This window comes from Pseudomonas sp. SDO5215_S409, from assembly GCF_054071325.1.
Genome location: NZ_JBSVWN010000013.1, coordinates 56,295 through 111,972, shown reverse-complemented (window position 1 = coordinate 111,972; position 55,678 = coordinate 56,295). Strand labels below are relative to the sequence as shown.

Here is a 55,678-nt window from a genome sequence, read left to right as displayed (position 1 = left end):
TGGGTCAGGAGTTGCATCAGGCACATGAACTCTTTGACTTCGGCCCGTTGGCTCAACTCGCCGATGTGAAGCACAGGGATCCCGGCCCGCTCGATGTCTTGAGCCAGTTTGTCCAACTGGACGTTGGTGGAGCTGATGATGCCTTGGCTGCCGTAGGAGTGGCCGGCCACCCGACATCGCCCTATCTGAGCAACGATCATGCTGCTTTGCGCGTCTTTCGCCGTTTGGATTAAGGCCGGCATGACCCCACTCTCAGAGCGAGAAGGTGAGACAGGATCGAGGGGCATGAGGGGCTGCAGTACGTGGTCGGTGCCAGCACTTTCGACGGCGCGCAGAATTTCAGGCGAGCTACGGCGGTTGATGTCCAGACTGTACCGCCTGATCGACGCTGCTTGGCCTCTTGCGACGTACGCTTCATCGAACTTGAGCAGACTCTGGATCGATGCGCCGCGCCAATGGTGAATAGCCTGGCGAATGTCACCGACCACCCACAGATGGCGCTGGAGCGACCCGATCTTCTTAACGAATTCGACCATGACATGGTTGACGTCCTAGTACTCGTCCACGAGTACATGGTCGTACTGCTCAAGGAAGGCGGCCAGAGACGGACGATCGTCACGAGCTCTCATGGTGGGACGAACCAATAGATCTGGGTAGTCGACCCAACCCTCCCGGCGCAAGGCAGCCTCATAGGCCTTGTACAGGGTGATGATATCGTTGCGCTCCAGCGCAATATCCGGCTCGACGGGTGGCAGTGTTTGAACAATTGCCGCGTAGTCGTCAGGGAAGACCAGCTCCTCCTTCAGCCGGTGAATGATCTTCAAGACGTCAGGGAGCCAGTCGTACGGGTTCTGCAGCCTGAAGAAATGTTTGAGCTCCAAAGTTGGCAGCTCGTTGACCATCATCCTGACCTGCTGCAGCAGATCTGCGACCTTGATCTGAGGAGTCAGCTCAAAGAGGTGATGATGCTTTCGCAACAGCTCCAATCCGAATGAGTGGAACGTACCAGCCCAGATATGGGAGGCATTCGGGACATTGGCCGCTGTCAGTCGCTCGACAAGCTCCTGCGCTGCACGGTTGGTGAATGTCATGACCAGGATTTTACTGGCAGGCACGCCACTGGAGATCAGGTGGGCCACGCGGTGCACTAGGGTCGTGGTTTTACCCGTACCTGGCCCCGCTACGACATTGACGTATTTTTCCGGTGCCTGAGCGGCAAGGCGCTGAGCATCGCTGGGAGGGTGCGTCGGAGCGGGAAGTACTGGGGGAACGTCCGGGAGCAACAACGCATCAGCCAGTTGCTGGCGCACGACCTCCAGAGGCAGCCGAAAGTGGGTGGCGATTTGCCGGGAACGCCATCCGTTTGACCACAAAGCCTTTGCCACTGACCTAGGCAACAGCAGCTCCCGCGCAAAGACATTGGCCTGAAGCTCTTGGCGCTCCCACGCCCCATACCCATCAACCACGGCAGAACCGGACGTTTGCCCTGCCTCGCTAGAGATAAATGACGTTGAAGTGGTTCCAGGGGGCGGCTTTGGGGAATCGAGATACCAGTGGCCGAGCTCATGGGCCAACAGATAGGCCCGCTCCTCCAGCCGGACATCGTTACGAATCAGGATCGTCTTCATCCATGGTTGGATGAGAGCGTCCCCTCCTCCCAGCGCATAGTCATCCGGTTCGACCCAATCAATCGCCAGCCCCAGAGTGCTTTCAGCCACTGCAAGTAGTTGCTCGCTGGTAGGGTAGTCATTGCCGCACGCGGCGATGAGCTTCGCCCGTGCATTCATTGCTTCGATTCGCGCACGGTCGAAAGGATTCATCTCAGTCCCCTATTGCCAAAAGCTTGGCTTCCTCATCACGAGGTAGCTTCAGAGCCTTTACCGCCTCCTCCCATGGAACAGGCTCCGTGAGCACACGAGGCTGGCCGTTTGGAGCTTTATACGAAGGCCTTGGCATCTGCCTAAAATTGAGGCCTACCGCCTGGGTCACGGCCTCCCTTGAAACCGCGAAGTACTCGGCGATCTTGCTAAGCAATGCGCCGGGCGCTCGTACAACACCTCCCAGCACCTCGTTGACCAATCGACGCTTGCCATGCAGCCCCAGATAGTCGGCCAGCTCGCCAGCTTGCGGGCCTACAAGCCCAGCAATTGCAACGCGAGCGCGCTCAACTTCCACCGTTACGCATACAGCTGCACCTTGGGCCTGCAAGCAATGCGAGAGCTCCTCGGCTAAAAAGCCGCCAACGATCTGTGAAGCCGAACGGCCGTACTCTTTGGCGGTCAACTTGAGCTCAAGGCTAAGCTTACGGTCGAGCCTGGCCATCCATTGATAGGACTCACCGCTGTAGCTCGCCACTTTTTGCTCATAGCCGTCGAGAACCTTCCTCCCGCTACGCTCCTCGATGGCGTCCTCAAAACGGTCATAGCCGCTTTCGACCAACTCACGTACGAGAACCGAAAACTTCTTGTTCTGCCCCACAGCGAGCTCCCTGAGCGTTTCGTGCATCGATACAGGTACGTAAACGCCGACCGTCTGCAGAGTGCCCTTGGTGCTGGTCACGGGCGCTGATCGCGGCGCCTGAGATGCTCGAGGCAGAGCGGGTTCATAATGACTACGCATAGACACCTCCTTTGGCGACACATCCTGGACAGATGGGACACTCAATGGTTCTGCCGCAGAAGCCACGAGTGGAGGAACGACGAGGTTAGACGAGAGTTCCGCCATGACCTTCCTGGCGAGCAGGTCTGGGGAAGGTGCCTGCACCTGAAGCAGGTGGCCGTCAGGCAATGCGACCGTGCACTGATGAGCTCCTGCCACTACCTGAAAATCCCCCGTTGCAGACACCCACGCAAGGTAATCTGCCCATGCTCTGAGCGGGGAAGACGTCAAATTGACATTACGTTTCATGGTAGACTTTGGCCATCGTGTAGGAAGCAATGACACGCCGCTAGGCGTTCGTATATCATCTTTATATCACTTGAGCTTGCAGGGACACAATTGATCGACGCTCATTTTTCCAGGGCTATCCATGGCTCAGTCAGCCGTTGGATGCACGATAATCCGCTCGAATATTGCCTCTCTGCGCTCGACAATCCTGTGGAGCTCGGTGCAAGCCTGTTGCCGGCGATTGAGTTGGCGCTGGAAAACGTCGACGTGACACTGGCAGATATCCAACGCCATGCTTGGATGAATCCCCTGATTCATTTGAAGGAAGTGTTCGATATCCATGAGCTGCCAGAAACGCCAACTGCCTTCATTCCTGTACCTGACGTAGCCACCACGGTAACGGCGCGGGCTTGTGCGGTGGCCTGCCTTGCTGCGCTTAACTCGGACACCATCTCCTATGGTTCCGAAAATGAGGGGCATCTGTTTGTAAATCTGGTCGTTCTGCCAGGTGATGATGATTTTGCGGACAAGTCCAAGGCCGACATGCGTGGCCATACCGATGGGGTTACATTCCCGATTCGCGGTCAATTGCATGAGTTTGACGAGCGCGTTGCGCCGTCGCCAGATTTCGTTTGCCTGAGCGGCCTTCGCAATCCCGATGAGGTCACAACAACGATCATGCCCCTGTCGGCTGTTTTACAACAGTTGACTTATGACGAGATCAACGAGCTGACAAAACCTCAGTACGTAATTCGTCCGCAGAAAACCTTCAAGCGTGGACTGCGCAAACTGTTCGGCAAGGACAGCCCCTTAGTGGACGCGATGGCAGGTATTCAGCTGCTTTTCGAAGGCGATGATGGGTACTGGATCCGGTACAGCCACAGTGCTGCGGACACTGACTATGATTCCGAATTGGCTACCCAGGCCGTCACACGGTTCGAGCAAGCCTGTTCTGAATGCTCCACCTCGGTTGTCATCTCCCCAGGTGATCTACTGATCGTAAACAATCGCGTCGGTCTACATGGCCGTGGCATGGTAGGCGGCGAAGCAGGTGGCGAATCCCGGTGGCTACTGCGCACCTATGGGCTGGATACCCGGAGCCTGACCCCAGATCAACGCTATGAAGGAAGCGCATTTAAGCTCTTCCCTTGATCCCTGTTATCCATTGCGTACGAATGCCAATCGGCGGTTGGGCCGCGACGGTGCATGCGCTCACAAGGACACGATCTTTCAATAGCGAGGCTCACACGCCCTTGCCCATTTGATTTCAGTCATGTGGCAGTCATCAGCCTCCGTTAACAATGCAGGCAAAGTCATGCTCAGCGCCGGTTTGGGCGCGAGCCACATTCAGGCTGATCGCCCTTAGTGCGCCGTATCCTACCGCGCTCATGCGCCAAGGAAAGTGGGCCACTATCTGTTCGATTTGAGCTATCAGCAGTTTAAGCTTTCTGCATTCGTCACGAGTTTTGTCGATACCGTCGTAGTCATAGTGATGAATGTTTCCTTCAAACCGCTTGGCTTTATCCATCAGCTCAAGCAACAGCGGCTCAAGCTGCTTCGATCCTTCGGGAATCACCAAGCGCTCCAAGGCGGCCTTACTGACGACAGTCAGCTCGTCCTTTGACAGGTCAAAGACTACCTTCTTCGACGCTCCCGAGGTCGAGTAGGCATCACTAGCTGTGATTTGCTTCCAGTACACCTTCTCGGTTGAGAGGTCGACGGCACATACGATTACGGGCAAGCAGAATCGCTTCCAATACTGAATATGACGGTCGTCGACGTAGACCGCATACGCTGGGCCCTTCATCTCGCTGAAGCTTTTGACCTGGATCTTGATGATATCGCCGTCCGAGGTACCGTCTGCTCGCAATACTTCCGTCTCGCCATCTACACCAATATCAACACCGTACAGACGGCATGGCCAGCCAAACAATTTGGTGAAGGTGTACGCCATCAGGTACTCCCCGGCGTCACCATGCCTACTGCGTTTTGGATACTCCAAGTACGGCTCCTAAGCTCGGTTACATTCAAAAATTGAAGGGTCTAATCACCCCGCCTCGGCATGGCCACAGGTGTTTCTGTCGTGATCGACTTGTACCACCTACTGGGAGTGGGATCCGGTACCGCACTGAGGTTGGTCAGGGCGAAGGGGATAAGTGTCCTGGAAGTGGTCTGAGGCGCTAGGGAAATGCCCTAAGGTTTGACAAAATTAAAGGGTATTTCGGTGTAAATGGCAAAACGTGGAACTCGTCAAAAATCAACAACCCCACACCCTCCAGCGCCGGGTCGTCCTGCAAGCGGCGGGTGAGGATGCCTTCGGTGACCACTTCGATGCGCGTGCGGGGGCCCACTTTGCTGTCCAGCCGGATGCGGTAGCCGACGGTTTCTCCGACTTTCTCGCCCAACTCGCTGGCCAGGCGCTCGGCCGCGGCTCGGGCGGCGAGGCGGCGGGGTTCGAGCATGAGGATGGTTTGCCCGGTCAGCCAAGGCTCGTTCAACAGCGCGAGCGGCACGCGGGTGGTCTTGCCCGCGCCGGGCGGGGCTTCAAGCACGGCTTCGTGGCGTGAAGACAGGGCTTCGCGCAACGCCGGTAACACACAATCAATGGGCAACGAACTCATGGCAATCCTCGGCTGGCGGGCGATTATAGCGGCTAAACACCGTCAATCTGTCCGTTTGGCTGAAGCCGTTGTCCGGCCGATCACTGGGCGTGCGACTACGCTGGCACTTCAATCATTTGGAGTACCGGTTTATGCAAGGCATCGCCCGCCAGGTTGCCCCCGCCTTGAGCCTCAATGGAGGCTTTGTCGATACAGTCGGTTTTCTGGCCTTGCAAGGCCTGTTTACCGCGCACGTCACCGGAAACTTCGTGACGCTGGGCGTGAGCATTGTTCACGGCACGTCGGGGATTGTAGGCAAGCTGCTGGCCCTGCCGGTGTTCTGCCTGGTGGTGGGGCTCACTCACCTGGCCGCCACCCTGATCCACAAACGCAACCTGGCCTCGCTGCACCTGTTGATGACCGCGCATGTGTTGCTGTTGGCGGCGTTCGGGGCGCTGGCCGTGTACTTTGGCCCCTTCGGCGACGCCGACTCAGGCGCTGCGCTGTTCACCGGCATGACCGGCGTGGCGGCCATGGCCATGCAGAATGCCCTGTCCCGCCAGCATTTGAAGGCGGCGCCGCCCACCACGCTGATGACCGGCAACGTGACGCAACTGGCCATCGATCTGTTCAGCCTGTTCACCGAACGGGAGGCCGCCGAGCGCCAAGCGATCCGCGCCCGCATGACCCCCTTTATCAACAACCTGGTGGGGTTCTCGGCGGGCTGCATCGGCGCGGCATTGCTTTATCGTGTGGCCGGGCTGTGGTGCCTGGTGGTGCCCGTGCTCGTCGCCGCCTGGGTCTGTAAAAAATCCTACGCACTGGCGGCGGACCGCGCCTGACCCGGCGGCAATCAATTGAGACTGGCTCCAAAGCAGAGCGGCAGGTATAAGGGCGAACGGGCGGACGTCGAAGGTGGTCCTACACCGGATCGCCTTCGCGTATCGCCCCTTTCAACTGCGTTCAGGAGAGTTCCATGCGTATTGCTTCCCGTGTTATCGGCGGTGTCTTGACCTTCACGCTGCTGAGCCAATTGACCGCCTGCGGCTCGATTTTCTACCCCGACCGCCGTGGCCAGATCGACGGCAAGATCGACCCGGCCATTGCCGTGCTCGACGCCATCGGCCTGTTGTTCTACGTGATCCCGGGCCTGATTGCCTTTGGTGTGGACTTTGCCACTGGCGCGATCTACTTCGAGCCGGGCAAGACGGCCCAGGTCGACCCGCAAAAACTGCAACAAGCCATCGGCGCCGACGGCAAGGTGGATAACGCCAAGCTGCAAACCATCATTCAAAAAGAAACCGGCCGCAGCCTGCCGCTGGACGACCCGCGCATGATCCAGTTCAAGGGCAGCGTGCAACAACTCGCCAGCCTGGGCCTCAAACCCGCCGCTTAAGGACACCGCGCCATGACCAGCACTCCCGAACACGCCCGGCTGTTGCGCCTGGCCACCCGCGCGTCTGTAGGGGTGGCTTGTGTGCTGATCGTGACCAAGGCCATCGCCTGGTGGTTCAGCGGCTCGGTGAGCATGCTCGCCGGGCTGACCGACTCGCTGCTGGACGGCGTAACGTCACTGCTTAACTTGTTGGCGGTGCACTACGCGCTGCGCCCGGCGGATGACGACCATCGTTATGGGCATGGCAAGGCCGAGTCCCTGTCCGGCATGGCCCAGGCGTTGTTTATTGCTGGCAGTGCAGTGTTGATCGCCTTTCAGGCGGTCGGACGGTTGCAGCACCCGGAGCCGGTGGGTGCGCCGTGGCTGAGCATCGGCGTGATTGTTTTTTCGCTGGTGCTCACGGTGGCGTTGCTGGTGCTGCAACACCGGGTCATCCGCGAAACCGGCTCGAACGCGGTACGCGCCGACTCGCTGCACTACCGCTCTGACTTGATGCTGAACGCCAGCATCCTGGTGGCGCTGGTGCTGGCCGGGTTTGGCTTCAGCCAGGTGGACGCCTGGTTCGGCCTGGGGATTGCGGCCTACATCTTGTGGAGTGCGGTGCAGATCGCCCGGGAAAGCTTTGCGGTGTTGATGGACGAAGAACTGCCGGCCGACGTCAGCCAGCACATGCTGGAACTGGCCAAGGGTGTGCCCGGGGTGCTGGGGGCGCATGACCTGCGCACCCGCATCTCGGGCAGCCACTGGTTCGTGCAATTGCATCTGGAATTGCCGGGAGAACTGAGCCTGTCGGTGGCCCATGGCATCAGCGACAAAGCCGCCGATGCCATTCACAACGCCTACCCACGCGCCGAAGTGCTGGTGCACGCCGACCCGCAGGAAGTGGTCACCGGCAGCCGGCCTTAATACTGCACCTGATACCCCCGGCTAGTCAGGCAGTTGCCCTGGGCCTGGCGATAGGTTTGCACCACCGCCGGGGCCGGGGCGTAGGTGACCGCCCGAGGATCGAAACCGCTTTGCTGCACGGCCCAGCGGTAGCAGTCGTAGCCGTCCTGTTGCACTTGGGCCGGTGACTGGCCGTTGGCCGGGTAGGCGATCACGTCATAGCCATTGCCCTGAGGCGCGGCCGGCGGCGCAGGCGCGGCGGTAGGCGGCTCGACCACCACGTACTGCTGGGAGCTTTCCTCGTAGGTGTAATAGGCACCGGCGGCGAGGAAAAACAGCGCACTGCCTACCCAGACTTCCCGCGCGTAATCGGGCAAGTAGTGCACGCGAATCCCGTACGGCGGCGTGACCACGATGTATCGCGGGCCTTGCGGACGATACCAGTAGCCGCCCGAGAAGAAATAATCCTGGCCACGGTAAGGCACGCGGTAGTTGCGGTCGGGGAAACGGTCCACGAGGTAGCCCGGACGGTATTGCGGGCCGGGGCCCCAGCCATTGCCATGCCCGTCAGGGCGGCCTGGCCAGCGGTGATCGTTGGGGTGGCCATTATTGAACCCGCCACCGTTGTAGCCAGGGCGCGGGTTGCCGGCGTTCCAGTGCGGGTTGTCGTCATTGCGCCGGGGGATGTCGCGGTAATAACCCGGGCGCGGTTCCTGGGTTTGGCGCACGGTGTCGGGGCGCCCCTGGATCGGCAGGTTAGTACCCGGTTGCGGCTCGTTGTTTTGAGGACGGCCCTGCCACTGGCCACCGCCATTTTGACCGCCGCCTTGAAAGTGCTCGTTCTGCGGGCGCGGCTGATTGTTACCCTGCCAGCCCCCGCCACCGCCGCCCTGCCCGCGATCATGTTGCCAGCCCCCACCTGGGCCGGGGCCATTGTCGCGATCGTCGGCCATGACCTGCGCGCCAACGGTGACCATCAGCAAACCAACACCTGCCAAACGCCAGATGCGCTTCATGCTATTCCTCATTACGGATTGGGCCTACATATGAGACTGGAAAAGCCCCACGCGGTTCTGAGACAGGTTATCAGTCACGAGAAGTATTTTCGCACGCAATAAAAAGGGGCGACCCGTCGGCCGCCCTTGAGATTTCTGTCCTGGCTCAACGCTTTTGACGTTGGCTCACTTCACGCCGCCTTGTGGACGGTGTGCTGCCTGGGGGCCAGTTCAACCCCTGTGGGGGTGGGCGGCCGCAGCCGGCGTGATAGGCGGGCTGCTGTGGACTCGTGTCCAGGCGGTGATTCTGTGGGTAATCATAGGCCCGGCGGCCCGCAAGATGATTGCGAAGATTGCGTCAATAAACAGTGCTTGCGCAATTTTTAACCCTGGATAGATAATTCGCCGCAATAGTTATGATAAAGGCCAACCCAATGAGCAAACTTGACCGGTACGACCTGAGTATTCTGGCGGAATTGCAGCGCGACGCGAGGATCTCCAACCAGGAGTTGGCCGAACGCATCGGCTTGTCGCCATCGCCCTGCTCACGCCGGGTCAAGCAACTGGAAGACGACGGTTACATCGCCCGCCAGGTCGCGCTGCTGGACCGCAAGATGCTCGGCTTGAGCCTGACGGCCTACGTGCTGATCGGCATGGACCGACATACCCCGGAGCGTTTCGAAAACTTCGAGTCGGCCATTCGCTCCCTGCCCCAAGTGCTGGAATGCAGCCTGGTGACCGGCATGGACGCCGACTATCAGCTCAAGGTGGTGGTGCCCGACATGGACCATTACCAGAAACTGCTGCTGGGGCACCTGACCCGGATCGAAGGCGTGACCAGCGTGCGTTCAAGCTTTGTGCTAAACCAGGTGCTCAACAGCACGGAGCTGCCGCTGACCCATCTGCGCACCTGACACCGATCAAGACCGCCCCCACCCCTTTGCCGGAAACTACCCAAATGGACGCCATCGACCCCGCCCTGTTTGAAGAATGGATGATGACCGGTCTGGTTTCGATCCTGATCATCTTCATGGGCTTTATCGTCTGGGACCTGGCCAAAAAGTCCAAGGCCGGGCGCTTTGGCTCGTTGATCCTGTTCTTTGTGCTGGGCCTGGGCGTGGCGGCGTTCATCATCAAGAGCGTGGTGATCGGCCTGATCGAGTCTGGCGCGTTATAAGCGCGCCGGCACTTCTTTCCACTGGCCCTGGTCCAGGCCGTCGAGCGTCCAGTCGCCGATGCGCACGCGCACCAGGCGCAACGTAGGCAGGCCCACGGCCGCGGTCATGCGCCGCACCTGGCGGTTGCGCCCTTCCTTGATCACCAGCTCCAGCCAATGGGTGGGCACGCTTTTGCGAAACCGCACCGGCGGGTTGCGCGGCCATAGCTCGGGCTCGTCCAGCGCACGGGCCTGGGCGGGCAGCGTCATGCCGTCATTCAATTGCACGCCGTCACGCAGGTGCTGCAATTGCGCCTCGCTCGGTTCGCCTTCCACCTGCACCCAATAGGTTTTCGCCAGCTTGTGCCGGGGGTCGGCAATCCGCGCCTGTAACTGGCCGTCATTGGTCAACAACAGCAGGCCTTCGCTGTCACGGTCCAGGCGCCCGGCGGGGTAAATACCGGGGATGTCGATGAAATCCTTGAGCGTCGCGCGCCCGCCTTCGTCACTGAACTGGGTCAGTACATCAAAAGGTTTATTGAACAGGATCAGCCGGGGCTCGGCCGGGGGCGCCTTGGCGACACGGCGGGGAGCGGATGAGGGCGTTGTGGCGCCAGGACGGCGGGAAACGGGACGGGCAGGACGGGACATGGCAAATCAGACATCTGACGATCAGGACCCACCATGCTAGTGGCCTGACCGCCAAATGACCATCCCGCAGGCTTAGCGGAACGGCGGCTCGTCAAAGCTGCGCAGTTTGCGCGAGTGCAACGAGTTGAGCTCGGTGCGCAGCAGGTCGACCGCCTCGATGCCGATCTTCAAGTGCTGGCTCACCGCCCGCTCATAGAAGGCGTTGGCCGAACCCGGTAGCTTGATCTCACTGTGCAGCGGTTTGTCCGACACACACAGCAACGTGCCGTACGGCACCCGCAAGCGGTAGCCTTGGGCGGCGATGGTGCCGCTTTCCATGTCCACCGCCACGGCGCGGGACAGGTTGATCAGCGGGCGCTCCTGGGCCCAGCGCAGTTCCCAGTTACGGTCGTCGTAGGTCAGCACGGTGCCGGTGCGCAGACGTTTTTTCAGCTCCTCGCCCTTCTCGCCGGTGACATTGGCCGCCGCTTGTTGCAGCGCCAGTTGCACTTCGGCCAGGGCCGGGATCGGGATGTTCGGCGGCACCACCCGGTCCAGAATCCCGTCGCGCCGCATGTACGCGTGCGCCAGCACGTAGTCGCCGATGGTCTGGGACTGACGCAGGCCGCCACAGTGGCCGATCATCAGCCAGCAATGCGGGCGCAGCACGGCCAGGTGGTCGGTGATGTTCTTGGCATTGGAGGGGCCCACGCCGATGTTCACCAGGGTCACGCCATGGCCATCGCTGGCTTGCAGGTGGTAGGCCGGCATCTGGTAACGGTGCCAGACCACGCCTGCGGCAATGGCAGACGCTTCGCCATGGTCCATGCTTTTTTCGATGATGACGTTGCCCGGCAACACCATGCGCACAAAACGTGGGTCGCTACGCAGCTGCTCCAGGCCATGCACGATGAACTGGTCGACGTAGCGGTGGTAGTTGGTCAGCAGGATCCACGGCTGCACATGGCGCCAGTCGCTGCCGGTGTAGTGCACCAGGCGGCGCAGGGAGAAGTCGACCCGCGCCGCATCGAACAACGCCAGGGGCAGCGGCGTGGTGTTTTCCCAGTCGTACAGGCCGTCGGCGATGCCGTCGGTGGCGGCCGACAGGTCGGTGCTCGGGAACACCCGCGCCAGCACGGCGGCGGTCACACCGGAACCGGCCAGTTCGTCGCCCTGCTCCACTACATAAGGGTAGGGAATGTTCTGCTCGCTGACGCCCACTTCTACCGTCACGGTGAAGTCGTGCATCAAGGGCACCAGCTGCTCCAGCAGGTATTTACGAAAAGCCGCCGGGTGGGTGACGGTCACGCTGTAGGTGCCCGGCAGTTGGACTTTGGCATAGGCCCGGGTGGTCTGTGGGACTTCGCCGTGGCAAAGGTAGGTCAGGCGCAGTTGCGGGTAGCGAAACAGCGCACGCTGTTCGGCGTCGGGTTCGACGCGGTCTTTGAGGTAGCGCTTGAGGGCTTGGTTGAGCGCGCCGGTAGCCCGCTCATGAAGAGCCGCCAGCCGGTCCACGGCTTCTTCGGCGGTTTGAACGACAACAAAAGCATCGGTCACGGTAAGCATCCTGTGTTCTAACGTGCAGGCGTTCATCTTGCCTGTATCCCTTGCACACGGAAACAGCGGCGTTGATCGCGCGTGCTCAGAGCGGCTGCGGCGTAGCGCGCCCCACGATAGCGCTCGCGTCCACGCCCCGCGGCAAGGTGCCGTACGCCCGGCCGGACGATTGCCCCAGGCGGCTGGCGATAAAGCCGTCGCTGACCGCGCCATTGCCGGCCTCCAGCAGCAATGTGGCCTGCAACGCGACGGCAATATCTTCGGTCAGCTGCCGGGCGCGGTACTGGATGTCCTGGGTGTCCATAAACGCGCTTTTCAAGTGCTCGATATGCAGCGCCAAGGGCCGGCTGCCATGCCCGTCACCCAGCTCGACAAACAACGCCTCCAGCACACCCGGCTCTTTTGACAACGCCCGCAACACGTCCAGGCACTGCACGTTGCCCGAACCTTCCCACGTCGAATTGACCGGCGCCTCACGGTACAGGCGCGGCAGGATGCTGTCCTCCACATACCCCGCGCCGCCCATGCATTCGGCGGCCTCGTTGATCATGGCCGGGGCGCGTTTGCAGATCCAATACTTGCCGACCGCCGTGACCAGGCGGGCGAACTTGGCTTGCTGTTCGTTATCCAGATGGTCCAGCGCACGGCCCATGCGCAGGCTCAAGGCCAGCGCGGCCTCGCTTTCCAGGGCCAGGTCGGCCAACACGTTTTGCATCAGGGGCTGTTCGCCGAGCACCCGCCCGCCCACGGTCCGGTGGGCGCAGTGATGGCTGGCCTGGGTCAGTGCCTGGCGCATCAGCGCGCTGGAGCCGACCATGCAGTCGAAACGGGTCATGGCCACCATCTCGATAATGGTCGGCACGCCGCGCCCTTCTTCACCGACCATCCAGGCCAACGCGCCGCGAAACTCGACCTCGCTGGAGGCGTTGGAGCAATTGCCCAGTTTGTCTTTGAGGCGCTGGATATAAAACTGATTGCGTGTGTCATCCGGGCGGTGCCGGGGCAGCAGGAAACAGGTCAGGCCCTTGTCAGTCTGCGCCAGGGTCAGGAACGCATCGCACATCGGTGCCGAACAGAACCACTTGTGCCCCACCAGCTCATACGCCTGGCCCGGCCCGCCCACACCCACCGGGTAGGCACGGGTGGTATTGGCGCGCACGTCGGTGCCGCCCTGTTTTTCGGTCATGGCCATGCCCACGGTGGCGCCGCCTTTGTGGGCGATGCCGACGTTGCGCGGGTCGTACAGGGTGTTGAGAATTTTCGGCAGCCAGGTGTCGGCCAGGTCCGGCTGCAAACGCAGCGCTGGCACACAGGCAAAGGTCATGGTCAGCGGGCACCCCGTACCGGCTTCGGCCTGCGTGTGCAGGTAAGTCATGGCCGCGCGGGCCACGTGGGCGCCCGGTTGAGGGTACGCCCAGGGCAGCGACGGCAAGCCGTGCTCGACGGCGGTGCGCATCAGCTCGTGATACGCGGGATGAAACTCCACCAGGTCGATGCGATGACCAAACCGGTCATGGCTGTTGAACACCGGCTTGTTCCGGTTGGCCAGAAACCCGGCCGCCATCAACGGCCCACCGGCCAGTGCGCCATACGTATCGATACGCTCATGGGCCCAGCCCGCACCGAAGCGGCGCGACCACTCCTGCAAGGGCAGGTCGATACGAAACAGGTTGGTGTCGTCAAGCGACGGCGGCTGGTTGGTAACGTCGTGCGTTTCGGCGTGCTGGTGCAGGTTCATCACAGGCCTCCTGAAAAGGCCACGTCGATGAGGCCTGAATTTCAGTTAAACACCCGCGCACCGCTTAAAAAAGCGTCATAAACGCCTAATGGTCGGCGCTTTCACCCTCGGCCAGGCACAGTAACCGGCGTTGCAGCACAGCCTGCAAGGCCTCGAAACGTACGGGCTTGAGCACTTGGTCGGTGATGCCGATACCGTGGCAACGCTCGCGCTCCGGCGTCTGCGTGGTGCTGCTCAAGGCGATCACCGGCAGCTCGCCGCAGCCGGGTAACGCCCGGATCTGGCAACACAGCGAAAACCCGCCTTCTGGAACATCCAGCAACACAGCGTCAAAGGGTTCTGCCTGCAACAGCTGCAATGCCGCCGGGGCGCTGCCGGTGGTTTTGACCCGGTAACCGAGCTTGAGTAGCATGCCGCGCACCGTCAGTTGCGCCACGCTGTTGTCATCCACCAGCAGCACGGTGCAGTCCTGCGGCGCCCGGTGTACCAGCAGCGCATTGGGGTAGGTCGACGCCTCAGGCTGAACCACACCTGCACCCAACTCCAACTGGAAACGGCTGCCGCGCCGGGGCTCGGAGTTGTGGGTCAGGCGCCCGCCCAGCAGTTCGATCAACTGGCGGCAAATCGCCAGGCCAATGCCCAGGCCGCCGTATTCGCGGGTCATCGAGCCGTCGACCTGGAAGAAGCGCTGGTAGAGCGTGGCCTCGTCGAGGTAGGCAAAGCCGATACCGGTGTCGGTGACAATAAAGGTCATGCGCAACGTGCCGTCAGCCTCAGGCACGCCCACCACGCGCACGCGCACCGAGCCTGCCCGGGTGAACTTGAAGGCGTTGTCCAGCAGGCACTCCAGGCATTGCACCAGTTTGTCGGCGTCCGCACTGAGGCGGTCGGGCAGCTCATCGGCCACATCGATAGAAAACGCCAGCCCTTTGCTCTGGGCACTGGCGCTGAATTGTTCGCGCAGGCTGTCGGCCAGGCCGCGCAGGCTGAACACCCGGGGCTGGGCACTCAGGCGGCCGGCTTGCAGTTCGGTCAGGGTGAGGATGCCGTTGACCATGCGCATCATGTCGCGGGCAGAACCGGCGGCGGTTTGATGGTAGTGCGCCAGCTCGCCGGGCAACGGCTCGGTCTGCATCAGCTCCAGGGAGCCGATCACACCGTTCATCGGCGTGCGCAGTTCGTGGGTCAGGGTGGCGAGGAACTCATCTTTCAGCCGGTTGCTGTGGGCCAGTTGCTCGTTGAGCACTTCAAGCTTCTGGCTCGAATCAAACAGGATCTGCGATTGCTGCTCGCGCATGCTGTTGATGCGGTCCGCCAGGGCCAGGGACAGCAGCGCCACTTCCAGGGCCGAGCCGATCTGGCTGGCGTACATGGTGAGAAACACATTGGGCAGGTAGCCCAGCACCATCAACGTATTCACCACCCCGCCCAGCAGGAACGCCGACCACGCGATGATGAAATAACGCGCCATGCGCTGCCCGCAGTACCAGGCCTTGATGGCCGCCACAAAAATGGTCACGGTAAACACCAGCGCCAACCCCGTGGCCAGGCGCAGGGCCAGGCCGTAGCTGGTGCACAGCGACAACGCCATGACGCCCGCGCCGCCCAGCGCCAAGGCCTGTAACAGCCGGTTGATCCAGCGACTGTACACAGCGGTGTGCAGGAAGCTGCGGGCAAACAGGCTGCCGAACAGCGCCGCCGAACCGATCAGGAACGGCACCGACGCATTCGCCCACCACGGGCTGTCTGGCCAGAAGTACTGCACAGCAATGCCGTTGACCGAGAGCTGGTACAGCCCGAACGAGGCGATATAGAGGATGTAATAGAGATAGCTGGTGTCACGCACACTGAGGTAGATAAACAGGTTGTAGACCAGCATCCCCAGCAGCACGCCGTAGATCACCCCGAGCACCGAGAGCCGCAGCGGTTGCTCTTCGAGGTAGGCGGTGCTCGACCACAGGGTGAGGGGCGCCTGGATCGAGCCCTGGCTTTGCAGGCGCAAGTAAAGGGTCTGCTCCTGGTCCGGGGCAAAATCGAGCTTGAACAGGTAGTTGCCTTGGCGAACCTCGCGGCGGTCGAACGGCAAAGAGCTGCCGGTGCGGGCGGCCAGTCGGTAGCTGCCATCGGCGGCGGGTTGGTACAAGTCCAGTTGATTGAGCGGCGGGTAGGCCAGCTCCAGCAACCAGGCACGCGGCGCGTCGGGCTTGTGGGGGCGGTAATGCAGGCTGACCTTGAGCCAGAACACCGAGCGCGAATAGCCGGCATTCAGGGTGTTTTTGTCGTGGGGCTTGAAGTGATCGGCCAGGGCAGGCGAACTGACATCGTCAATCGCCAGGGTGCCGCTGGGGTCTTCCAACACCTGCATCACCCGGCCCAGGGGCAGGTTTTGAGTGGCGTCGGTAAACTCGACCGCACCGGCGAGCAACGGCAGCCCGCTCAACAGAAGTATCAACAAATAGCGCATAGAGCCCCAGCGTGGCCTGTCCGGTTATGTCAAAAGCCCCCCATTCCTTTTGAGAAGACGTACACCGGCGATACAGTTATTGGTTTGGATCCACTTTAGCATAGCCACTAAAGGCCAAAAGACATCATTTGAACTAAATCAGTGAAGGCTCTAAACCGGCCCTTTCGACGTATTTAATCGAATTCCTTGAATAATAGCCATCCGCCATTTTCCCGTCGGCCCGTCATGTGTATTCCCTCATCGTGCGAAAGCCACGCCAAAACCGTTTGGTGGTAAGCTCGCGCACCATGAATATCTACAGCTCTCGCCCCGTTGTCCTCTGTCTCTCCGGCCATGATCCCAGTGGTGGCGCCGGCTTGCAGGCAGATATCGAAGCCCTGCTCGCCCAGGGTTGCCATGCCGCTCCGGCGGTGACCGCACTGACCGTGCAAAACACCGTGAATGTCAGCGATTTTCGCGTGCTGGACCGCGAGTGGGTGCTGGCCCAGGCCAATGCCGTGCTGGGCGACTCCGACGTCGCGGCGGTAAAGCTGGGCATGCTCGGCTCCACCCAGATGGTCGACACCGTGGTCGAACTGCTCAGCGCGCACCCGCATTTGCCGGTGGTGTGCGACCCGGTGCTGCGCGCGGGCGGGGGCGGCAGCCTGGGCAAGGACGAGGTCGGTTATGCGATGCGTGAGCGGCTGTTGCCGTTGTCGCGCATTGCCACGCCCAACCTGCCCGAAGCACGCATCCTGGCGGAACTGCCCGACGGCAGCGCCGATGACTGCGCAGAGAAACTGCTGCCGTTCATCCAGCACCTGCTGATCACCGGCGGCCATGGCGACGAGCATGAGGTGCACAACCGCCTCTACAGCCGTGATGGCACGCGCCACACCTTTACCTGCCAGCGCTTGCCGGGCAGCTATCACGGTTCTGGCTGCACGCTGGCCAGTGCCCTGGCCGGGCGCCTGGCGCAGGGCGAAGGGTTGGTCAGCGCCGTGCAATCTGCCCTCAATTACACCTGGCGGACCCTGCGGGACGCCGAACAACTCGGCCAGGGGCAATTTGTGCCTCGTCGTTTGCCGCTGGATTTCTGCTCGTAATACCAAGAGGCCTGCCCGATGAAACTACGTGGCCTGTATGCCATTACCGACAGCCAACTGTTGGCCGGCAAGTTTTTGGCCTATGTCGAGGCCGCGCTGGACGGCGGCGTGACCCTGCTGCAATACCGAGACAAAAGCAGCGACGAGGCCCGCCGCCTGCGCGAAGCCGAAAAGCTGCGCGAACTGTGCGCGCGTTATTCGACCCAGTTGATCATCAACGATGACGCCGAATTGGCCGCGCGCCTGGGCGTGGGCGTGCACCTGGGCCAGACCGACGGCCCGCTGAACCCGGCCCGGGCGCTGCTGGGCCCCAAGGCCATTATCGGTTCCACCTGCCACAGCCAGGTCGAACTGGCCGAACAGGCCGCCCGGGAAGGCGCCAGTTACGTCGCCTTCGGGCGCTTTTTCAATTCCAGTACCAAGCCCGGCGCGCCAGCGGCCACTGTTGAAATGCTCGCCCAGGCCCGCGCTCGGGTGCAGTTGCCCCTCTGCGTGATCGGCGGCGTCACCCTGGACAACGCCGCGCCCCTGGTGGCGCATGGGGCCGACCTGCTCGCCGTGGTCCATGGCCTGTTTGGCGCCGACAGCACCCAGGAAGTCACGCGCCGCGCCCGCGCTTTCAACGCCCTTCTTTCTATCTGATTTCAGAGAGCCTGCTCATGTCCCGTTCCGAAACGCTGTTTGCCAACGCCCAGAAACATATCCCCGGTGGCGTGAACTCGCCTGTGCGGGCCTTCAAGAGTGTCGGCGGCACGCCGCTGTTCTTCAAACACGCCGAAGGCGCCTACGTCACTGACGAAGACGACAAGCGCTACGTCGATTACGTAGGCTCGTGGGGCCCGATGATCCTGGGCCACAGCCACCCCGACGTGCTGGACGCGGTACGCCAGCAGTTGCAACACGGCCTGTCCTACGGCGCGCCCACCGCCATGGAAACCGAAATGGCCGACCTGGTGTGCGCCATCGTGCCGTCCATGGAAATGGTGCGCATGGTCAGCTCCGGCACCGAAGCCACCATGAGTGCCATCCGCCTGGCCCGTGGTTTTACCGGCCGCGACAGCATCATCAAGTTTGAAGGCTGCTACCACGGCCACTCCGACAGCCTGTTGGTGAAGGCGGGCTCCGGCCTGCTGACCCAAGGCGTGCCAAGCTCGGCCGGCGTGCCAGCAGCGTTCGCCAAGCACACGCTGACCCTGCCGTTCAACGACATCACCGCCGTCGAGCACATGCTGGCCGAGGTCGGCAAAGACGTGGCGTGCATCATCGTCGAGCCCGTGGCGGGCAACATGAACTGCGTACCGCCGGCGCCGGGCTTTCTCGAAGGCTTGCGCAGCCTGTGCGACACCCACGGCGTGGTGCTGATTTTTGATGAGGTGATGACGGGGTTTCGCGTGGCCCTCGGCGGCGCCCAGGCGTACTACGGCGTCACGCCGGACTTGAGCACCTTTGGCAAGATCATCGGCGGCGGCATGCCGGTGGGCTGCTTTGGCGGCAAGCGTGAAATCATGCAACACATCGCGCCGCTGGGCCCGGTGTACCAGGCGGGCACCCTGTCGGGGAACCCGTTGGCCATGGCGGCGGGCCTGACCACCCTGCGCCTGATCAGCCGCCCGGGTTTCCACGCCGAGCTGACCGACTACACCACTCGCCTGCTCGACGGCCTACAACAACGCGCCGACGCCGCCGGTATTCCGTTCGTGACCACTCAGGCGGGCGGCATGTTCGGCCTGTACTTCAGCGGCGCCGACGATATCGTGACGTTTGATGACGTGATGTCCAGCGATGCCGACCTGTTCAAGCGCTTCTTCCACTTGATGCTGGAGGGCGGTGTGTACCTGGCGCCAAGCGCTTTCGAAGCCGGTTTCACCTCGATCGCCCACGGTGAAGCGGAGTTGAAACTGACCCTGGACGCTGCCGAGCGCGCCTTTGCGGCCCTGAAATAAGCGACACGCCCTGCTGACGTCGCCCCGTGCGGCGTCAGATTTGCTACTTTCCTTACAGACTTTTCCTGTTTTTTTAGAGAAATGCCCTGCAATACGGCAGATAACTTGCCCACGCAGCAGAAAAACGAGTAAAGACTTTGTAAGCGGAGCCCTGCTTATTTCATAATGCGCGCTTATTGGACTCCCCCGCGGGTCCGCGCGCCCCGTCAGAGGTAAGTCGATTCCCATGAAACGCACCGGCCGCACCCTGGTACTGGGCTGCCTGTTGCTCCTTCAGCCGCTGCTCGCACAGGCACAAGCAGGCGGCAACTCGTTGTTGATCCCAGCAATGGGTCATTGCACCCTCAATACCGAGCCCGACGACCAGGCACAAGCCATGAGTGCCTGCCAGCAACTGGCCGACAATGGGGACGCGCAAGCGCAATACGAGTTGGGCGAATTCTTCTACAACAGCAAAAACCCCGATCGCGACTTGAACAAGGCGCTGAGCTTTTTCGAAAAAGCCTCGCTGCAAGGCCATGCCCAGGCGCAATTCAAGTTGGGCACCATGTTCTTCCAGGGCGAAGGCGTACCGGCCAATAACGTTCAGGCGTACATCGTGCTGAAAATGGCGGCCGTCAATGGCGCCGAGGACGCGCTGGACACGGCCGACGAAGTGGCCGAGCACATGCAGCGTGATGAACTGGAAGTGGCAACGCAGGTGCTGGGGCAGATTTTCCGCAATTACCTGCTGCAATTGCAGAGCGCCGACGGGCGTTCGCCGTTTTCACCCCTGCCCTGATCGACGCCCTCGTTGTAACCCGCGAACGTTAAGCCTTACTTCTCAGGCATCGGCATCGGAAACGGCATGACATTGCTCACGCCCCGCGCCTCGCTGATTTTGGGTGTGCCCAAGCGCTCGACCTCATCGATGCGCACAATCGAATGCATCGGCACAAAACTGCGCACCACGCCTTCGAACTGGGCCTTGAGTTTTTCCTCGCCCGGATCGACGACCAACTGCGTGCGCTCACCAAAGACAAACTCTTCCACCTCCAAAAAACCCCACAGATCACTCTGATAGATCTGCTTGGCGTACATTTCGAACACCTGGCCCTGGTTAAGGAAAATCACCTTGTAAATTGGAGCTTCGCGTTTGGTCATGGTGGGCGGGTAACACATCGGGGGCAGAAAAGAGGGCGCGAACTATAGCATGGCACCCGATGCACAGTGCTAGGAACCAATGGGCATGCCCCCTATAATGCGCGGTTCTTTACCACCAGTTGACGATCCCCCCATGGCCAAGAAGCTTTACATCGAAACCCACGGTTGCCAGATGAACGAGTACGACAGCTCGCGCATGGTCGATCTGCTGGGCGAACACCAGGCCCTGGAAGTCACCGCGCGCGCCGAAGATGCCGACGTGATCCTGCTCAATACCTGCTCGATCCGCGAGCGGGCCCAAGACCGGGTGTACTCGCAACTGGGCCGCTGGCGCGAATTGAAACTGGCCAACCCGGACATGGTGATCGCCGTCGGGGGCTGCGTGGCCAGCCAGGAAGGCGCGGCCATTCGCGACCGTGCGCCCTATGTGGACGTGGTCTTCGGCCCGCAGACCCTGCACCGCCTGCCCGAGATGATCGACGCCGCACGCATCAGCAAACTGCCGCAAGTGGACGTTTCGTTCCCGGAAATCGAAAAGTTCGACCACCTACCAGAGCCGCGCATCGACGGGCCAAGTGCCTATGTGTCGGTGATGGAAGGCTGCAGCAAGTACTGCACGTTCTGCGTGGTGCCTTACACCCGGGGTGAAGAAGTCAGCCGTCCCTTTGACGATGTGATGTCAGAAATTTTCCACCTGGCCGAAAACGGCGTGCGGGAAGTGACCTTGCTGGGGCAGAACGTCAACGGTTATCGCGGCCAGACCCACGACGGGCGCCTGGCGGACCTCGCCGAGTTGATCCGCGTGGTTGCCGCCGTCGACGGTATCGAACGCATTCGCTACACCACCTCACACCCGCTGGAATTCTCCGACAGCCTGATCCAGGCCCACGCCGACGTGCCCGAGCTGGTCAAACACCTGCACTTGCCGGTGCAATCGGGCTCGGACCGCATTCTGGCGGCGATGAAACGCAACCACACCGCCCTGGAGTACAAGTCCAAGCTGCGCAAATTGCGGGCGGCGGTGCCGGGGATCTGCATCAGTTCGGACTTTATCGTGGGCTTCCCCGGTGAAACCGAGAAAGATTTCCAGCAGACCATGAAGCTGATTGAAGACGTCGGCTTCGACTTTTCCTACTCGTTTGTCTACAGCCAACGCCCGGGCACCCCGGCCGCCGACTTGCTGGACGAAACCCCCGAAGCGTTGAAAAAAGAGCGGTTGAACGCCCTGCAACACAAGCTCAACCAACAGGGGTTTGAAATCAGCCGACAAATGGTGGGCTCGATCCAGCGCATCCTGGTCACCGACTATTCAAAGAAAGACCCGGGCGAATTGCAGGGCCGCACCGAGAACAATCGAATCGTCAACTTCCGCTGCGATAATCCGACGCTGATCGGCCAGTTTGCCGATGTACACATCGATGCGGCCCAACCGCACTCGCTGCGTGGCTCGCTGCTGACACACTAGTCATTGGAGCGGCGCCACACTCGGGTTGTTTAAGTGCTTTCGCCCATAGCGTGCTGGCGTTATCCTTCATTTCACCTTATTTGCCCCAGGGCGGCTTAAAACGACCTTGAACGCACCCATAGAACCGCATCGTTTCATCCTCGAGCCCTTTGAGGCTCGCCGTTTCGCCAACCTGTGCGGACAGTTCGACGAGCACCTGCGCTTGATCGAACAACGCCTGAGCATCGAGATCCGCAACCGCGGCAATCAGTTCGAGCTCATTGGTGAACCCCAGGACACCACGTCCGCAGAAAACCTGCTGCGTCGCCTCTACCGTGAAACCAAGGGCAGCGAGCTGTCGCCGGAAACGGTGCACCTGTACTTGCAGGAATCGGCCGTGCAGGACCTTGCGAACAACCCGGTGGCCGAGGCCAGCGTGGCGCTGCGCACCAAAAAAGGCATGATTCGCCCCCGTGGCCTGAATCAGCAGCGCTACGTCAAGGAAATCCTGGGCAACGACATCAACTTCGGCATCGGCCCGGCCGGTACGGGCAAGACCTACCTGGCCGTGGCCTGTGCGGTCGATGCCCTGGAGCGCGAGCAAGTGCGCCGCATCCTGCTGGTGCGCCCGGCGGTGGAAGCGGGCGAAAAACTGGGCTTTTTGCCCGGCGACCTCGCGCAAAAAATCGACCCGTACCTGCGCCCCCTCTACGACGCGCTTTACGAAATGCTTGGCTTTGAATACGTGGCCAAGCTCATCGAGCGCCAGGTGATCGAGATCGCCCCGCTGGCCTACATGCGTGGCCGCACGCTGAACAACAGCTTCATCATTCTCGACGAAAGCCAGAACACCACCGTGGAACAAATGAAGATGTTCCTGACCCGTATCGGGTTCGGCTCCACCGCCGTGATCACCGGTGACATCACCCAGGTCGACCTGCCCAAGGGCACCAAGTCGGGCCTGGCGCATGTCATCAATGTGCTCAAGGACGTGCCCGGCATCAGCTTCACGCACTTCATGCCCAAGGACGTGGTGCGCCACCCGCTGGTGCAGCGCATCGTCGAAGCCTACGAGCGCTTCGAAAACCAGGCCGCCGCCCAGGAAGCCCGTCGCGATGCTTGAGCTTGACTTGCAGCGGGCCACCGACGCGCCCGTCCCCAGCGAAGAACAGTTCCGCCAATGGTGCGCACTGGCCCTGCGCCAGCGCACCGCCGATTCGGAACTCACCATTCGTTTGGTGGACGAAGCTGAGGGCCGTGAACTGAATCACACCTGGCGACAAAAAGATTACGCCACCAATGTGCTGTCCTTTCCCGCCGACGTGCCGGATGAGTTACTGGATATCCCGCTGCTGGGCGACCTGGTGATCTGCGCGGCGGTGGTGGAGCGTGAAGCACACGAACAAGGCAAGGCCTCGCACGCCCACTGGGCGCACCTGGTCATCCACGGCTGCCTGCATCTCTTGGGTTACGACCATATAGACGATGACGAAGCCGAGGAAATGGAAGCACTGGAACGAACGTTGCTTGCAGAACTGGGTCATCCTGATCCGTATGCAGACGACGAAAACTGACCGACACTCAACTGAAACAACGAAGGACTTAGAGTAATCGCTATGAGCGAAGACCGATCGAGCAACGGGCAAAAGTCATGGCTGGGTAAACTGACCCAGGCTTTTGCCCACGAGCCGAAAAACCGCCAGGAGCTGCTGGAACTCCTGCGCGAAGCCCACCAGAACAAATTGCTGGACAGCGAGGCCCTGGCCATCGTCGAAGGCGCCATCCAGGTGGCTGACCTGCAAGTGCGCGACATCATGGTGCCGCGCTCGCAGATGATCAGCATCAAGGCTGTCCACACCCCGCGGGAATTCCTCCCGGCCGTCATCGACTCGGCGCACTCGCGCTACCCGGTGATCGGCGAAAGCCATGACGATGTCATGGGTGTCCTGCTGGCCAAGGACCTGCTGCCGCTGATCCTCAAAGAGAACGGCGACAACTTCAACATCAAGGACCTGCTGCGTCCGGCCACCTTTGTTCCCGAATCCAAGCGCCTGAACGTGCTGCTGCGCGAGTTTCGCGCCAACCACAACCACATGGCCATCGTGATCGACGAATACGGCGGCGTGGCAGGCCTGGTGACCATCGAAGACGTGCTGGAACAAATCGTCGGCGACATCGAAGACGAGCACGACGTCGAAGAAGACAGCTACATCAAGCCACTGCCCAGCGGTGACTTCCTGATCAAGGCCCTGACGCCGATCGAAAACTTCAACGAGTTCTTCGACAGCGAATTCTCCGACGACGAGTTCGACACCGTCGGTGGCCTGGTGATGAGTGCGTTCGGCCACTTGCCCAAGCGTAACGAAACCACCGAGATCGGCGCCTACCGCTTTCGCATCCTCAATGCCGACAGCCGCAGGATTCACCTGATCCGCCTGACCCCCATCGCCCGCTAAGGACTGACATGCGCCGTCTCACCGCTCCCGGCTGGCCCGGTAACCTGCTGGCCGTGGTGGCCGGCGCACTCACCACCCTGGCGTTGGCGCCGTTCGACCTCTGGCCCTTTGCCCTGGTGGCCGCCGGCCTGTTCTACGTGGGCCTGCGCAGCCTGAGCCCACGCCAGGCGCTGTGGCGGGGCTGGAGCTTCGGCTTTGGCCTGTTCGGGGCTGGCACCAGCTGGATCTACTACAGCATTCACCACTTCGGCGGCGCGTCGGTGCTGCTGGCCGGTTTCCTGATGCTGTTGTTTACCGCCGCCATCGCGTTTTTCTTCGCGCTGCCGGCCTGGCTATGGGCGCGGTGGATCCGTCGCAACGAGGCGCCACTGGCCGATGCGCTGGCGTTCGCGGCGTTGTGGGTTGGCCAGGAGGCGTTTCGCGGCTGGTTTCTCACCGGGTTTCCGTGGCTCTACTCCGGTTACAGCCAGCTCGACGCCCCCCTCACGGGCCTGGCGCCGCTGGGGGGCATGTGGCTGATTTCGTTCGCCTTGGCCTTGACCGCCGCGCTGATCTGCAACCTGCCCCGCCTGCTGGCCGGGCGGCGCAACCTGTTCATCGGCGCTGGCTTGTTGCTGCTGGTGGCACCGTGGGCCATCGGCCTGGCGCTTAAGCATCACGACTGGACCACCCCGGCCGGCCCGCCGCTGACCGTCGCGGCGATTCAGGGCAATGTCGAACAAAGCATGAAGTGGGACCCCGAGCAGCTCAACGCACAGCTGGCGCTTTACCGCGACATGAGCTTTACCTCCAAGCCGGTGGACCTGCTGGTGTGGCCAGAAACGGCGGTGCCGGTGCTCAAGGAATCTGTCGAGGGCTACCTGGGCATGATGGGCAAGTTCGCCTCCGACCGGCACAGCGCGCTGATCACCGGCGTGCCGATCCGCCAGGAAGTGCACCACCAGAAGCGCTACTTCAACGGCATCACCGTGGTGGGTGAAGGCGAAGGCACCTACTTGAAGCAGAAACTGGTGCCGTTCGGCGAATACGTGCCACTGCAAGACATGTTGCGCGGGCTGATCGCGTTCTTCGACCTACCCATGTCGGACTTTGCCCGCGGGCCTGCCGACCAGGCGATGCTTCAGGCCAAGGGCTATCAGATAGCCCCGTTCATTTGTTACGAAGTGGTGTACCCGGAGTTCGCGGCCAGCCTGTCGGCGCGCAGTGACTTGCTGCTGACCATCAGCAACGACACCTGGTTCGGCCGCTCCATCGGCCCGCTGCAACACTTGCAGATGGCGCAAATGCGCGCGCTGGAAGCAGGCCGCTGGATGATCCGTGCCACCAACAATGGGGTCAGCGGGTTGATCAACCCTTATGGGCAGATCACCGCGCAGATCCCGCAGTTCGAACGCGGCATTCTGTATGGCGAGGTGGTGCCGATGCACAAGCTGACGCCGTACCTGCAATGGCGTTCGTGGCCGCTGATCATCCTGTGCCTGGGGTTGTTTGGCTGGGCGCTGGTGGCGAACCGCATGGCCAAAACCCTCTGACGTAAAAGGCGCTGGGCTACCGATAGAACAAGCGGTAGCCCACCTGCCCGATCGCTTCGTTGAGCAACTGCCCGCTCTGCCACACCGACTTGAACTCCGGCAGCCACCCGCCCAATGGCCGGGCATTGTCCTCGCCCAAAAAGCCCACCGGCCCGGGCACTACCGTAAACCCAGCCTTTTCAAAGCTCCAGACCGAACGCGGCATGTGCCACGCCTGGGTCACCACCACCACGCGCTTGATGCCCTGGGGCAAGAGAATCTCGGCGCTCATTTGCGCGTTTTCCCAGGTGGTGCGGCTGCGCTCTTCTTTCCAGCGCACGGTCACGCCGAAGTCGTCCTGCAGCGACACCGCCATCAACTGCGCCTCACTGGGCGGCGTGCCGTAGTGCAAGCCGCCGCTGGTCAACACGGGCAGCCCTGATGCCTTAGCCAGCCGGGCGGCGTAGCGCTGGCGCTCCAGGCCGATCCCGGTCGGCTGGTCGGTGCCCCAGGCGGGGTCACCACGCTCACGTCCAGAGCCCAACACCACAATGGCATCGGCGCGTTGGGCCAGGGTGGCCCAGCTGTCCAGGGCCAAGGGCAGTTCTGTTTCCAGGGCTTTCGCACCCCATTGCACCACCACCGGCAGGCTCATCAGCCACATCCCGCCCAACCCCAGGGCAAAACACACCCCGGCCAGGCGCGGGCGGCTGCGACGAAACCACCACGCAATGGCCAGCAACAGCAACAGGATGCCGGGCGGCAACAGCAATTGTTTAATGAAATAACGAATAGGCATCGGGCATCTCCAAAGATGCCCGAAGCCTAAGACGTAACGGCGTTAAAGGACAACCTTACAAACACCCCCAGCACAGCGCCCTGCACGCGTGCCGGCGTGTCACTTGAACTGCACGGCCCGTAACTTTTCCTGGCCACGAACGGCCGGCAAGTCCCGAAGCCAGACCACCTTGGCCGAACGCGAGGCCTCAGCGATTGGCGGGGAGGCCATGCCGTGAGGAGCCGAGTGGTGGTTCAACGCCAGGTACACCTTGATCCATTCCAGTTCTGCCTGGCTCAAGCCACGCAGTTCCAGCTCCAGAGGCCGCTCGTCACGCAATCGGCCTGCCGTTCTTGCGGCGTCCAGTGCCCGACCCAAACGGTCGATCAGTCCTTCGTACAACTCGGGTTTCGTTAAAGTTCGCTGCGAATCAACCATCCCCTCACCTCATTGAAGATAAGAACCACTCCCCACTACACAGCGTAGTCCCGGCGGCTACGCCTGCCCGTCGCCGCGACCAACGGCCTGCGCGGTGTAATCAGGGTTTCCCTCGATACATTGGGGTCATGTATGCTACGGCGCTTCCTGTAAATCCACTTCCCGCAGGGGACGGGCACGGACGCGCCGCTTTTTGGGTGTCGATCAGCCTTAACCTTGCACCGAAGAGGATGAGGCCACCCCTATTCAGTTCAAAAGTAGCCATGCACGAACAATATCAGCCCCGTGAAATAGAAAATGCCGCCCAAACTTTCTGGGACGAGCAAAAGTCCTTTGAAGTCAGCGAACAGCCAGGCAAGGAAAGCTTCTACTGCCTGTCGATGTTCCCTTACCCCAGCGGCAAGCTACACATGGGGCACGTGCGTAACTACACCATCGGCGACGTGATTTCCCGCTACCAGCGCATGCAAGGCAAGAACGTCCTGCAACCCATGGGTTGGGATGCCTTTGGCATGCCGGCGGAAAACGCCGCGATGAAGAACAAAGTCGCCCCCGCCAAGTGGACCTACGAAAACATCGCCTACATGAAAACCCAGCTGCAAAGCCTGGGCCTGGCGGTGGACTGGTCCCGCGAAGTCACCACCTGCAAGCCGGATTACTACCGCTGGGAACAATGGCTGTTCACCCGCCTGTTCGAGAAAGGCGTGATCTACCGCAAGAACGGCACCGTTAACTGGGACCCGGTAGACCAGACCGTACTGGCCAACGAGCAGGTGATCGACGGCCGCGGCTGGCGCTCGGGCGCGGTGATCGTCAAGCGCGAGATCCCGATGTACTACTTCAAGATCACCGCCTATGCGGATGAACTCTTGTCGAGCCTCGACGACATGCCCGGCTGGCCCGAGCAGGTCAAGACCATGCAACGCAACTGGATCGGCAAGTCGCGCGGCATGGAAGTGCAGTTCCCTTACAACGTCGACTCCGTCGGCACTGCCGGTACGCTCAAAGTCTTCACCACCCGCCCCGACACGCTGATGGGCGCGACCTACGTCGCCGTGGCCGCCGAGCATCCGCTGGCCACCCAGGCGGCGCAGAATAACCCTGAGCTGCAAGCGTTCATCGCCGAATGCAAAGGCGGCAGCGTGGCCGAAGCCGACGTCGCCACCCAAGAGAAAAAAGGCCTGCCGACCGGCCTGTTCGTGGAACACCCGCTCACCGGCGAAACACTGCCTGTGTGGGTCGCCAACTACGTGCTGATGCACTATGGTGATGGCGCGGTAATGGCCGTGCCGGCCCACGACGAACGTGACTTCGAATTTGCGACCAAGTACGACCTGCCGATCAAGTCGGTGGTGCGCACCAGCTCCGGCGACGCCAACCCTGCCCCGTGGCAAGACGCCTACGGCGAGCACGGTACGCTGATCAACTCCGGCGAGTTCGACGGCCTGGACTTCCAAGGCGCCTTCGACGCCATCGAAGTGGCGCTGATCAAGAAAAACCTCGGCGCCTCGCGCACCCAGTTCCGCCTGCGTGACTGGGGCATCAGCCGCCAACGCTACTGGGGCTGCCCGATTCCGATCATCCACTGCGAAAGCTGCGGTGACGTGCCGGTGCCAGAAGACCAGTTGCCGGTGGTGCTGCCTGAAGACGTCGTGCCGGACGGCGCGGGCTCCCCGTTGGCGCGCATGCCCGAGTTCTATGAGTGCGCCTGCCCTAAATGCGGCGCACCTGCCAAGCGCGAAACCGACACCATGGACACCTTCGTCGAGTCGTCGTGGTACTACGCCCGCTACGCCTCGCCGCACTATGAAGGCGGCCTGGTGGAAAAAGCCGCGGCCGACCACTGGCTGCCGGTGGATCAGTACATTGGCGGTATCGAACACGCCATCTTGCACCTGCTGTATGCGCGCTTCTTCCACAAGCTGATGCGCGACGAAGGCCTGGTGAGCTCGAACGAACCGTTCAAGAACCTGCTGACCCAGGGCATGGTGGTGGCCGAGACGTATTTCCGCTCGCTGGAGAACGGCGGCAAGGACTACTTCAACCCCGACGACGTCGAAGTCGAACGCGATGCCAAGGCCAAGATCGTTGGCGCCAAGCTGATAAGCGACGGCCTGCCGGTGGAAATCGGCGGCACGCAAAAGATGTCCAAGTCGTTGAACAACGGCGTCGACCCGCAATCGATGATCGAGCAGTACGGCGCCGACACCTGCCGCTTGTTCATGATGTTCGCTTCGCCGCCCGACATGAGCCTGGAGTGGTCCGACGCTGGTGTCGAAGGCGCGCACCGCTTCCTCAAGCGCGTCTGGCGCCTGGCCCATGCCCACGTAGGCCAAGGCCTGCCCGGCAAACTGGACCTTGGCAGCCTGAGCGACGCGCAGAAAGTCATCCGCCGCAGCACCCACCTGGCCATCAAGCAAGCCAGCCAGGACGTGGGCCAGAACCACAAGTTCAACACCGCCATCGCGCAAGTGATGACCCTGATGAACGTACTGGAAAAGGCCCCGCAAGCCACCGAGCAGGACCGTGCCCTGGTGCACGAAGGCCTGGAAACGGTCGCTCTGCTGCTGGCCCCGATCACGCCGCACATCAGCCACGAGCTGTGGAACCGCCTGGGCCACACGGGCGCCGTGATCGACGCGGGCTGGCCGGTGCTGGACGACAGCGCGCTGGTACAGGACACGCTGCAACTGGTCATCCAGGTCAACGGCAAACTGCGCGGCCAGATCGACATGCCCGCCAGCGCCAGCCGAGAAGAGGTCGAAGCGGCCGCACGCACCAATGAAAACGTGCTGCGCTTTACCGAAGGCCTGACGATCCGCAAAGTGATCGTGGTGCCCGGCAAACTGGTCAATATCGTCGCTAGCTAATCGGATCGGGCGCAGGGCTTGGGCCCTGCGCCGAACAAAACCTTTCGGGCCTCCAGAAGGCCCACATGGTTTCAAGGGGAGCAACAAAAATGATCAAACGCAACCTGCTGGTGATGGGCCTTGCCGTGCTGTTGAGCGCTTGCGGCTTCCAGCTGCGCGGCACCGGCACCACTGAACTGGCGATCAAGGAACTGGACGTCAGCGCCCGTAACGCTTACGGCGAAACCGTGACGCAACTGCGCACCGTGCTGGAAAGCAGCGGCGTCAAGGTCTACACCGGCGCACCTTACAAGCTGGTGCTGGTCAACGAACAGGAAACCGAACGCTCCCTGAGCTACGCCAGTGCCGGCCGTGCTTCGGATAACGAGCTGAGCACCGCGCTCAACTTCGAGATCCAGGGCCGTGACCACCTGCCGTTGATGGGCGACAAGATCCAAGTGCAGAAAGTCGTGAGCCACGACGGCAACAACCTGGTGGGTTCGGACTCCGAAGTCACCCAGGTGCGCAAGGAAATGCGTCGTGAACTGGTGCAGCGCATGGTATTGCGCCTGCAACTGATCACCCCGACGCAGCTCGATACCCTGCAAAAGCAGGCCGATGCCAAGGCCCAGGCGGATGCCGATGCGCTGAAAGCCGCGCAAGAGTACGAGAACAACACGCCACAACAATCGCCTGTTGAAGTACCCGTCGAGTAAGCCAGACGGGGCGCACCCAGCGCCCCGTTTGCCCGCCTTATGAAACTCGCCCCCGCCCAACTCGCCAAACACCTGCAAGGTGGCCTCGCGCCTGTGTACATCGTCAGCGGCGATGACCCGCTGCTGTGCCAGGAAGCCGCCGACGCCATCCGCACCGCGGCGCGCCAGCAGGGTTTTGACGAACGCCAAGTGTTCAGCGCCGACGCCAATTTTGATTGGGGCACGTTGCTGCAAGCGGGCGCGAGCATGTCCCTGTTCGCCGAGAAACGCCTGCTGGAACTGCGCCTGCCTTCGGGCAAGCCGGGCGACAAGGGTGCCGCGGCCTTGATGGAATATTGCGCCCGGCCCGCCGAAGACACGCTGCTGCTGATCAGCCTGCCCAAGCTCGACGGCAGCGCGCAGAAGACCAAGTGGGGCAAGGCCCTGGTAGACGGCGACCAGACCCAGTTCATCCAGATCTGGCCAGTGGACAGCAACCAGTTGCCCCAGTGGATCCGCCAGCGCCTGTCACAGTCCGGGTTGTCCGCCAGCCAGGACGCGGTGGAACTGATAGCCGCACGCGTGGAAGGCAATCTGCTGGCGGCCGCCCAGGAAATCGAAAAGCTCAAGCTGATGGCCGAAGGCGGGCAGATCACTGTGGAAACCGTGCAAGGTGCGGTGGCCGACAGCGCACGTTTCGACGTCTTCGGGCTGGTGGATGCCGTACTCAACGGCGAAGCCGCCCACGCGCTGCGCATGCTCGAGGGCCTGCGGGGCGAAGGCGTGGAGCCGCCGGTGATTCTCTGGGCGCTGGCCCGGGAACTGCGGGTGCTGGCCACTATCTCGTTGCAATACAGCCAGGGCACACCGCTGGACAAGGCCTTCAGCCAGGCCAAGCCGCCGGTGTGGGACAAGCGTCGGCCATTGATGAGTAAAGCGTTACAACGTTATTCAGCGTCGCGCTGGGCCCAGTTGCTTTTGGAGGCCCAGCACATCGATGCGCAGATCAAGGGCCAGGCGGCGGGATCGCCGTGGATGAGCCTGAGCCGCTTGTCACTGCTGATGTCTGGCCAACGCCTGGCATTACCGTCGGAATAAGCCCACAGGCTGCCGGGCTGGACAGCTGCCGCACTTAGGCAGATGATGCGCTGCGCACCACCCTTCCCCCCCCTGTGAGTACCGATCATGAGCAAAAAGCCATCCAAGCATGGCCCCAACAAGGCCAAATCCATCATCGCCCAGCCGTTGTTCCGCAGTCGCCAGGAACGTCCCGGCAAAGGCAAAGGCAGCTACCGCCGCGAAGCCTTCCAGTCTGACAACTGGGAGGCTTCTTACTTTCTGGCCGCCTGAAGGCAAGCGCCCCTCTGGCATGATAAGGTCTGTGCCTGATTCGTATTTCCTGGACCTGTGCATGCCCTCTAGTCTTTCCCGTCGTTGGCACCTTCGCCAACTGATCGCTGCCTCCAGCCTCATTCTGTTAGTCGCCTGCGCCGAAAAACCCACAGCAGCCGATGCCCAACCGCTGCCCACGCTGAAGACCGCCCCGGTTGCCGCGCCTGCCGTCGTCGCGCCCCTGGCCGTGGAAAACCTTGATATCCAGCCCACCCAAACCTTCGCCGAATGGATGGCGGGCTTTCGCGTCGACGCCCTGAAAGCCGGCATCGCGCCCCAGGTGTTCGACACCGCCTTTGCCAATGTCACCCCGGACATGGCGGTGATCCGCGCCGACCGCAGCCAGCCGGAATTTTCCCGCCCGGTGTGGGAATACCTCGACGGCGCACTGTCGCCCGTGCGCGTGCGTAATGGCCAGTCGCTGCTGGTCAAGTACGCCGACACCCTGCAGCGCATCGAAGACCGCTACGGCGTCGACCGCCAGGCGCTGGTTTCGGTGTGGGGCATGGAAAGCAACTTCGGCCAGTTCCAGGGCAACAACTCAGTGATCCGCTCACTGGCGACCCTGGCCTACGAAGGCCGCCGCCCGGCGTTCGCCCAGGCGCAATTGCTGGCGGCGCTGCAGATCATCCAGCACGGCGATATTTCCGCCGACCAGATGCGCGGCTCCTGGGCCGGCGCCATGGGCCAGACCCAGTTCATCCCGACCACCTACAACACCCACGCGGTGGACTTCGACGGCGACGGGCGCCGCGATATCTGGAACAGCCCGACCGACGCCCTGGCCTCCACCGCGCATTACCTGCAAAGCTCCGGCTGGCAAAAAGGCCAGCCATGGGGTTTTGAGGTGCAGCAGTTGCCGCAGAACTTCGACTACGCCCTGGCCGACGGCAGCGTACGCAAACCCGTGGCCGAATGGCTGCGACTGGGTGTCCAAGTGCCGGCCGGCGCGAGCGTGCCGCCCAATACCAGCCAGCTCTCCGCAGCCCTGCTGTTACCGGCAGGCTACCGTGGCCCGGCGTTCCTGGTGCTGGACAACTTCCGTGCGATTCTCAAGTACAACAACTCCTCGTCCTACGCACTGGCGGTAGGCTTGTTGTCGGAACGCTTCGGGGGTGACGGTATGATTCGCGGAACATGGCCGAAGGACGAACTGCCATTGACCCGCTCGCAGCGCATCGAATTGCAGACCGTACTCAACGCCAGTGGCTATGACGCTGGCAACCCGGACGGAATCATCGGCGCCAATACCCGCAAGGCGATTCGTGCCTCGCAGCAATCACTGGGCTGGCCCGCCGACGGGTATCCCACGGTGAAATTGCTGGAGTCGTTGCGCAACCGTTAAGACAGTGCGCCCACGCACCGCGTGGGCGTATGCCTCAGCGCAGCACCACGGCCTGCTCCAGCACCAGCCGTTTCTCCCCGGCATCCAGCCGTACCATGGCGCCGATCGGCAAGGTCAGGTTCGGATCGCAATGCCCGCTGCGCCAGCCAGCCAGCACCGGAATGCACAATGGCTCGAAGGTCTGCTTGAGCAAGCGCTCAAGCCCGGCGGTGTCCACACCGGCCACATCTCCCACCAGCACACCGGCCACTTGGGCGAGCTTACCGGCCAGGCGCAAATGGCTGAGCAGACGGTCGATACGATAAAGGGGCTCGTTGACGTCTTCGATCAGCAAGATGATGCCCTTGGCCTCGATTTCGTAGGCGGTGCCCATACAGGCCGCGATCATCGACAAATTGCCGCCCACCAACCGCCCCCGGGCAATGCCGGGCTCAATGGTGGTCAGAGGGTACGCCACCGGGTGGGCCAGCACGCTGCCAGCCTTCACTTGCCCGCGCAGCATGCTAAACAGCGAAGCCTCGGTGGGCGGCTTTTTCTCACCTAAAAGATCGGCGTTGAGCATGGGCCCGTGAAACGTCACGAAACCGGCATACCGATTGATCGCCAGGTGCAGCGCGGTGATATCGCTGTAGCCGACGAAGGGCTTGGGGTTGGCGCGGATCAGGTCGAAGTCCAGGCGATCGAGCAAGCGCGGGGTGCCGTAACCACCGCGCAGGCAAAAGATCGCGTCGATACGCGGGTCGGCGAAGGCGGCATGCAAGTCGTGCAAACGCACGTCATCGCTGCCCGCCAGGTAACCGTCACGCTCGTGCACGCCCGCAAATACCCGCAGCTCGTAACCTCGGGCGCGCATCCATTGCCTCGCCTGGTCGATGTCCAGGTCGGCAGGCCCGGCAGGGGCAATCAACCCGATCGTGCCTTCGGGGCGCAGGGCGGGTACCGCAGAGGTAGTGAATTGAGTCGTCATCCATGGATCTCCCGGTGTGGTTTGCCCCAGGCACTCTAGCCAGCAATGGTTGCAAATTGAAGAGGATCAGGCCCATGAAAAATGGGGGAGCGGACAAGCCGGCTCCCCCATTGGAAGGTGCAACACGCGACGATCAGGAAACCAGGCTGGCCTTGACCAGTTTGGCCTGCTCGTCGGCGTGGTACGAAGAGCGCACCAACGGGCCGGACGCCACGTTCTTGAAGCCCATCTTGTAGCCTTCCTCGGCGAACCAGGCAAAGGTGTCTGGGTGCACGAAACGCTGCACCGGCAGGTGGTTGCGCGACGGTTGCAGGTATTGGCCGAGGGTGAGCATGTCGATGTCATGTTCGCGCATGCGCTTCATCACTTCGATGACTTCTTCGTCGGTTTCGCCCAGGCCCAGCATCAAGCCGGATTTGGTCGGGATGTGCGGCATCATCTGCTTGAATTTTTGCAGCAGGGTCAGCGACCACTGGTAGTCCGACCCCGGACGCGCGGCCTTGTACAGGCGCGGTACGGTTTCCAGGTTGTGGTTGAACACATCCGGCGGCTCGGCGGCGGTGATCTCCAGCGCCACGTCCATGCGCCCACGGTAGTCGGGCACCAGGGTTTCGAGCATCACGTTGGGCGACAGCTTGCGGATTTCGCGGATGCAGTCGGCAAAGTGCTGGGCGCCGCCGTCACGCAGGTCGTCGCGGTCTACCGAGGTGATCACTACGTACTTGAGCTTGAGGTCGGCGATGGCAATGGCCAGGCTTTCGGGTTCATTGACGTCCAGTGGCTTCGGACGGCCGTGACCCACGTCGCAGAAAGGGCAACGACGGGTACAGATGTCGCCCATGATCATGAACGTGGCGGTGCCGCCAGAGAAGCATTCGCCCAGGTTCGGGCAGGACGCTTCTTCGCACACGCTGTGCAACTTGTGTTTGCGCAGCAGCGACTTGATACGGTCGACTTCCGGCGAAACCGGGATGCGCACGCGGATCCAGTCGGGTTTCTTCGGCAGTTCGGTAGTGGGGATGATCTTCACCGGGATGCGTGCAACCTTCTCGGCGCCGCGCAGCTTGACGCCGGCTTCCACCTTGGCACGCGGGGCCGGGGCCGGACGCTCGGTAATGTCCAGCGTCGGGATCATGGTTTGCACAACATCAGTAGTCATAATCAGTCGATTCCGCCCGTCAGGGTCGTCTGCTCTGCATAGTCGAGGTGTTTGACGAGCTGCGCACGCAGCCGGGCACTTACCTCGGCAAATTCTATCGGTGTTGCATGGTCACTTAGCTGGGTCATGGCCAGCCCCGCGTAACCGCACGGGTTGATCCGCCGAAACGGCGCCAGGTCCATGTCCACATTCAGGGCCAGGCCATGAAAGGAACAGCCGTGGCGAATGCGCAACCCCAGGGAAGCGATCTTCGCGCCGTCCACATACACACCCGGCGCATCGGGCTTGGCCGCGGCGGTGACGCCGTAACTGGCCAATAACTCGATGAGGCAGGCTTCCATGCGGCTGACCAGGTCACGCACGCCGAAACCCAGCTTGCGCACATCCAGTAACAGGTACGCCACCAGCTGGCCGGGCCCATGGTAAGTCACTTGGCCACCTCGGTCGACCTGCACCACCGGAATATCCCCCGCAAGCAGCACGTGCTCGGCCTTGCCGGCCTGCCCCTGGGTAAAGACCGGCGGGTGTTCCACCAGCCAGATTTCGTCCGGGGCCGAGGTGCCGCGTTCGTTGGTAAAGCGTTGCATCGCATGCCAGACCGGCTCGTAGGCCATCCGGCCGAGCTCGCGAAAGCCCAGGACCTGTGACATCACAGCACCATGTGCACGAAGCCGGTGGCCCGCAGTTCGCTGTTGATGTTGTAGAGCTGGTCTTGATCGGTGGCCAGGATATACAGCTGGGTCGTGGTGTATTTGCCCGTGCTGCTCTGGCGCTCGACGGTCTTGCTCAGGTTGATCTGGGCGTGCTTGGACACGATCGCGATCACTTCGGCTTCCCGGCCCACGCCCGTATCGCTGATCACTTTGATCGGATAGTCGGCCTGGGGGAATTCGATCTTTGGCGCCTTTACTTCTTTATCGGTCATGGCGTAACGGCCTCGTAAGCGTAAGCCGTGGCGACGGGCAAAGCCCCGCGTCGGATCAACGCGGGGCTTTGCAGGTGCACACTATCAGTTGAACAAGCTGTAGAAGAATAGACGGATGCTATCCCACAGGCGGCGGAAGATACCACCTTCATCGACAGCGTCCAGCGCGATCAGATCGGCGCTGTGTACCACCTTGTCGTCCAGTTTCACTTCGACTTTACCGATGACGTCGCCCTTGGCGATCGGCGCCACCAGTTGCGGCTTCATGGTCATGCTGGCAGCCAGTTTCTTGAGCTGGCCTTTAGGCATGGTCAGGGTCAGGTCTTCTGCCAGGCCAGCCTTGACCTGATGCTCGGTGCCTTTCCACACCGGCGCCTGGGCCAGTTCAGTGCCCTTCTGGTAGAAGGTCTGGGTTTCAAAGAAGCGGAAGCCGTAGGTCAGCAGCTTTTGCGTCTCGGCCGCACGGGCCTGTTCGCTGTTGGTGCCGAACACCACCGCGATCAAACGCTGGCCGTCACGCACAGCAGAAGACACCATGCAGTAGCCCGCTTCGTCGGTGTGGCCGGTTTTCAGGCCGTCGACGGTCTTGTCGCGCCACAGCAGCAGGTTGCGGTTAGGCTGCTTGATGTTGTTCCAGAAGAACTCTTTTTGCGAGTAGATCGCGTAGTGCACCGGGTCGACGCGAATGATCGCGCGCGCCAGCAGCGCCATGTCGTGCGCCGACGAGTAGTGCTCGGGGTTCGGCAGGCCGGTCGGGTTCATGAAGTGGCTGTTGCTCATGCCCAGGTCGCCAGCGGTCTTGTTCATCATGTCGGCGAACGCGTCTTCGCTGCCGGCGATGTGCTCGGACAGCGCCACGCTAGCGTCGTTGCCAGACTGGATGATGATGCCGTGCAGCAGGTCGCTCACGGTGACTTGCGAACCCACCTTGATGAACATCCGCGAACCGCCGGTACGCCAGGCGTTCTCGCTGACCGTCACCGGATCGTTCTCGCCGATCTGGCCGCGACGGATTTCCAGGGTCGCGATGTAGGCGGTCATCAGCTTGGTCAGGCTGGCCGGGGGCAGGCGCTGGTCACCGTTGTTCTCGACCAGCACGTTGCCGCTGGCGGCATCCATGAGCACCCAGGACTTGGCGGCGAGTTGCGGGGCAGCCGGCATCATTTCCACGGCCCAGGCGGCCGGGGTGATGATCAGCGAGATAAGCAGGCACGTACGTTTGGCTAAGGTGGTGATGTTCATCCGTCTCTCGAAATTGCTAATGGAAACTTGCCCTCGCGGGCAAAACTATTCAGACAGCCCGTCGCCAGACTGTCGCGTGTTCGGTTGCCTGCCCACCCCTTGCCCCCGGGTTTTTATTGTTCACGAGCCAACAACCAGGGTTCGGGCCCGCGGGGGCGGGCCTGAACCGTCAAACCGGTATTGCTTATTCTGCGGTGACCACACTGGGTTGCCCCAGGTTGGCCATGCGCACGCTGTTCTGCACTTGCGCGATTTCACTCGGCGAGCCGATCGGCCCCATGCGCACCCGGTGCAGCGTTTGCTGGTTACGCACGATGGAGCTGATAAATACCGGCGCGCTGACCATGCCGCTGAGTTTGGACCTTAGCAGCTCTGCCGCATCCGGGTTGGCGAAAGCGCCGACTTGCAGGTATTGCCCGCCCGCCATCGAACCACCCGGCGCCGCCTGGGGCACGGCGACCGTGTCCGGGGCATGCTGTTGCGGCGGTGGCGTCCATTGTTCAACCTTGCCCGCCTGGGCGATTTGCGGCTGCGGCGTCTGCGGCTCGTTGAGCATCAGCGGCGCCGGCTTGCCACGGGCGGCCCAGTATTGCGCCGGGTCGATGCCTTCGACCTTGACCCGGGCAGTGCCGGTTTCGGCGTAACCGAGTTTTTTGGCGGCGGCGTAGGACAAGTCGATGATGCGGTCCGAATAGAACGGCCCACGGTCGTTGACCCGCAGGATCACCGTGCGGTTGTTGTCCAGGTTGGTCACGCGCACATAGCTGGGCAGCGGCAGGGTCTTGTGGGCCGCGCTCATGCCGTAGAGGTCGTAGACCTCACCGTTGGCGGTGTTCTGGCCATGGAACTTGGTGCCGTACCAAGACGCGGTGCCCGACTGCACATAGGTCTTGGAGTCTTGCAGCGGGAAATAGGTCTTGCCCAGCACGGTGTACGGGTTGGCCTTGTAGGGGCCGGTGTGCAGGGTCGGCGTGGCGTCCGGGATGCGCGAGACGTCCACATCCCACCACGGCGCGCCGTCTTTGTGGGCGCGGTTGATGTCCAGGCCCGGCTGGGAACGCACGGTATTACCCGAGTACTGTTGCGATGGCGCACGACTGGTCGAGCAACTGGCCACCAATAACGACAATGCCGCGAATGCCAGCAGCTTCAGGGGTTTGTGGATCGGCGATACCGGCATTACTTGACGCCCCGTGCTTGGACCAGCATGTCTGACAGTTGATGCACGGCCATGGCGTACATCACGCTGCGGTTATAACGCGTGATTGCGTAGAAATTCTTCAGGCCCATCCAATATTCGGGGCCGTTCTCGCCTTCGAGGCGGAACGCCGTGACCGGCATATCGTCGCGCAGCGCATTCTGACTTGACCAGCCCAGCGCCCGCAACTCCCCGACGGTCTTGGCAGGCTCGATGCCCTGGGTCAAGCCTTCGTCGGCCCGCTCCCCCGTTACGCTTGCGCGGATGACCACCGGTTCACCGGCCACCCAACCATGGCGTTTGAAATAGCTGGCAACACTACCGATGGCATCATCGGGGTTGCTCCAGATATTGATGTGGCCGTCACCGTCGAAATCCACCGCGTAAGCGCGAAAGCTGCTCGGCATGAACTGCGGCAAGCCCATCGCACCCGCGTAGGAGCCTTTGAGCGTCAGCGGGTCGACTTGTTCTTCACGGGCCAGCAACAGGAACTCACGCAGTTCCTTGCGGAAAAACTCGGCGCGCGGCGGGTAGTCGAACCCCAGAGTCGACAGCGCATCGATCACGCGGTAGCTGCCGGTGTTGCGACCGTAGAAGGTTTCGATACCAATGATTGCAACGATCACCTGGGCCGGCACGCCGTATTCCTGCTCGGCGCGGGCCAGGGCCGCTTCGTTCTGGCGCCAGAAGTCCACACCCCGCGCCACGCGGGCGTCGGTCAGGAACATCGGGCGGTATTCCTTCCACTGCTTCACGCGCTCGGCGGGCCGGGAGATGGCGTCCAGAATCGCCTGTTTGCGCTGGGCTTCACGGAACACGCCCATCAGTTGCTCACCGGCAAAACCGTAGTCGCGGGTCATCTCACCGACAAATTCGGCGACCTGGGGCGAGCCGTCGTAGTCACCGGCCAGCGCCTCCTGAGCCGCGCCCAGCAGGCCCACAAAGCCGACACAGGACGCATACCGAGTCGCCCAGCCGCGCATTACTTGCATTGACATCTTCACCTTATTCAAACCTGCGCGATCCATTTGCGATGCGTGTGGATCGACATCAAAACCCCAAACGCTGACAGCAAAGTCACCAGCGAAGTTCCGCCGTAGCTAATGAAAGGCAACGGCACCCCCACCACCGGCAACAGGCCACTGACCATACCGATGTTGACGAAAACATACACAAAAAACGTCATGGTCAGGCTGCCCGCCAACAACTTGCCAAACAGCGTCTGCGCCTGGGCAGTGATCACCAGGCCACGCCCGATCAGCAGCAAATAGATCAGCAGCAACGCACAGATACCCACCAGGCCGAACTCTTCGCCCATCACCGCGATGATGAAGTCGGTGTGGCTTTCTGGCAGGAAGTCCAGGTGCGACTGGGTGCCCATCAGCCAGCCCTTGCCAAACACCCCGCCCGAGCCGATGGCTGCCTTGGACTGAATGATGTTCCAGCCGGTGCCCAACGGATCGCTTTCGGGGTCGAGGAAGGTGAGGATCCGTTGCTTCTGATAGTCGTGCATGAAAAAGAACCACATGGCCACGGCCACCGGCACCGCCGCCGCCAGCACGCTGAGGATCCAGCGCCAGCGCAGCCCGCCCATGAACAACACGAACGCCCCGCCCGCCAGGATCAACAGCGAGGTGCCGAGGTCGGGCTGACGCACGATCAGGATAAACGGCACGCCGATCAGGATCAGGCTGATCCCCACGTGCTTGAGCTGCGGCGGCAACGTGCGCTTGGACAAGTACCAGGCAATGGTCGCGGGCATCAGGATCTTCATGAATTCCGACGGCTGGAAGCGAATCACCCCCGGGACGTTGATCCAGCGGGTGGCGCCCATGGCGTTGTGCCCCATGACGTCCACCACCACCAGCAGCAACACCCCGGCCACGTACCCCAGCGGCACCCAGCGCGCCATGAAACGCGGCTCCAACTGCGCGATCACCACCATCGACAGCAGGCCCAGGCCAAACGACGACGCTTGCTTGATCAGCAGGTCCCAGTTCTTGCCACTGGCCGAATACAACACAAACAGGCTGCCCGCCGCGAGGGTCAGCAGCAGGATCAGTAAAGGGCCATCAATGTGCATGCGCTGCAACAAGGTCGCGCGGCGACGCATCACATCCTCGCTGGACAGGATGCGGTCAAAATTACTCTTCACGGGCCGTAACCTCGGTGCTTGAAGGGGGGCCGCCATACTCGGGCTTGAGCCTGCCATTGTCGTCCAGCAGCCAGGCGTCCATGACCTGGCGCACCACGGGAGCCGCCACGCCGGAACCGGACTCACCGTTCTCGACCATCACCGCCACCGCTATTTTGGGCGCGTCGGCCGGCGCAAAACCAACGAACAAGGCGTGGTCGCGGTGCCGCTCCTGAACCTTGGAGCGGTCGTATTTCTCGCCCTGCTTGATGGCCACGACCTGGGCCGTACCACTCTTGCCAGCGATGCGATATTGCGCACCGATCGCCGCCTTGCGCGCCGTGCCGCGCGCGCCGTGCATCACCTGCTGCATACCGTGGTTGACCTTGGTCCAGTCGCTTGGGTCGCGCAGCACAATGTCGGCGATCGGGTTGTCATCGGCGGGCCGCACGCCTTCGACGGTCTTGGCCAGGTGCGGCCGGTTCCACACCCCTTTACTGGCTACCAGCGCCGTGGCCTGGGCCAGTTGCAGCGGCGTGGCCTGCATGTAGCCCTGGCCGATCCCCAGGATCAGGGTTTCGCCCGGGAACCACGCCTGACGGCGCGTGGCGCGCTTCCACTCGCGGGACGGCATCAGCCCGGGGGATTCTTCAAACATGTCCAGGGACACTTTCTGACCCAGGCCGAACTTGTTCATGTAGGTCGACAACCGATCGATGCCCAGCTTGTGGGCCAAGTCATAGAAGTAGGTGTCGTTGGACCGCATGATCGCCGTGTCCAGGTCGACAAAGCCGTCGCCGGTGCGGTTCCAGTTCCGGTACTTGTGGTCGTAGTTGGGCAGCATGTAGTAACCGGGGTCGAACACTCGGCTGCTGGCCGTCACGACGCCTGCATCGAGGCCCGCGATGGCCACCGCTGGCTTGATGGTCGAACCCGGCGGATACAGGCCGCGCAGCACACGGTTGAACAAGGGCCGGTCGATGGAGTCACGCAGCTCGGCATACGCCTTGAAACTGATCCCGGTCACGAACAGGTTCGGGTCGAAACTGGGCTGGCTGACCATCGCCAGTACTTCGCCGGTACTGGGGTCCAGCGCCACCACCGCCCCCCGGCGGCCGCCCAGGGCCATCTCTGCAGCTTCCTGCAGTTTGATGTCCAGGCTCAGCACGATGTCTTTGCCGGGAATCGGGTCGGTGCGCTTGAGCACCCGCAACACGCGGCCACGGGCGTTGGTTTCGACCTCTTCGTAACCCACCTGGCCGTGCAGCTCCGCCTCATAAAAGCGCTCTACGCCGGTCTTGCCGATATGGTGGGTGCCGCTGTAATTGACCGAGTCGAGGGTTTTGAGCTCTTTCTCGTTGATGCGCCCCATGTAGCCGACCGAGTGGGCAAAGTGCGGCCCTTGCGGGTAGTGACGCACCAGTTGCGCCACCACTTCCACGCCCGGCAGGCGGAACTGGTTCACCGCGATCCGCGCGATCTGCTCTTCGGTCAGCTCAAACAGGATCGGCACCGGCTCGAACGGCCGGCGCCCCTGTTTCATGCGTTTTTCAAAGATCGCCCGGTCTTCCGGCGTGAGCTGCAGCACGTCCACGATCACGTCGAGAATCTGCTGCCAGTCGCCGGACCGCTCGCGGGTCATGCTCAGGCTGAAGCTGGGCCGGTTGTCCGCGACCACCACGCCGTTGCGGTCGTAAATAAGCCCACGGGTCGGCGGAATCGGTTGCACGTGCACCCGGTTGTTTTCCGACAGCGTGGAGTGATAGTCGTACTGGATGACCTGCAAAAAATACAGGCGGGCAATCAGCACGCCCAGCAATGCCACCACCAGGATCGCGCCAAACACCACCCGCGCGCGTACCAGACGTGCGTCTTTCTCGTGGTCCTTGATGCGGATTGGCTGGGTCATCAGGCAGGGCGCAGATTATTTGTGGTAAGGGTGCCCGGACAAGACTGTCCAGGCGCGATACAGCTGTTCACCGATCAGGATTCTTACCAGCGGGTGCGGCAGCGTCAGCGGCGACAGCGACCAGCGCTGGTCTGCCCGCGCGCAGACTTCCGGCGCCAGCCCCTCGGGGCCGCCCACCATGAAGTTGACGGTGCGCGAGTCCAGGCGCCAGCGGTCCAGTTCCACCGCCAACTGCTCGGTGCTCCAGGGCTTGCCGTGCACTTCCAGGGTCACGATCCGCTCGTTGGGGCCCACCTTGGCCAGCATGGCTTCGCCTTCCTGGCGAATGAAGCGCGCCACATCGGCGTTCTTGCCACGGGTATTGAGCGGTATTTCCACCAGTTCCAGCGCAAGCTCGGAGGGCAGGCGCTTGGCATATTCATGCCAGCCTTCTTCCACCCACTTGGGCATGCGTGAACCGACAGCAATCAGACGCAGGCGCACAGCCGTTCCTTATTCCTGGTCTTTGTTGAGTTTGTCGAAGTGCGCGTGGCCCACTTCCGGGCTGTGGTGCTTGCCATCGACGGCGCGGCTTTGCTCGGCACCTTTCCACAGACGCTCCAGGTCGTAGAACTGGCGGGCGTTGCTGGTCATCATGTGCACGATCACGGTGTCCAGGTCGGCCAGCACCCAGTCGCTGTCGCCCTTGCCTTCTTCGCCCAACGGCTTGACGCCCTGGGCCTTGACGGCTTCGCGAACCTTGTCGAGCATCGCGCCGATCTGGCGGTTGGATGTACCAGTGGCGATGATCATGAAGTCGGTGATGCTTTGCTTGTCACGCACGTCCAGCACCTGGATGTCCTGGGCCTTCACGTCTTCCAGCGCAGCCACGGCCAGCGCTACCAGCGCTTCGCCTTCAGGGACCGGGCCAACCTGGGCCTCGGCCGGCAGCGGGGCGCTCTTGAAGGTGCCTTTGCGCTTAACTTTGCTTACGTCTTTGTTGGTCATAAAAAACTCGTTTTGCTCATGTATTCGCACGCCTGGTACACGACGGTTCGTGTCTTCAAGCGCGCCTGTTCAGTTCGACGCACGGTACAGACCGTGCGCATCGATGTAGGCCAGGACCGCGTCGGGCACCAGGAAACGTACCGACTTACCGCTGGCCAGCAGTTGACGGATCTGGGTGGCAGACACCGCAAGCGGGGTTTGCCAGACGAATGCAATATTCCCGCTCGGCCCGGTCAGGGCCTGTGGGTCACTTACCGAGCGCGCTGCCAGCAGGTTGCGCAAGGCATCCGGCGATTCGCTGTCGGCATCCGGGCGTTGCAGCACCAGGATGTGGCAATGCTGGAGCAATTCGTCCCAGCGATGCCAAGAGGGCAGGCCGCAAAATGCGTCCCAGCCCAAAAGTAGAAACAACTGGTCATCAGCGGCCAGCTCGGCCCGCATCAGTTCCAGGGTGTCGACAGTGTAAGACGGTTTGTCGCGCTTCAACTCGCGGTCGTCCACCACCAGGGGCGCTATGCCCGCCACGGCGCAGCGCACCATCGCCAGGCGGTCTTGCGCCGACACCTGTGGCACGTCGCGGTGCGGCGGACGGGCGTTGGGCACCAGGCGCAACTCGTCCAGCCCGAGGGCGTCCGCGACTTCCAGGGCACTGCGCAAATGGCCGATGTGCACGGGGTCGAATGTGCCCCCGAGCAGCCCGATGCGTTTACCCATCAAGTGCGCACATGGCCATCACCGAACACCACGTACTTCTCGCTGGTCAGGCCTTCCAGGCCGACCGGGCCGCGTGCGTGGAGTTTGTCGGTGGAAATACCGATCTCCGCACCCAGGCCGTACTCGAAACCGTCGGCGAAGCGCGTCGAGGCGTTGACCATGACCGAAGCGGAATCCACTTCGGTGAGAAAACGCCGGGCATCGCTGAAATGCTCGGTGACGATGGCGTCGGTGTGCTTGGAGCCGTAGGTGTTGATGTGCTCGATGGCCTGGTCCAGGTCATCGACGATGCGGATCGACAGGATCGGCGCCGTGTATTCGGTGTACCAGTCCTGCTCGGTGGCCTCGATCACGTCGCTGCCGAGCAACGCCCGGGTACGTGAACAGCCGCGCAGTTCAACGCCTTTGTCCCGGTAGATGGCAGCCAGCGGCGGCAACACACGCTCGGCAATGCCCGCGTGCACCAGCAGGGTTTCCATGGTGTTGCACGGGGCGTAGCGGTGGGTCTTGGCGTTGTCGGCGATGCGGATGGCCTTGTCGAGGTCGGCGGCCACGTCGATGAAGACGTGACACACGCCGTCCAAGTGCTTGATGACCGGCACCTTGGCGTCACGGCTCACACGTTCGATCAGGCCCTTGCCACCCCGCGGCACGATCACGTCGACAAACTCGGGCATGGTGATCAACGCGCCCACGGCCGCACGGTCGGTGGTTTCGACCACTTGCACCACGTCAGCCGGCAACTCGGCCACGGCCAGGCCCTGCTGGATACACGCGGCGATGGCGCGGTTGGAGTGGATGGCCTCGGAGCCGCCGCGCAGGATGGTCGCATTGCCGGACTTGAGGCACAGCGCCGCCGCGTCGATGGTCACGTTGGGACGCGACTCGTAAATGATGCCGATCACGCCCAGGGGCACGCGCATCTTGCCGACCTGGATGCCGGACGGCAGGTAGCGCATGTCGCGGATTTCACCGATGGGGTCAGGCAGCTTGGCCACCTGACGCAAACCTTCGATCATGTCGTCGATGCGCGCCGGGGTAAGCGCCAGGCGATCGAGCAGGGCCGGTTCCAGACCATTGGCCTGGCCGTTGGCCAGGTCCTGCGCGTTGGCGGCGACGAGCTCGGTGCGCGAGGCATCCAAGGCGTCAGCGGCGGCCAGCAGTGCACGGTTCTTCTGCGCCGTCGTCGCGCGGGCGATCAACCGCGAGGCCTGACGGGCAGCGCGACCCAGGCGGGTCATGTAGTCGAGAACGGACTCAGTCATGGTCGGGTGGGATCTTGGCAGAGAGGAAAGCGGCAGATTATAGCTGTGACGCGGTCCTACGGACAGCGGTGAGGGGCGGATGGTCGAAATGAACTGTAAAAATCCGATGTTCAGCCGGAATTAAGGCGGGACTTGTTATCATCCTGTCACATTTAACCGGGCCACCCTCCACTGCCATGTCCAGTTTTTCCCCTCCGCTGCCCGCAAGCCCCCTGCCTGACGGCTTTTTCGACCGGGACCCGCAAGTGCTTGCGCAAGGCCTGCTGGGCAAAGTCGTGCGTCATCGTGTCGGGGACCTGTGGCTGTCGGTGCGCATCATCGAAACCGAAGCCTATTACCTGGCCGAAAAAGGCAGCCACGCCTCGTTGGGCTACACAGAAAAACGTAAGGCTTTGTTTCTGGATGGCGGGCACATCTATATGTACTACGCACGGGGAGGCGACTCGTTGAACTTCAGCGCACAGGGCCCGGGCAATGCCGTGCTGATCAAGTCCGCTTACCCGTGGGTGGACAGCGTATCGGGCCCAGCCAGCCTGGCGCAGATGCAACTGAACAACCCCGATGCCAGCGGCGCGCCGCGCCCCGCGCACAAGCTGTGCGCGGGCCAGACCCTGCTGTGCAAGGCGCTGGGGTTGAAGGTGCCGATGTGGGACGCCAAGCGCTTCGACCCGCAGGCGTTGTACGTCGAGGACGTGGGACAAACCCCGAGCCGCATCATCCAGACCACGCGACTGGGCATCCCCAGCGGGCGTGATGAACACCTGATGTACCGCTTTGTCGATGCCGACTATGCCCCCCACTGCACGCGGAACCCGCTGCGTCGGGGCCAAGTCGAAGGGCGCGACTATTTTTTAATCTGAAATGACTGAACGGCCTGCGCCGGGGAATCACGCATCAACCCCCAGCAGGCCGTCACACATGGAGTTGAGTGTATGGGCCCATGGCTCGATAGCATCACTGGCTGGTTGACCCTGAACCCACAATGGCTGGCCGCCGCGGTTTTTATCGTCGCGTGCGTGGAATGCCTGGCGATTGTCGGCCTGATCGTGCCGGGCACGGTCTTGCTGTTCGCGATTGCGGTGCTGGCTGGCAGCGGCGCGCTGCCCCTGGGCGAAACCCTGTTGCTGGGCTTGCTCGGCGGCCTGCTGGGCGACGGCATTTCCTACTACCTGGGCCGGCATTTCCACCAAAACATCCGGCGACTGCCCGGCCTGCGCAGCCACCCCGAATGGATCAACGGCGCGGAGACTTACTTTCAGAAGTACGGCATCGCCAGCCTGTTGGTAGGACGCTTCATCGGCCCGCTACGCCCCATGCTGCCCATGGTGGCGGGCATGTGCGACATGCCCTTCCCGCGCTTTGCCGCCGTGAGTGTGCTGGCGTCCGCCGGTTGGTCGGTGGCCTACCTGCTGCCGGGCTGGGCGACCGGTGCCGCGTTCCGCCTGCCGCTGCCCGAAGGTTTCTGGCCTGAAGCGGCGATCGTCGCCGCGTGCCTCGCGGTATTGATCGGCGTGAGCCTCAACAGCAGCCTGCGGGGCCATCGCCGCGCGACGCTGTGGATAGGTTGCGTGAGCGCCGCGCTGCTGATCGCACTGTTTATCGGCTACCCGCGCCTCAACGATTTCGATCAGGGCCTGATGGCATTGGTGCAAGAACATCGCGGACCGGCCATCGATCAGGTCATGGTGCGGATCACCCAGCTCGGCGAGTTCAAGAAGATGTTCCTGGCCAGCGCCGTGTTGACCGGCTTGCTGCTGCTGATGCGCCAATGGCGCCAGGCGTTTTTCGTCGGCGCCACCCTGGCGGGCGCGGCGGTGATCAACACCGGCACCAAACTGTTTTTTGCGCGCATGCGCCCCGAAGTGCTGACCGACCCGCTCACCAGCTTCAGCATGCCCAGTGGCCATGCGTCGGGCTCGTTCGCGTTTTTCCTGGCGTTGGCGGTGCTGGCCGGGCGCGGCCAACCCACGCGCATGCGCCTGACGTGGCTGATACTCGGTGCCCTGCCGGCCGCCGCCATTGCCGTGTCCCGGGTGTACCTGGGGGCCCACTGGCCCACCGACATTCTGGCCGGCGCCTTGCTGGCCATGACGGTCTGTGCGTTCAGCCTCACGGTCAGCCAGCACCGCAGCCTGCTGCCGGCAATGCCCGCGAAAACCTGGTGGCTGGTGCTGCCGACCCTCACGGCGCTGCTCGGTTTTATCGCGCTGAACGGCACGGCTCACGCGTTGCTGCGGTATGCCTATTGAGTGAAGAGCTCGCCCTGCAGCTCATCCAGCAACCGTTGAATGGCATCCAGCCGTTGCCGTGGATCGTCGAGTTGTAACAGGTCGATCTTGCCGGCCTCGGTGAAAGGCAGCAGGTACGCCAGTTGGTTGCCCAGGGCCTGCTGGCCGTCGGCGTGGGTGCCCATGTCCAGCGAGGCGACCATCGGGTGCTCGGCCAGGGCGTGGAGCAAGGCCAGCAGGTCGGCGTCTTCTTCGGCCAGCGGCTGCTCGGGCCATTCGTCCAGCCATTGCACCTCGGCCACCAGCAATTGGTCGCGCTGCACACCGGCCTCGCGCACGCGAAACCTGCGGCCGCCTTCGACACGAATGCCCAGCAGGCCGTTGTCCTGTTGCTTGAAATCTCGGATCAGCGCTTCACAGCCGATCGTGGCGTAGCCGTCCGGCGCCAGTCCCACCTCCTTGCCGTCCAGGATGCAGACCACACCAAAGCTTTCGCCCTTTTTCATGCAGCGGCTGATCATGTCCAGGTAGCGCGCCTCGAACAGTTGCAGGTCGAGGGTGCAGCCGGGGAACAGCACGGTATTGAGCGGGAAAAGCGCCAGACTCATAAAGGTTTCCTTAAATAACCAGTGACACGGCCAACGGCAGGAACACCGCCGTTGCCACGCCCATCAAACTCATGGCCAGCGCGGCAAAGGCGCCGCACTCCTCGCTTTCCTGCAAGGCCACCGACGTTCCCACCGCATGGGCCGTCATGCCCAGCGCCATGCCACGTGCCTCGGGGCTGTGCACACCCAGGCGCGTCAAATAAGCGGGGCCGATCATCGCACCAATCACGCCGGTGATCAGCACAAAAACCGCCGCCAACGCCGCCACACCGCCCAGTTGCTCGGCCACCAGCATGGCAATCGGCGAGGTTACGGACTTGGGCGCCATGGTCATCAACATTTTGTGTTCGGCGCCAAACCACCCGCCCAACAACAGGCACAGGCCGGTGGCCAGCACGCCGCCCACCACCAGCGTAGTAAAAATGGGCCAGAACAATTGGCGGATTCTGCGCAGGTTCAGGTAAAGCGGCACCGCCAGGGCGACGGTGGCCGGGCCCAGCAGGATGCCCAGTATTTCGGTGCTCTGGCGGTATTCGGCGTAGGTCAGCCCGCAGCCCAGCAACACGCCAATCACCAGCAACATCGACACCAGCACCGGCTGCAGAAAAATCCAGCGGGTTTTCTCGAACACCGCCAGCACCAGTTGGTAGGCGCCCAGGGTAATGCCGATGCCAAACAAGGGATGATGAATGACCGCCGTCCACGCGCCCTGCCAGTCGAGCATCATGGCTTGCCCTCCCGGCGCGCCTGGCGCTTGACCAGGTACTGCATGAGCACGCCGACAAATCCCATGGCGATCACCAGCGATAGCACCAATGCCCCGACGATGGCCCAGAAGTCGGCGGCGATGTCGTGGGCGTACACCATCACGCCCACCGCGGGCGGCACCAGCAGCAACGGCAGGTAACGCAACAGGCTGCCCGCGGCCAGGCTCAGGGGCTCGCCGACTTCGCCGCGACCGATCAGGAAGGCCAGCAACAGCAGCAGGCCGATGATCGGCCCCGGCAGCACCGGCAGGCATAAATGATTGATCGCCGTGCCGAGCAATTGGAACAGCACCAGCCATGTGAGCCCGCGTAACAGCATCCAATCCCCTCCCCTCAAACCCGACCGGCATTTAAGCACGCCCAGCCCATACACCGGCATTCGCCTAAAGCAGGGTGGGTTGACCACAGCATTTTGCCATGATGATCTACATTGGTTCTCAGGGCGCCGTTTCATGCCTGGAAACTCTAAAAATCGATGACCTCAAGGAGAGACGCAATGCCCTATGTACCCGTAGCGCAGCTCAACGATTATGTCGGCAAGGAACTGGGACGCTCCGACTGGCTAACCATCGATCAGGACCGCATCAACCTGTTCGCCGAGGCCACCGGCGATTATCAGTTCATCCACGTGGACCCGGAAAAAGCCGCCCAGACGCCATTCGGCAGCACCATCGCCCATGGTTTTTTGTCGCTGTCGCTGATCCCCAAACTGATCGAAAACATCCTGATCATGCCCGAAGGCCTGAAGATGGCGGTGAACTATGGCCTTGACAGCGTGCGGTTCATGCAGCCGGTCAAGGTCAACTCCCGGGTACGCCTGGCGGTGAGCCTCACCGATGCCGCCCAGAAAAAACCCGGCCAATGGCTGCTCAAAGCCACCTGCACCCTGGAAATAGAAGGCCAGGACAAGCCCGCCTACATCGCCGAGTCGCTGTCACTCTGCTTCGTGTAACGCTGCGGCTGGAGTGAACGGGCACGCCCCGTTCACTCATCACAATTCGTGTAAATTTATGTATAGATCTCGTAGCTGCGGCATACTCGGCGCTCAATTATCCGGATCCCGCTATGCGCCCACTTGCTCCCCTCGCTCTTGCCCTGTTGCTCACCGCTTGCGGAGACGGCGAATCGCTGTTGCCGCCCGATGCGCGCCTGCCCGATGGCGGCCGTTACCGGGGCGATGTGGTCAACGGTTTGCTGCAAGGCCAGGGCCGCGTGGACTACCCCAACGGCAGTTGGTACGCGGGCCAGTTCGACAAGGGCCAGTGGCACGGCCAGGGCGAATGGCACGGCAGCAACGGCGAAGTCTATAAAGGCCAGTTCCACCAGGGCCTGTTTGAGGGCCAGGGCAGCCTGACCACCCCGGGCAGCAGTTACACCGGCGGCTTCAAGCAAGGCCGGCGCAACGGCGAAGGCACCCTCAAAGAGGGGCAAATGACCTACCGCGGCGAGTTCAAGGACGACCAGTATTCCGGCCTTGGCCGCCTGGAGCTGGCCGACGGCAGCCAGTACCAGGGCCAGTTCGCCCACGGCAAACCCAACGGCGAAGGCCAGCGCAACGACGACAGCGGCAACCAGTTCGGCGGCCATTTCTTCGATGGTCAACTGGAGGGCTACGGCACCTTCAACAGCGCCGATGGCGACATGTACATCGGCCACTTCAAACAGAACCAGCTCAACGGCAAGGGCCGCTACGAGAACGCCGACGGCGACGTGTGGATCGGCGAATTCAAAGAAGGCGCGCTGAGTGGCAAGGGCGAGTTGATCGGCGTCGACGGCAGCCACTATGTGGGCCAGTTCGCCGACTGGCGCTTCACCGGCCAAGGCCGCCTGAACCTCACCGACGGCAGCTTCTACATCGGCGGTTTCGACAGCGACAACTACCAGGGCCACGGCACGCTGGTGCTCACCGACGGCACCGTACAGGCCGGCACCTGGGTCAATGGCCTGCGGGTGCGCGACGCCGACGGCAAGCTGTTGCCCGACCCGCTGGAAACCGGGTTGCTGGCCCAAGGCCGCCTGCTCGACACCGCCCTGGCCGCCGTGCCCGCCTCCACGCCCGGGGTAAAGCTGTACACGCTGACGCTGGCCGGCGACGGCAAGCAAAGCGTGTTCCTGCGCGAAGCCGATTACGTCAGCAACATGCTCGCCAGCCGCTTTGGCGCCTTCGGCCAGATCCGCCTGGTGAACCACCGCGACCACATCGCCGACCGCCCCATGGCCACCCGTGAAAACCTGCGCCGCGCCGTGCAGACCCTGGCCGAGCGCAGCGGCCCCGACGACCTGGTGTTCATCTACCTCACCAGCCACGGCACCCACGAGCACGAACTGGTGCTCGACCAGCCGCGCATGGAGCTGGCCGACCTGCCCGCCGACGAGCTGGCCGCCGTGATGGCGCCGCTGAAAAACCGCGACAAGATCATCGTGATTTCCGCCTGCTACTCCGGCGGCTTCATCCCGGCCCTCAAAGACGAACACACGTTGATCATGACCGCCTCGCGGGCTGACCGCGTGTCCTTCGGCTGTTCGGAAGAAGCAGACTTCACCTACTTCGGCGACGCTCTTTTCGCACAAGCCCTCAACCAGACCGACGACTTGCAGCAAGCCTTCAAGCTGGCGCAAACCCACGTGGCCGAACGCGAACAGGCGGACAACTTCGAAGCCTCCGAACCCCAGATCTGGGCCCCCAAAGGCGTGATTGCGCGCTGGCAATTATTACGCAAACAGCAGGCACGAAAAGCGTTGGAAAGCGTCTCTATCAATAGCAAGGAAGCCAAGAGCAACTAAGCTGAAACCGTATCAAGGGGGAAACATCATGTACTTGACGCCTCAGCATATCCTGCTCGCCGGGGCCACTGGCCTTACGGGCGAGCACCTGCTCGATCGCCTGCTTAACGAACCCACCGTCGCCCGCGTGCTGGCACCCAGCCGCAAGCCACTTGCCGAACACCCACACCTGGAAAACCCGCTGGGCGACCTGACGGCGGTCTTGCCGCAACTAGGCGGCCGTGTCGACCTGGCCTTTTGCTGCCTGGGCACCACCCTCAAAAAAGCGGGCTCAGAAGCGGCGTTCCGCGCCGTGGACCTGGACCTGGTCGTGGCCTTTGCCCAGCGTGCGCGAGCATTGGGCGCTCGCCACCTGGTGGTAATCAGCGCAATTGGCGCCGACCCTGAATCCTCGATTTTCTACAACCGGGTCAAGGGCGAGATGGAAGACGCCTTGAAGGCTCAGGACTGGCCACAACTGACCATCGTGCGGCCATCGCTGCTGTTGGGCGAGCGCCTGGAAACGCGCCTGGCCGAAAAAATCGCCGGGCCGTTGTCACGCCTGATCCCGGGCAAATACCGCGGGATTGAAGTGTGCGAACTGGCGCGGGCCATGTGGCGACTGGCGCTGGAAGAACAGGACGGCCTGCGCGTGGTGGAGTCGGACGAGCTGCGCAAGCTGGGCAAGTAAGCCGACCCTGTCGCGGTTACAGCCCGCCCGTGGCGTTGAACCCGACGCCCAACACCGTCAACACCGACAGGGGCAACAACAGCGTGTCGAGCACCGCACTGGCCGGCAGGTCGAGGTGCGGATAGCTCGGCGCCTCGGCACCAAACCGGTCCATCGCGCAACAACCACCCTGTATCGCATACATATCCAGCCGCGTGCCGGCGTATACCACCGGCGCACCCGGCTGGGCGGCGTCCAGCGTGCGCGCCGTGGCGCAGCCGGTCAGTTGCAGTGCCACCAGCACCATCAGGAGTTTATTCATCGCTGCTCAAATGGTGTTCGCCCCAACGCGGCAGCATGTCCTGGGGAATGTTCAACAAGTTGAGAATGCGCGCCACCACAAAATCCACCAGGTCATCGATGGTCTGCGGCTGGTGATAAAAGCCCGGCGATGCAGGCAGGATGGTCACGCCCATGTTCGACAGCTTGAGCATGTGCTCCAGGTGAATACTCGAATACGGCGCCTCGCGCGGCACCAGGATCAACGGGCGACGCTCCTTCAAGGTCACGTCGGCGGCCCGCTCGATCAGGTTGTTGCACGCCCCGGTCGCAATCGCCGACAGGGTGCCGGTAGAACACGGCACCACCACCATCGCCGCAGGTGCCCCGGAGCCCGAGGCCACGGGCGACATCCAGTCTTCCTTGCCATACACCTTGATCTGCCCCGCCGCCGCGCCGGTGTACTCGGTCAGAAACGCCTGCATGCCCTGCACCTTGGCGGGCAGCGCCACGTCGGTTTCGGTGGCCAGCACCAGTTGCGCGGCCTTGGAGATCAAAAAGTGCACCTCGCGGTCTTCACGCACCAGGCAGTCCAGCAGGCGCAAGCCGTAGGGCGCGCCGGACGCACCGGTCATCGCCAGGGTGATGCGTTCCGGGCCGTTCATTTCAGCGCCTCGGCCAGTTTGCCGTGCAGGCCGCCAAAGCCGCCGTTGCTCATGATCACCACCTGTGTGCCGGGCTTGGCCTGGCGTTTGACCTGTTCAATGATGCCGTCCAGCGAATCAAAAACCTGCGACGGCACGGTGCAGCGGGCCGCAATGGCTGGCAAGTCCCAGCCGAGGTTGGCCGGGGCGTACCACAGGGCCAGGTCGGCGTCGTTCACGCTTTCGGGCAAACCGTCGCGGTGCGCGCCCAGCTTCATGGAGTTGGAACGCGGCTCGATCACCGCAATGATCGGCGCATCCCCCACGCGTTTGCGCAGGCCGTCCAGGGTGGTGGCAATGGCCGTGGGGTGGTGGGCAAAGTCGTCGTAGATCGTAATACCGTTCACTTCGGCGACTTTTTCCATACGCCGCTTCACGCTCTTGAATGCGCTCAATGCGGCGATGCCCATGGACGGCACCACGCCTACATGGCGAGCGGCTGCAAGCGTGACCAAGGCGTTGGCGACGTTGTGCTGACCGGTCATTGCCCAATCGACGATGCCTTGAGACACGCCTTCAAACGACACTTCAAAGCGCGAGCCGTCTTCGCTCAGCAATTTGACCTGCCACTGCCCGCCCTCGCCGGTGGTCTGCACTGGGGTCCAGCAGCCCATCTGGATCACACGCTGCAACGCAGGCTCGGTGGTGGGGTGGATCACCAAGCCTTCAGCCGGAATGGTCCGCACCAAGTGGTGGAACTGGCGCTCGATGGCCGCCAGGTCAGGGAAGATGTCGGCGTGATCGAACTCAAGGTTGTTCAGGATCGCCGTGCGCGGGCGGTAGTGGACGAACTTGGAGCGCTTGTCGAAGAAGGCGCTGTCGTACTCGTCCGCCTCGATCACAAAAAACGGCGTGCCGCCCAGGCGAGCAGACACGGAGAAGTTCTGCGGCACCCCGCCGATCAAAAAGCCCGGGCTCATGCCGGCATGCTCCAGCACCCAAGCGAGCATGCTGCTGGTGGTGGTCTTGCCGTGGGTGCCGGCCACGGCCAATACCCAGCGACCTTGCAGCACGTGGTCTGCCAGCCATTGCGGGCCAGACACATAAGGCAAACCTTTATTGAGTACGTACTCGACGGCCGGGTTGCCACGGGACATGGCGTTGCCGATCACCACCAAGTCCGGCGCCGGGTCGAATTGGGCCGGGTCATAGCCTTGGGTCAGGGTGATGCCCTGGGCTTGAAGTTGCGTGCTCATGGGCGGGTACACATTGGCATCGGAGCCGGTGACGTGATGGCCCAACTCTTTGGCCAATACCGCCATCGAACCCATGAAAGTGCCGCAGATACCGAGAATATGAATGTGCATAGTCGACCTCGTAAAACATCGAGGCAGGTTAGCGCAGGGAGGGGGAAATCGCACTCTTTAGCTGTTAGACGGCGGCCTTTGCAGGCCGCCGGGGACTCAGGCGGTTTGGGTGCCCGCCACGCCCGCTTCGGGGAGTTCGGTGCTCTTGAGCACGATCAGTTTGCCGATGAACTTGTTCACCCCCTCAAACTGTTTTTCCAAGGCGTCCAGTCGGCCCTGGTCGGTGGTGGCCATACCGCCTGACGGGACGTAGGGTCGGAAAATCATGTCGTTTTCCTCGCCGATCAGCGTGAGCTGTTTTTCCGCCACGCCATACAGCGCTTCCAGGGTGGTCAGACGGTCGCCGGGGGAGCCTGACGAGCTGTCCGCGATCTTGAGCGCTGGCGCATCCGTACCCTGGCGAACCGCCATGATGTTATTGGCCACCACTTCGATGCGCAGCTCCGCAAGCGCCAACCGCGAGTCC

55 protein-coding genes and 2 pseudogenes (2 of these 57 only partly in view) are annotated in these 55,678 nt (G+C 62.3%); 25 read left to right on the top strand and 32 right to left on the bottom strand.

Features of this window, described 5'->3' with window-relative positions; all coding sequences use genetic code 11:
• Both ACW9H9_RS10005 and ACW9H9_RS10000 read right to left on the bottom strand, forming a co-directional pair.
• A pseudogene (locus ACW9H9_RS10005) lies at positions 1–1,628 on the bottom strand (UvrD-helicase domain-containing protein) (its annotated part extends 64 nt beyond the left edge of the window); the annotation flags it as partial.
• Positions 1,629–1,821: 193 nt separating this feature from the next.
• Positions 1,822–2,559 (bottom strand): hypothetical protein, encoded by a 738-nt coding sequence (locus ACW9H9_RS10000; RefSeq protein ID WP_330758345.1) that lies wholly within the window; start codon positions 2,557–2,559, stop codon positions 1,822–1,824.
• A gap of 438 nt (positions 2,560–2,997) precedes the next feature.
• Here ACW9H9_RS10000 and ACW9H9_RS09995 point away from each other — a divergent pair, with 438 nt between their 5' ends.
• Positions 2,998–4,038, top strand: a complete 1,041-nt coding sequence (locus ACW9H9_RS09995) for a taurine catabolism dioxygenase TauD (RefSeq protein WP_330758344.1) — start codon at positions 2,998–3,000, stop codon at positions 4,036–4,038.
• 133 nt (positions 4,039–4,171) lie between these two features.
• Here the strand turns inward: ACW9H9_RS09995 and ACW9H9_RS09990 are convergent, their stop codons facing one another.
• Together ACW9H9_RS09990 and ACW9H9_RS09985 are read right to left on the bottom strand one after the other, a co-directional pair.
• Positions 4,172–4,840 (bottom strand): DUF4365 domain-containing protein, encoded by a 669-nt coding sequence (locus ACW9H9_RS09990; RefSeq protein ID WP_457342985.1) that lies wholly within the window; start codon positions 4,838–4,840, stop codon positions 4,172–4,174.
• Positions 4,841–5,126: 286 nt separating this feature from the next.
• Positions 5,127–5,507: pseudogene (locus ACW9H9_RS09985) on the bottom strand (DEAD/DEAH box helicase); the annotation flags it as partial.
• Positions 5,508–5,638: 131 nt separating this feature from the next.
• On the opposite strand from ACW9H9_RS09985, the gene ACW9H9_RS09980 reads away from it, so the two are divergent.
• The 3 genes from ACW9H9_RS09980 (at position 5,639) to ACW9H9_RS09970 (ending at position 7,788) form a co-directional block, all read left to right on the top strand.
• Positions 5,639–6,328 (top strand): YoaK family protein, encoded by a 690-nt coding sequence (locus ACW9H9_RS09980; protein WP_457342984.1) that lies wholly within the window; start codon positions 5,639–5,641, stop codon positions 6,326–6,328.
• 134 nt (positions 6,329–6,462) lie between these two features.
• On the top strand, positions 6,463–6,882 hold the full coding sequence (locus ACW9H9_RS09975) for a polyribonucleotide nucleotidyltransferase (RefSeq protein WP_457342983.1): 420 nt from the start codon (positions 6,463–6,465) through the stop codon (positions 6,880–6,882).
• Positions 6,883–6,894: 12 nt separating this feature from the next.
• Positions 6,895–7,788, top strand: coding sequence for a cation diffusion facilitator family transporter (locus tag ACW9H9_RS09970; protein ID WP_457342982.1), 894 nt, complete (start codon positions 6,895–6,897; stop codon positions 7,786–7,788).
• Here ACW9H9_RS09970 and ACW9H9_RS09965 read toward each other — a convergent pair.
• Positions 7,785–8,783 carry a DUF6515 family protein gene (locus ACW9H9_RS09965; protein ID WP_457342981.1) on the bottom strand — a complete coding sequence of 333 codons (999 nt, stop codon included), beginning with the start codon at positions 8,781–8,783 and terminating at the stop codon, positions 7,785–7,787. The two genes, ACW9H9_RS09970 and ACW9H9_RS09965, sit on opposite strands and share 4 nt — an antisense overlap.
• Before the next feature lie 413 nt (positions 8,784–9,196).
• On the opposite strand from ACW9H9_RS09965, the gene ACW9H9_RS09960 reads away from it, so the two are divergent.
• Positions 9,197–9,676 carry an Lrp/AsnC family transcriptional regulator gene (locus tag ACW9H9_RS09960; RefSeq protein ID WP_457342980.1) on the top strand — a complete coding sequence of 160 codons (480 nt, stop codon included), beginning with the start codon at positions 9,197–9,199 and terminating at the stop codon, positions 9,674–9,676.
• A 53-nt stretch (positions 9,677–9,729) separates the two neighbouring features.
• Complete coding sequence (locus ACW9H9_RS09955; protein WP_105523508.1) at positions 9,730–9,939, top strand: DUF2788 domain-containing protein; 210 nt, start codon at positions 9,730–9,732, stop codon at positions 9,937–9,939.
• Here ACW9H9_RS09955 and ACW9H9_RS09950 read toward each other — a convergent pair.
• From ACW9H9_RS09950 to ACW9H9_RS09935, 4 genes are all read right to left on the bottom strand, one after another.
• Entirely contained in the window at positions 9,934–10,569 is a 636-nt protein-coding gene (locus ACW9H9_RS09950; protein ID WP_457342979.1) for a pseudouridine synthase, read from the bottom strand. The genes ACW9H9_RS09955 and ACW9H9_RS09950 overlap by 6 nt on opposite strands.
• 72 nt (positions 10,570–10,641) lie before the next feature.
• Positions 10,642–12,141, bottom strand: coding sequence for an AMP nucleosidase (gene amn, locus ACW9H9_RS09945; protein WP_457342978.1), 1,500 nt, complete (start codon positions 12,139–12,141; stop codon positions 10,642–10,644).
• 49 nt (positions 12,142–12,190) lie between these two features.
• Positions 12,191–13,843, bottom strand: a complete 1,653-nt coding sequence (locus tag ACW9H9_RS09940) for an acyl-CoA dehydrogenase family protein (protein WP_457342977.1) — start codon at positions 13,841–13,843, stop codon at positions 12,191–12,193.
• Between the two features lie 85 nt (positions 13,844–13,928).
• Entirely contained in the window at positions 13,929–16,307 is a 2,379-nt protein-coding gene (locus ACW9H9_RS09935) for a hybrid sensor histidine kinase/response regulator (RefSeq protein ID WP_457342976.1), read from the bottom strand.
• 287 nt (positions 16,308–16,594) lie between these two features.
• On the opposite strand from ACW9H9_RS09935, the gene ACW9H9_RS09930 reads away from it, so the two are divergent.
• From ACW9H9_RS09930 to ACW9H9_RS09915, 4 genes are all read left to right on the top strand, one after another.
• Positions 16,595–17,392 carry a hydroxymethylpyrimidine/phosphomethylpyrimidine kinase gene (locus ACW9H9_RS09930; protein ID WP_457342975.1) on the top strand — a complete coding sequence of 266 codons (798 nt, stop codon included), beginning with the start codon at positions 16,595–16,597 and terminating at the stop codon, positions 17,390–17,392.
• A gap of 18 nt (positions 17,393–17,410) precedes the next feature.
• Complete coding sequence (gene thiE, locus ACW9H9_RS09925; RefSeq protein ID WP_457342974.1) at positions 17,411–18,034, top strand: thiamine phosphate synthase; 624 nt, start codon at positions 17,411–17,413, stop codon at positions 18,032–18,034.
• Between the two features lie 17 nt (positions 18,035–18,051).
• Positions 18,052–19,335 (top strand): glutamate-1-semialdehyde 2,1-aminomutase, encoded by a 1,284-nt coding sequence (hemL, locus tag ACW9H9_RS09920; protein WP_457342973.1) that lies wholly within the window; start codon positions 18,052–18,054, stop codon positions 19,333–19,335.
• A gap of 226 nt (positions 19,336–19,561) precedes the next feature.
• The gene (locus ACW9H9_RS09915) at positions 19,562–20,116 is read left to right on the top strand and encodes a tetratricopeptide repeat protein (protein WP_457342972.1); all 555 of its coding nucleotides are present in this window, start codon (positions 19,562–19,564) and stop codon (positions 20,114–20,116) included.
• Positions 20,117–20,151: 35 nt separating this feature from the next.
• On the opposite strand, the gene ACW9H9_RS09910 is transcribed toward ACW9H9_RS09915, so the two are convergent.
• Positions 20,152–20,478, bottom strand: coding sequence for a DUF1820 family protein (locus ACW9H9_RS09910; protein WP_003236992.1), 327 nt, complete (start codon positions 20,476–20,478; stop codon positions 20,152–20,154).
• 133 nt (positions 20,479–20,611) lie between these two features.
• Between ACW9H9_RS09910 and miaB the strand changes: the two genes are divergently transcribed.
• The 5 genes from miaB to lnt all read left to right on the top strand — a co-directional run bounded on the left by miaB (position 20,612) and on the right by lnt (position 25,910).
• On the top strand, positions 20,612–21,943 hold the full coding sequence (gene miaB, locus ACW9H9_RS09905) for a tRNA (N6-isopentenyl adenosine(37)-C2)-methylthiotransferase MiaB (RefSeq protein WP_457342971.1): 1,332 nt from the start codon (positions 20,612–20,614) through the stop codon (positions 21,941–21,943).
• A 106-nt stretch (positions 21,944–22,049) separates the two neighbouring features.
• On the top strand, positions 22,050–23,045 hold the full coding sequence (locus ACW9H9_RS09900; RefSeq protein ID WP_457342970.1) for a PhoH family protein: 996 nt from the start codon (positions 22,050–22,052) through the stop codon (positions 23,043–23,045).
• The gene (gene ybeY / locus ACW9H9_RS09895) at positions 23,038–23,496 is read left to right on the top strand and encodes an rRNA maturation RNase YbeY (protein ID WP_457342969.1); all 459 of its coding nucleotides are present in this window, start codon (positions 23,038–23,040) and stop codon (positions 23,494–23,496) included. Before ACW9H9_RS09900 ends, ybeY begins: the two co-directional genes overlap by 8 nt.
• A gap of 42 nt (positions 23,497–23,538) precedes the next feature.
• Positions 23,539–24,378 carry an HlyC/CorC family transporter gene (locus ACW9H9_RS09890; RefSeq protein ID WP_457342968.1) on the top strand — a complete coding sequence of 280 codons (840 nt, stop codon included), beginning with the start codon at positions 23,539–23,541 and terminating at the stop codon, positions 24,376–24,378.
• Positions 24,379–24,386: 8 nt separating this feature from the next.
• The gene (lnt, locus tag ACW9H9_RS09885) at positions 24,387–25,910 is read left to right on the top strand and encodes an apolipoprotein N-acyltransferase (protein WP_457342967.1); all 1,524 of its coding nucleotides are present in this window, start codon (positions 24,387–24,389) and stop codon (positions 25,908–25,910) included.
• A gap of 16 nt (positions 25,911–25,926) precedes the next feature.
• On the opposite strand, the gene ACW9H9_RS09880 is transcribed toward lnt, so the two are convergent.
• Positions 25,927–26,688 carry a YdcF family protein gene (locus ACW9H9_RS09880; protein WP_457342966.1) on the bottom strand — a complete coding sequence of 254 codons (762 nt, stop codon included), beginning with the start codon at positions 26,686–26,688 and terminating at the stop codon, positions 25,927–25,929.
• A gap of 99 nt (positions 26,689–26,787) precedes the next feature.
• Positions 26,788–27,105, bottom strand: coding sequence for a hypothetical protein (locus ACW9H9_RS09875; protein ID WP_457342965.1), 318 nt, complete (start codon positions 27,103–27,105; stop codon positions 26,788–26,790).
• Between the two features lie 263 nt (positions 27,106–27,368).
• Between ACW9H9_RS09875 and leuS the strand changes: the two genes are divergently transcribed.
• The 5 genes from leuS (at position 27,369) to ACW9H9_RS09850 (ending at position 33,386) form a co-directional block, all read left to right on the top strand.
• Positions 27,369–29,975, top strand: a complete 2,607-nt coding sequence (leuS, locus tag ACW9H9_RS09870) for a leucine--tRNA ligase (protein WP_457342964.1) — start codon at positions 27,369–27,371, stop codon at positions 29,973–29,975.
• A gap of 89 nt (positions 29,976–30,064) precedes the next feature.
• Entirely contained in the window at positions 30,065–30,670 is a 606-nt protein-coding gene (locus ACW9H9_RS09865; protein WP_457342963.1) for an LPS-assembly lipoprotein LptE, read from the top strand.
• Positions 30,671–30,709: 39 nt separating this feature from the next.
• Positions 30,710–31,747, top strand: a complete 1,038-nt coding sequence (gene holA, locus ACW9H9_RS09860; RefSeq protein ID WP_457342962.1) for a DNA polymerase III subunit delta — start codon at positions 30,710–30,712, stop codon at positions 31,745–31,747.
• A gap of 87 nt (positions 31,748–31,834) precedes the next feature.
• A complete protein-coding gene (gene arfA, locus ACW9H9_RS09855; protein WP_322614968.1) occupies positions 31,835–31,999 on the top strand; it encodes an alternative ribosome rescue factor ArfA in 165 nt (54 codons plus the stop codon).
• Positions 32,000–32,060: 61 nt separating this feature from the next.
• Positions 32,061–33,386 (top strand): lytic murein transglycosylase, encoded by a 1,326-nt coding sequence (locus tag ACW9H9_RS09850; protein WP_457342961.1) that lies wholly within the window; start codon positions 32,061–32,063, stop codon positions 33,384–33,386.
• A 34-nt stretch (positions 33,387–33,420) separates the two neighbouring features.
• On the opposite strand, the gene ACW9H9_RS09845 is transcribed toward ACW9H9_RS09850, so the two are convergent.
• The 13 genes from ACW9H9_RS09845 to ACW9H9_RS09785 all read right to left on the bottom strand — a co-directional run bounded on the left by ACW9H9_RS09845 (position 33,421) and on the right by ACW9H9_RS09785 (position 45,886).
• Positions 33,421–34,353 (bottom strand): S66 peptidase family protein, encoded by a 933-nt coding sequence (locus ACW9H9_RS09845; protein ID WP_457342960.1) that lies wholly within the window; start codon positions 34,351–34,353, stop codon positions 33,421–33,423.
• A gap of 133 nt (positions 34,354–34,486) precedes the next feature.
• Complete coding sequence (gene lipA / locus ACW9H9_RS09840) at positions 34,487–35,488, bottom strand: lipoyl synthase (protein WP_457342989.1); 1,002 nt, start codon at positions 35,486–35,488, stop codon at positions 34,487–34,489.
• A gap of 26 nt (positions 35,489–35,514) precedes the next feature.
• Complete coding sequence (lipB, locus tag ACW9H9_RS09835) at positions 35,515–36,162, bottom strand: lipoyl(octanoyl) transferase LipB (RefSeq protein WP_457342959.1); 648 nt, start codon at positions 36,160–36,162, stop codon at positions 35,515–35,517.
• Complete coding sequence (locus tag ACW9H9_RS09830) at positions 36,162–36,437, bottom strand: DUF493 domain-containing protein (RefSeq protein ID WP_457342958.1); 276 nt, start codon at positions 36,435–36,437, stop codon at positions 36,162–36,164. Before ACW9H9_RS09830 ends, lipB begins: the two co-directional genes overlap by 1 nt.
• Positions 36,438–36,521: 84 nt before the next feature.
• A complete protein-coding gene (locus ACW9H9_RS09825; protein WP_457342957.1) occupies positions 36,522–37,679 on the bottom strand; it encodes a D-alanyl-D-alanine carboxypeptidase family protein in 1,158 nt (385 codons plus the stop codon).
• Positions 37,680–37,863: 184 nt separating this feature from the next.
• A complete protein-coding gene (locus ACW9H9_RS09820; RefSeq protein WP_457342956.1) occupies positions 37,864–38,859 on the bottom strand; it encodes a septal ring lytic transglycosylase RlpA family protein in 996 nt (331 codons plus the stop codon).
• Positions 38,859–39,869, bottom strand: a complete 1,011-nt coding sequence (gene mltB, locus ACW9H9_RS09815) for a lytic murein transglycosylase B (protein ID WP_457342955.1) — start codon at positions 39,867–39,869, stop codon at positions 38,859–38,861. Before mltB ends, ACW9H9_RS09820 begins: the two co-directional genes overlap by 1 nt.
• Positions 39,870–39,886: 17 nt before the next feature.
• Complete coding sequence (gene rodA, locus ACW9H9_RS09810; protein WP_457342988.1) at positions 39,887–40,990, bottom strand: rod shape-determining protein RodA; 1,104 nt, start codon at positions 40,988–40,990, stop codon at positions 39,887–39,889.
• Positions 40,991–41,021: 31 nt separating this feature from the next.
• The gene (mrdA, locus tag ACW9H9_RS09805; RefSeq protein WP_457342954.1) at positions 41,022–42,920 is read right to left on the bottom strand and encodes a penicillin-binding protein 2; all 1,899 of its coding nucleotides are present in this window, start codon (positions 42,918–42,920) and stop codon (positions 41,022–41,024) included.
• A 15-nt stretch (positions 42,921–42,935) separates the two neighbouring features.
• Positions 42,936–43,403 carry a 23S rRNA (pseudouridine(1915)-N(3))-methyltransferase RlmH gene (rlmH, locus tag ACW9H9_RS09800; RefSeq protein WP_003185785.1) on the bottom strand — a complete coding sequence of 156 codons (468 nt, stop codon included), beginning with the start codon at positions 43,401–43,403 and terminating at the stop codon, positions 42,936–42,938.
• Between the two features lie 9 nt (positions 43,404–43,412).
• On the bottom strand, positions 43,413–43,907 hold the full coding sequence (rsfS, locus tag ACW9H9_RS09795; protein ID WP_457342953.1) for a ribosome silencing factor: 495 nt from the start codon (positions 43,905–43,907) through the stop codon (positions 43,413–43,415).
• 69 nt (positions 43,908–43,976) lie between these two features.
• Positions 43,977–44,621: a nicotinate-nucleotide adenylyltransferase gene (nadD, locus tag ACW9H9_RS09790; protein WP_457342952.1), complete on the bottom strand. Its 645-nt coding sequence runs from the start codon at positions 44,619–44,621 to the stop codon at positions 43,977–43,979.
• The gene (locus ACW9H9_RS09785; protein WP_457342951.1) at positions 44,621–45,886 is read right to left on the bottom strand and encodes a glutamate-5-semialdehyde dehydrogenase; all 1,266 of its coding nucleotides are present in this window, start codon (positions 45,884–45,886) and stop codon (positions 44,621–44,623) included. The genes nadD and ACW9H9_RS09785 overlap by 1 nt, the downstream gene beginning before the upstream one ends.
• A 176-nt stretch (positions 45,887–46,062) precedes the next feature.
• Here ACW9H9_RS09785 and ACW9H9_RS09780 point away from each other — a divergent pair, with 176 nt between their 5' ends.
• Both ACW9H9_RS09780 and ACW9H9_RS09775 read left to right on the top strand, forming a co-directional pair.
• Positions 46,063–46,746: a DNA-3-methyladenine glycosylase gene (locus ACW9H9_RS09780; protein ID WP_457342950.1), complete on the top strand. Its 684-nt coding sequence runs from the start codon at positions 46,063–46,065 to the stop codon at positions 46,744–46,746.
• Positions 46,747–46,818: 72 nt separating this feature from the next.
• The gene (locus ACW9H9_RS09775; RefSeq protein WP_457342949.1) at positions 46,819–48,135 is read left to right on the top strand and encodes a bifunctional DedA family/phosphatase PAP2 family protein; all 1,317 of its coding nucleotides are present in this window, start codon (positions 46,819–46,821) and stop codon (positions 48,133–48,135) included.
• Here ACW9H9_RS09775 and ACW9H9_RS09770 read toward each other — a convergent pair.
• From ACW9H9_RS09770 to ACW9H9_RS09760, 3 genes are read right to left on the bottom strand one after another with little or no spacing between them, the layout of a single operon-like run.
• The gene (locus ACW9H9_RS09770) at positions 48,129–48,722 is read right to left on the bottom strand and encodes an LON peptidase substrate-binding domain-containing protein (RefSeq protein ID WP_457342948.1); all 594 of its coding nucleotides are present in this window, start codon (positions 48,720–48,722) and stop codon (positions 48,129–48,131) included. The genes ACW9H9_RS09775 and ACW9H9_RS09770 overlap by 7 nt on opposite strands.
• A gap of 10 nt (positions 48,723–48,732) precedes the next feature.
• Positions 48,733–49,449 (bottom strand): LrgB family protein, encoded by a 717-nt coding sequence (locus ACW9H9_RS09765; protein WP_457342947.1) that lies wholly within the window; start codon positions 49,447–49,449, stop codon positions 48,733–48,735.
• Entirely contained in the window at positions 49,446–49,808 is a 363-nt protein-coding gene (locus ACW9H9_RS09760) for a CidA/LrgA family protein (protein WP_457342946.1), read from the bottom strand. Before ACW9H9_RS09760 ends, ACW9H9_RS09765 begins: the two co-directional genes overlap by 4 nt.
• Positions 49,809–49,985: 177 nt before the next feature.
• Here ACW9H9_RS09760 and ACW9H9_RS09755 point away from each other — a divergent pair, with 177 nt between their 5' ends.
• The 3 genes from ACW9H9_RS09755 to ACW9H9_RS09745 all read left to right on the top strand — a co-directional run bounded on the left by ACW9H9_RS09755 (position 49,986) and on the right by ACW9H9_RS09745 (position 52,943).
• Positions 49,986–50,441: a MaoC family dehydratase gene (locus ACW9H9_RS09755; RefSeq protein WP_457342945.1), complete on the top strand. Its 456-nt coding sequence runs from the start codon at positions 49,986–49,988 to the stop codon at positions 50,439–50,441.
• A 113-nt stretch (positions 50,442–50,554) separates the two neighbouring features.
• Positions 50,555–52,273 carry a C13 family peptidase gene (locus ACW9H9_RS09750; RefSeq protein WP_457342944.1) on the top strand — a complete coding sequence of 573 codons (1,719 nt, stop codon included), beginning with the start codon at positions 50,555–50,557 and terminating at the stop codon, positions 52,271–52,273.
• A gap of 28 nt (positions 52,274–52,301) precedes the next feature.
• On the top strand, positions 52,302–52,943 hold the full coding sequence (locus ACW9H9_RS09745) for an oxidoreductase (RefSeq protein WP_457342943.1): 642 nt from the start codon (positions 52,302–52,304) through the stop codon (positions 52,941–52,943).
• A 16-nt stretch (positions 52,944–52,959) separates the two neighbouring features.
• Here the strand turns inward: ACW9H9_RS09745 and ACW9H9_RS09740 are convergent, their stop codons facing one another.
• The 4 genes from ACW9H9_RS09740 to ACW9H9_RS09725 all read right to left on the bottom strand — a co-directional run.
• On the bottom strand, positions 52,960–53,244 hold the full coding sequence (locus tag ACW9H9_RS09740) for a YceK/YidQ family lipoprotein (RefSeq protein ID WP_457342942.1): 285 nt from the start codon (positions 53,242–53,244) through the stop codon (positions 52,960–52,962).
• Positions 53,237–53,866, bottom strand: a complete 630-nt coding sequence (gene ubiX / locus ACW9H9_RS09735; protein ID WP_457342941.1) for a flavin prenyltransferase UbiX — start codon at positions 53,864–53,866, stop codon at positions 53,237–53,239. The genes ACW9H9_RS09740 and ubiX overlap by 8 nt, the downstream gene beginning before the upstream one ends.
• Entirely contained in the window at positions 53,863–55,212 is a 1,350-nt protein-coding gene (gene mpl / locus ACW9H9_RS09730; protein WP_457342940.1) for a UDP-N-acetylmuramate:L-alanyl-gamma-D-glutamyl-meso-diaminopimelate ligase, read from the bottom strand. Before mpl ends, ubiX begins: the two co-directional genes overlap by 4 nt.
• Positions 55,213–55,308: 96 nt before the next feature.
• On the bottom strand, positions 55,309–55,678 hold the final stretch of the coding sequence (locus tag ACW9H9_RS09725) for a hypothetical protein (RefSeq protein WP_457342939.1). It continues 392 nt past the right edge of the window; only the last 370 of its 762 coding nucleotides appear in the window; its start codon lies beyond the right edge, outside the window; the stop codon is at positions 55,309–55,311.

Bases quoted from the DNA above. Each gene is read 5' to 3' on its own strand.
- ACW9H9_RS09990 (WP_457342985.1), bottom strand. From the start codon at position 4,840: ATGGCGTACACCTTCACCAAATTGTTTGGCTGGCCATGCCGTCTGTAC.
- ACW9H9_RS09980 (WP_457342984.1), top strand. From the start codon at position 5,639: ATGCAAGGCATCGCCCGCCAGGTTGCCCCCGCCTTGAGCCTCAATGGA.
- ACW9H9_RS09975 (WP_457342983.1), top strand. From the start codon at position 6,463: ATGCGTATTGCTTCCCGTGTTATCGGCGGTGTCTTGACCTTCACGCTG.
- ACW9H9_RS09970 (WP_457342982.1), top strand. From the start codon at position 6,895: ATGACCAGCACTCCCGAACACGCCCGGCTGTTGCGCCTGGCCACCCGC.
- ACW9H9_RS09965 (WP_457342981.1), bottom strand. From the start codon at position 8,783: ATGAAGCGCATCTGGCGTTTGGCAGGTGTTGGTTTGCTGATGGTCACC.
- ACW9H9_RS09960 (WP_457342980.1), top strand. From the start codon at position 9,197: ATGAGCAAACTTGACCGGTACGACCTGAGTATTCTGGCGGAATTGCAG.
- ACW9H9_RS09950 (WP_457342979.1), bottom strand. From the start codon at position 10,569: ATGTCCCGTCCTGCCCGTCCCGTTTCCCGCCGTCCTGGCGCCACAACG.
- amn (WP_457342978.1), bottom strand. From the start codon at position 12,141: ATGAACGCCTGCACGTTAGAACACAGGATGCTTACCGTGACCGATGCT.
- ACW9H9_RS09940 (WP_457342977.1), bottom strand. From the start codon at position 13,843: ATGAACCTGCACCAGCACGCCGAAACGCACGACGTTACCAACCAGCCG.
- ACW9H9_RS09935 (WP_457342976.1), bottom strand. From the start codon at position 16,307: ATGCGCTATTTGTTGATACTTCTGTTGAGCGGGCTGCCGTTGCTCGCC.
- ACW9H9_RS09930 (WP_457342975.1), top strand. From the start codon at position 16,595: ATGAATATCTACAGCTCTCGCCCCGTTGTCCTCTGTCTCTCCGGCCAT.
- thiE (WP_457342974.1), top strand. From the start codon at position 17,411: ATGAAACTACGTGGCCTGTATGCCATTACCGACAGCCAACTGTTGGCC.
- hemL (WP_457342973.1), top strand. From the start codon at position 18,052: ATGTCCCGTTCCGAAACGCTGTTTGCCAACGCCCAGAAACATATCCCC.
- ACW9H9_RS09915 (WP_457342972.1), top strand. From the start codon at position 19,562: ATGAAACGCACCGGCCGCACCCTGGTACTGGGCTGCCTGTTGCTCCTT.
- ACW9H9_RS09910 (WP_003236992.1), bottom strand. From the start codon at position 20,478: ATGACCAAACGCGAAGCTCCAATTTACAAGGTGATTTTCCTTAACCAG.
- miaB (WP_457342971.1), top strand. From the start codon at position 20,612: ATGGCCAAGAAGCTTTACATCGAAACCCACGGTTGCCAGATGAACGAG.
- ybeY (WP_457342969.1), top strand. From the start codon at position 23,038: ATGCTTGAGCTTGACTTGCAGCGGGCCACCGACGCGCCCGTCCCCAGC.
- ACW9H9_RS09890 (WP_457342968.1), top strand. From the start codon at position 23,539: ATGAGCGAAGACCGATCGAGCAACGGGCAAAAGTCATGGCTGGGTAAA.
- lnt (WP_457342967.1), top strand. From the start codon at position 24,387: ATGCGCCGTCTCACCGCTCCCGGCTGGCCCGGTAACCTGCTGGCCGTG.
- ACW9H9_RS09880 (WP_457342966.1), bottom strand. From the start codon at position 26,688: ATGCCTATTCGTTATTTCATTAAACAATTGCTGTTGCCGCCCGGCATC.
- ACW9H9_RS09875 (WP_457342965.1), bottom strand. From the start codon at position 27,105: ATGGTTGATTCGCAGCGAACTTTAACGAAACCCGAGTTGTACGAAGGA.
- leuS (WP_457342964.1), top strand. From the start codon at position 27,369: ATGCACGAACAATATCAGCCCCGTGAAATAGAAAATGCCGCCCAAACT.
- ACW9H9_RS09865 (WP_457342963.1), top strand. From the start codon at position 30,065: ATGATCAAACGCAACCTGCTGGTGATGGGCCTTGCCGTGCTGTTGAGC.
- holA (WP_457342962.1), top strand. From the start codon at position 30,710: ATGAAACTCGCCCCCGCCCAACTCGCCAAACACCTGCAAGGTGGCCTC.
- arfA (WP_322614968.1), top strand. From the start codon at position 31,835: ATGAGCAAAAAGCCATCCAAGCATGGCCCCAACAAGGCCAAATCCATC.
- ACW9H9_RS09850 (WP_457342961.1), top strand. From the start codon at position 32,061: ATGCCCTCTAGTCTTTCCCGTCGTTGGCACCTTCGCCAACTGATCGCT.
- ACW9H9_RS09845 (WP_457342960.1), bottom strand. From the start codon at position 34,353: ATGACGACTCAATTCACTACCTCTGCGGTACCCGCCCTGCGCCCCGAA.
- lipA (WP_457342989.1), bottom strand. From the start codon at position 35,488: ATGATCCCGACGCTGGACATTACCGAGCGTCCGGCCCCGGCCCCGCGT.
- lipB (WP_457342959.1), bottom strand. From the start codon at position 36,162: ATGTCACAGGTCCTGGGCTTTCGCGAGCTCGGCCGGATGGCCTACGAG.
- ACW9H9_RS09830 (WP_457342958.1), bottom strand. From the start codon at position 36,437: ATGACCGATAAAGAAGTAAAGGCGCCAAAGATCGAATTCCCCCAGGCC.
- ACW9H9_RS09825 (WP_457342957.1), bottom strand. From the start codon at position 37,679: ATGAACATCACCACCTTAGCCAAACGTACGTGCCTGCTTATCTCGCTG.
- ACW9H9_RS09820 (WP_457342956.1), bottom strand. From the start codon at position 38,859: ATGCCGGTATCGCCGATCCACAAACCCCTGAAGCTGCTGGCATTCGCG.
- mltB (WP_457342955.1), bottom strand. From the start codon at position 39,869: ATGCAAGTAATGCGCGGCTGGGCGACTCGGTATGCGTCCTGTGTCGGC.
- rodA (WP_457342988.1), bottom strand. From the start codon at position 40,990: ATGCGTCGCCGCGCGACCTTGTTGCAGCGCATGCACATTGATGGCCCT.
- mrdA (WP_457342954.1), bottom strand. From the start codon at position 42,920: ATGACCCAGCCAATCCGCATCAAGGACCACGAGAAAGACGCACGTCTG.
- rsfS (WP_457342953.1), bottom strand. From the start codon at position 43,907: ATGACCAACAAAGACGTAAGCAAAGTTAAGCGCAAAGGCACCTTCAAG.
- nadD (WP_457342952.1), bottom strand. From the start codon at position 44,621: ATGGGTAAACGCATCGGGCTGCTCGGGGGCACATTCGACCCCGTGCAC.
- ACW9H9_RS09785 (WP_457342951.1), bottom strand. From the start codon at position 45,886: ATGACTGAGTCCGTTCTCGACTACATGACCCGCCTGGGTCGCGCTGCC.
- ACW9H9_RS09780 (WP_457342950.1), top strand. From the start codon at position 46,063: ATGTCCAGTTTTTCCCCTCCGCTGCCCGCAAGCCCCCTGCCTGACGGC.
- ACW9H9_RS09775 (WP_457342949.1), top strand. From the start codon at position 46,819: ATGGGCCCATGGCTCGATAGCATCACTGGCTGGTTGACCCTGAACCCA.
- ACW9H9_RS09770 (WP_457342948.1), bottom strand. From the start codon at position 48,722: ATGAGTCTGGCGCTTTTCCCGCTCAATACCGTGCTGTTCCCCGGCTGC.
- ACW9H9_RS09765 (WP_457342947.1), bottom strand. From the start codon at position 49,449: ATGATGCTCGACTGGCAGGGCGCGTGGACGGCGGTCATTCATCATCCC.
- ACW9H9_RS09760 (WP_457342946.1), bottom strand. From the start codon at position 49,808: ATGCTGTTACGCGGGCTCACATGGCTGGTGCTGTTCCAATTGCTCGGC.
- ACW9H9_RS09755 (WP_457342945.1), top strand. From the start codon at position 49,986: ATGCCCTATGTACCCGTAGCGCAGCTCAACGATTATGTCGGCAAGGAA.
- ACW9H9_RS09750 (WP_457342944.1), top strand. From the start codon at position 50,555: ATGCGCCCACTTGCTCCCCTCGCTCTTGCCCTGTTGCTCACCGCTTGC.
- ACW9H9_RS09745 (WP_457342943.1), top strand. From the start codon at position 52,302: ATGTACTTGACGCCTCAGCATATCCTGCTCGCCGGGGCCACTGGCCTT.
- ACW9H9_RS09740 (WP_457342942.1), bottom strand. From the start codon at position 53,244: ATGAATAAACTCCTGATGGTGCTGGTGGCACTGCAACTGACCGGCTGC.
- ubiX (WP_457342941.1), bottom strand. From the start codon at position 53,866: ATGAACGGCCCGGAACGCATCACCCTGGCGATGACCGGTGCGTCCGGC.
- mpl (WP_457342940.1), bottom strand. From the start codon at position 55,212: ATGCACATTCATATTCTCGGTATCTGCGGCACTTTCATGGGTTCGATG.